Origin of the sequence: Flavobacterium psychrolimnae (assembly GCF_003312425.1) — a bacterium.
GTDB lineage: Bacteria > Bacteroidota > Bacteroidia > Flavobacteriales > Flavobacteriaceae > Flavobacterium > Flavobacterium psychrolimnae.
The window spans coordinates 1-57,671 of sequence record NZ_QNUX01000003.1 but is presented as its reverse complement, the minus strand read 5'-3'; the positions used below and the strand labels follow the sequence as shown (position 1 = coordinate 57,671).

At 34.7% G+C, this 57,671-nt stretch carries 54 protein-coding genes and 1 tRNA gene (1 of these 55 running past the window's edge); 36 read left to right on the top strand and 19 right to left on the bottom strand.

What is annotated here, in order from left to right; all coding sequences use genetic code 11:
- From sov to DR980_RS04130, 13 genes are all read left to right on the top strand, one after another.
- Positions 1 to 5,472, top strand: the 3' portion of a protein-coding gene (sov, locus tag DR980_RS04190; protein WP_113634011.1) for a T9SS outer membrane translocon Sov/SprA. It extends 1,674 nt beyond the left edge of the window; only the last 5,472 of its 7,146 coding nucleotides appear in the window; its start codon lies beyond the left edge, outside the window; it ends in the stop codon at positions 5,470 to 5,472.
- 94 nt (positions 5,473 to 5,566) lie between these two features.
- Complete coding sequence (gene gcvH / locus DR980_RS04185; RefSeq protein WP_113634010.1) at positions 5,567 to 5,947, top strand: glycine cleavage system protein GcvH; 381 nt, start codon at positions 5,567 to 5,569, stop codon at positions 5,945 to 5,947.
- A complete protein-coding gene (locus DR980_RS04180; protein ID WP_113634009.1) occupies positions 5,940 to 6,317 on the top strand; it encodes a VanZ family protein in 378 nt (125 codons plus the stop codon). Before gcvH ends, DR980_RS04180 begins: the two co-directional genes overlap by 8 nt.
- A 239-nt stretch (positions 6,318 to 6,556) precedes the next feature.
- On the top strand, positions 6,557 to 7,300 hold the full coding sequence (deoC, locus tag DR980_RS04175; RefSeq protein ID WP_113634008.1) for a deoxyribose-phosphate aldolase: 744 nt from the start codon (positions 6,557 to 6,559) through the stop codon (positions 7,298 to 7,300).
- Between the two features lie 19 nt (positions 7,301 to 7,319).
- Complete coding sequence (locus DR980_RS04170) at positions 7,320 to 9,443, top strand: gliding motility protein RemB (protein ID WP_113634213.1); 2,124 nt, start codon at positions 7,320 to 7,322, stop codon at positions 9,441 to 9,443.
- Positions 9,444 to 9,548: 105 nt separating this feature from the next.
- Positions 9,549 to 10,451, top strand: coding sequence for a heme o synthase (gene cyoE / locus DR980_RS04165; RefSeq protein ID WP_113634007.1), 903 nt, complete (start codon positions 9,549 to 9,551; stop codon positions 10,449 to 10,451).
- A 2-nt stretch (positions 10,452 to 10,453) separates the two neighbouring features.
- Entirely contained in the window at positions 10,454 to 11,041 is a 588-nt protein-coding gene (locus DR980_RS04160) for a cytochrome c oxidase subunit 3 (RefSeq protein ID WP_113634006.1), read from the top strand.
- A 42-nt stretch (positions 11,042 to 11,083) separates the two neighbouring features.
- Positions 11,084 to 12,061 carry a cytochrome c oxidase subunit 3 gene (locus DR980_RS04155; protein WP_113634005.1) on the top strand — a complete coding sequence of 326 codons (978 nt, stop codon included), beginning with the start codon at positions 11,084 to 11,086 and terminating at the stop codon, positions 12,059 to 12,061.
- 19 nt (positions 12,062 to 12,080) lie between these two features.
- Entirely contained in the window at positions 12,081 to 12,431 is a 351-nt protein-coding gene (locus tag DR980_RS04150; protein WP_113634004.1) for a cytochrome C oxidase subunit IV family protein, read from the top strand.
- A gap of 74 nt (positions 12,432 to 12,505) precedes the next feature.
- Positions 12,506 to 13,147: a hypothetical protein gene (locus DR980_RS04145; RefSeq protein ID WP_113634003.1), complete on the top strand. Its 642-nt coding sequence runs from the start codon at positions 12,506 to 12,508 to the stop codon at positions 13,145 to 13,147.
- Positions 13,148 to 13,153: 6 nt separating this feature from the next.
- Positions 13,154 to 13,840 carry an SCO family protein gene (locus tag DR980_RS04140; RefSeq protein WP_113634002.1) on the top strand — a complete coding sequence of 229 codons (687 nt, stop codon included), beginning with the start codon at positions 13,154 to 13,156 and terminating at the stop codon, positions 13,838 to 13,840.
- Positions 13,841 to 13,843: 3 nt separating this feature from the next.
- Positions 13,844 to 14,386: a DUF420 domain-containing protein gene (locus DR980_RS04135; protein ID WP_113634001.1), complete on the top strand. Its 543-nt coding sequence runs from the start codon at positions 13,844 to 13,846 to the stop codon at positions 14,384 to 14,386.
- A gap of 16 nt (positions 14,387 to 14,402) precedes the next feature.
- On the top strand, positions 14,403 to 14,645 hold the full coding sequence (locus tag DR980_RS04130) for a hypothetical protein (RefSeq protein WP_113634212.1): 243 nt from the start codon (positions 14,403 to 14,405) through the stop codon (positions 14,643 to 14,645).
- Positions 14,646 to 14,738: 93 nt separating this feature from the next.
- On the opposite strand, the gene DR980_RS04125 is transcribed toward DR980_RS04130, so the two are convergent.
- Positions 14,739 to 16,148 carry a DUF4403 family protein gene (locus DR980_RS04125; RefSeq protein ID WP_113634000.1) on the bottom strand — a complete coding sequence of 470 codons (1,410 nt, stop codon included), beginning with the start codon at positions 16,146 to 16,148 and terminating at the stop codon, positions 14,739 to 14,741.
- A 193-nt stretch (positions 16,149 to 16,341) separates the two neighbouring features.
- On the opposite strand from DR980_RS04125, the gene DR980_RS04120 reads away from it, so the two are divergent.
- The 3 genes from DR980_RS04120 to tsaB all read left to right on the top strand — a co-directional run bounded on the left by DR980_RS04120 (position 16,342) and on the right by tsaB (position 19,775).
- The gene (locus DR980_RS04120; RefSeq protein ID WP_113633999.1) at positions 16,342 to 17,712 is read left to right on the top strand and encodes a TolC family protein; all 1,371 of its coding nucleotides are present in this window, start codon (positions 16,342 to 16,344) and stop codon (positions 17,710 to 17,712) included.
- Between the two features lie 6 nt (positions 17,713 to 17,718).
- A complete protein-coding gene (locus DR980_RS04115) occupies positions 17,719 to 19,023 on the top strand; it encodes an efflux RND transporter periplasmic adaptor subunit (RefSeq protein WP_113633998.1) in 1,305 nt (434 codons plus the stop codon).
- A gap of 83 nt (positions 19,024 to 19,106) precedes the next feature.
- Positions 19,107 to 19,775: a tRNA (adenosine(37)-N6)-threonylcarbamoyltransferase complex dimerization subunit type 1 TsaB gene (gene tsaB, locus DR980_RS04110; protein WP_113633997.1), complete on the top strand. Its 669-nt coding sequence runs from the start codon at positions 19,107 to 19,109 to the stop codon at positions 19,773 to 19,775.
- Positions 19,776 to 19,795: 20 nt separating this feature from the next.
- Here tsaB and DR980_RS04105 read toward each other — a convergent pair whose 3' ends face one another.
- The 5 genes from DR980_RS04105 to DR980_RS04085 all read right to left on the bottom strand — a co-directional run bounded on the left by DR980_RS04105 (position 19,796) and on the right by DR980_RS04085 (position 24,856).
- Positions 19,796 to 20,641, bottom strand: coding sequence for a mechanosensitive ion channel family protein (locus DR980_RS04105; protein WP_113633996.1), 846 nt, complete (start codon positions 20,639 to 20,641; stop codon positions 19,796 to 19,798).
- A gap of 80 nt (positions 20,642 to 20,721) precedes the next feature.
- A complete protein-coding gene (locus tag DR980_RS04100; RefSeq protein WP_208630788.1) occupies positions 20,722 to 21,426 on the bottom strand; it encodes a hypothetical protein in 705 nt (234 codons plus the stop codon).
- A 49-nt stretch (positions 21,427 to 21,475) separates the two neighbouring features.
- On the bottom strand, positions 21,476 to 23,494 hold the full coding sequence (locus DR980_RS04095) for a thioredoxin domain-containing protein (protein WP_113633995.1): 2,019 nt from the start codon (positions 23,492 to 23,494) through the stop codon (positions 21,476 to 21,478).
- 145 nt (positions 23,495 to 23,639) lie between these two features.
- On the bottom strand, positions 23,640 to 23,840 hold the full coding sequence (locus DR980_RS04090; RefSeq protein ID WP_091165677.1) for a dodecin family protein: 201 nt from the start codon (positions 23,838 to 23,840) through the stop codon (positions 23,640 to 23,642).
- A gap of 116 nt (positions 23,841 to 23,956) precedes the next feature.
- Positions 23,957 to 24,856, bottom strand: coding sequence for a NifU family protein (locus DR980_RS04085; RefSeq protein WP_113633994.1), 900 nt, complete (start codon positions 24,854 to 24,856; stop codon positions 23,957 to 23,959).
- A 167-nt stretch (positions 24,857 to 25,023) separates the two neighbouring features.
- Here DR980_RS04085 and DR980_RS04080 point away from each other — a divergent pair, with 167 nt between their 5' ends.
- Positions 25,024 to 26,022, top strand: a complete 999-nt coding sequence (locus DR980_RS04080) for a PorP/SprF family type IX secretion system membrane protein (RefSeq protein ID WP_113633993.1) — start codon at positions 25,024 to 25,026, stop codon at positions 26,020 to 26,022.
- 11 nt (positions 26,023 to 26,033) lie between these two features.
- On the top strand, positions 26,034 to 26,552 hold the full coding sequence (locus DR980_RS04075) for a gamma carbonic anhydrase family protein (RefSeq protein ID WP_113633992.1): 519 nt from the start codon (positions 26,034 to 26,036) through the stop codon (positions 26,550 to 26,552).
- Positions 26,553 to 26,562: 10 nt separating this feature from the next.
- Here DR980_RS04075 and murI read toward each other — a convergent pair whose 3' ends face one another.
- From murI to DR980_RS04035, 8 genes are all read right to left on the bottom strand, one after another.
- Positions 26,563 to 27,342, bottom strand: a complete 780-nt coding sequence (gene murI / locus DR980_RS04070; RefSeq protein ID WP_113633991.1) for a glutamate racemase — start codon at positions 27,340 to 27,342, stop codon at positions 26,563 to 26,565.
- 112 nt (positions 27,343 to 27,454) lie between these two features.
- Positions 27,455 to 27,955 (bottom strand): OmpH family outer membrane protein, encoded by a 501-nt coding sequence (locus DR980_RS04065; RefSeq protein ID WP_113633990.1) that lies wholly within the window; start codon positions 27,953 to 27,955, stop codon positions 27,455 to 27,457.
- Positions 27,956 to 27,976: 21 nt separating this feature from the next.
- The gene (locus DR980_RS04060) at positions 27,977 to 28,987 is read right to left on the bottom strand and encodes an OmpH family outer membrane protein (RefSeq protein ID WP_113633989.1); all 1,011 of its coding nucleotides are present in this window, start codon (positions 28,985 to 28,987) and stop codon (positions 27,977 to 27,979) included.
- A gap of 35 nt (positions 28,988 to 29,022) precedes the next feature.
- A complete protein-coding gene (locus tag DR980_RS04055) occupies positions 29,023 to 31,752 on the bottom strand; it encodes a BamA/OMP85 family outer membrane protein (protein WP_113633988.1) in 2,730 nt (909 codons plus the stop codon).
- Positions 31,685 to 32,425, bottom strand: coding sequence for an isoprenyl transferase (locus DR980_RS04050; RefSeq protein ID WP_113634211.1), 741 nt, complete (start codon positions 32,423 to 32,425; stop codon positions 31,685 to 31,687). The genes DR980_RS04055 and DR980_RS04050 overlap by 68 nt, the downstream gene beginning before the upstream one ends.
- Positions 32,426 to 32,429: 4 nt before the next feature.
- On the bottom strand, positions 32,430 to 33,104 hold the full coding sequence (porG, locus tag DR980_RS04045; protein ID WP_113633987.1) for a type IX secretion system protein PorG: 675 nt from the start codon (positions 33,102 to 33,104) through the stop codon (positions 32,430 to 32,432).
- A gap of 168 nt (positions 33,105 to 33,272) precedes the next feature.
- Entirely contained in the window at positions 33,273 to 34,157 is an 885-nt protein-coding gene (locus tag DR980_RS04040) for an NAD kinase (RefSeq protein WP_113634210.1), read from the bottom strand.
- A gap of 84 nt (positions 34,158 to 34,241) precedes the next feature.
- Positions 34,242 to 34,901, bottom strand: coding sequence for a CBS domain-containing protein (locus DR980_RS04035; protein ID WP_113633986.1), 660 nt, complete (start codon positions 34,899 to 34,901; stop codon positions 34,242 to 34,244).
- 113 nt (positions 34,902 to 35,014) lie between these two features.
- Here DR980_RS04035 and DR980_RS04030 point away from each other — a divergent pair, with 113 nt between their 5' ends.
- From DR980_RS04030 to DR980_RS03970, 13 genes are all read left to right on the top strand, one after another.
- A complete protein-coding gene (locus DR980_RS04030; protein ID WP_113633985.1) occupies positions 35,015 to 35,728 on the top strand; it encodes a pyridoxine 5'-phosphate synthase in 714 nt (237 codons plus the stop codon).
- 105 nt (positions 35,729 to 35,833) lie between these two features.
- Positions 35,834 to 36,592 (top strand): alpha/beta fold hydrolase, encoded by a 759-nt coding sequence (locus DR980_RS04025; protein WP_113633984.1) that lies wholly within the window; start codon positions 35,834 to 35,836, stop codon positions 36,590 to 36,592.
- 53 nt (positions 36,593 to 36,645) lie between these two features.
- Positions 36,646 to 36,990, top strand: a complete 345-nt coding sequence (locus DR980_RS04020; RefSeq protein ID WP_113633983.1) for a phage holin family protein — start codon at positions 36,646 to 36,648, stop codon at positions 36,988 to 36,990.
- An 86-nt stretch (positions 36,991 to 37,076) separates the two neighbouring features.
- Complete coding sequence (locus tag DR980_RS04015) at positions 37,077 to 37,448, top strand: hypothetical protein (protein ID WP_113633982.1); 372 nt, start codon at positions 37,077 to 37,079, stop codon at positions 37,446 to 37,448.
- Positions 37,449 to 37,602: 154 nt separating this feature from the next.
- Complete coding sequence (locus DR980_RS04010) at positions 37,603 to 38,478, top strand: DUF3347 domain-containing protein (RefSeq protein WP_113633981.1); 876 nt, start codon at positions 37,603 to 37,605, stop codon at positions 38,476 to 38,478.
- A 20-nt stretch (positions 38,479 to 38,498) separates the two neighbouring features.
- On the top strand, positions 38,499 to 38,969 hold the full coding sequence (locus DR980_RS04005) for a TlpA family protein disulfide reductase (protein ID WP_113633980.1): 471 nt from the start codon (positions 38,499 to 38,501) through the stop codon (positions 38,967 to 38,969).
- Between the two features lie 6 nt (positions 38,970 to 38,975).
- On the top strand, positions 38,976 to 39,503 hold the full coding sequence (locus DR980_RS04000) for a heavy-metal-associated domain-containing protein (RefSeq protein WP_113633979.1): 528 nt from the start codon (positions 38,976 to 38,978) through the stop codon (positions 39,501 to 39,503).
- Position 39,504: 1 nt separating this feature from the next.
- Positions 39,505 to 40,314 carry a hypothetical protein gene (locus DR980_RS03995; RefSeq protein WP_113633978.1) on the top strand — a complete coding sequence of 270 codons (810 nt, stop codon included), beginning with the start codon at positions 39,505 to 39,507 and terminating at the stop codon, positions 40,312 to 40,314.
- A gap of 78 nt (positions 40,315 to 40,392) precedes the next feature.
- Complete coding sequence (locus tag DR980_RS03990) at positions 40,393 to 41,124, top strand: DUF3347 domain-containing protein (protein ID WP_113633977.1); 732 nt, start codon at positions 40,393 to 40,395, stop codon at positions 41,122 to 41,124.
- A gap of 2 nt (positions 41,125 to 41,126) precedes the next feature.
- Positions 41,127 to 41,687 carry a helix-turn-helix domain-containing protein gene (locus tag DR980_RS03985; protein ID WP_113633976.1) on the top strand — a complete coding sequence of 187 codons (561 nt, stop codon included), beginning with the start codon at positions 41,127 to 41,129 and terminating at the stop codon, positions 41,685 to 41,687.
- Between the two features lie 80 nt (positions 41,688 to 41,767).
- A complete protein-coding gene (locus tag DR980_RS03980) occupies positions 41,768 to 44,302 on the top strand; it encodes a heavy metal translocating P-type ATPase (protein ID WP_113633975.1) in 2,535 nt (844 codons plus the stop codon).
- 8 nt (positions 44,303 to 44,310) lie between these two features.
- A complete protein-coding gene (locus DR980_RS03975) occupies positions 44,311 to 47,001 on the top strand; it encodes a multicopper oxidase domain-containing protein (protein WP_113633974.1) in 2,691 nt (896 codons plus the stop codon).
- Positions 47,002 to 47,267: 266 nt separating this feature from the next.
- Positions 47,268 to 48,086 (top strand): MOSC domain-containing protein, encoded by an 819-nt coding sequence (locus DR980_RS03970; protein ID WP_113633973.1) that lies wholly within the window; start codon positions 47,268 to 47,270, stop codon positions 48,084 to 48,086.
- A 192-nt stretch (positions 48,087 to 48,278) separates the two neighbouring features.
- On the opposite strand, the gene DR980_RS03965 is transcribed toward DR980_RS03970, so the two are convergent.
- The 3 genes from DR980_RS03965 to DR980_RS03955 all read right to left on the bottom strand — a co-directional run bounded on the left by DR980_RS03965 (position 48,279) and on the right by DR980_RS03955 (position 50,007).
- Positions 48,279 to 48,458 (bottom strand): hypothetical protein, encoded by a 180-nt coding sequence (locus DR980_RS03965; protein WP_113633972.1) that lies wholly within the window; start codon positions 48,456 to 48,458, stop codon positions 48,279 to 48,281.
- A gap of 76 nt (positions 48,459 to 48,534) precedes the next feature.
- A complete protein-coding gene (locus tag DR980_RS03960; protein WP_146779213.1) occupies positions 48,535 to 48,906 on the bottom strand; it encodes a hypothetical protein in 372 nt (123 codons plus the stop codon).
- A gap of 108 nt (positions 48,907 to 49,014) precedes the next feature.
- Complete coding sequence (locus DR980_RS03955; protein ID WP_113633970.1) at positions 49,015 to 50,007, bottom strand: phosphotransferase; 993 nt, start codon at positions 50,005 to 50,007, stop codon at positions 49,015 to 49,017.
- Between the two features lie 393 nt (positions 50,008 to 50,400).
- Here DR980_RS03955 and DR980_RS03945 point away from each other — a divergent pair.
- Positions 50,401 to 50,472 (top strand) — tRNA-Glu (locus tag DR980_RS03945).
- 178 nt (positions 50,473 to 50,650) lie between these two features.
- On the opposite strand, the gene DR980_RS03940 is transcribed toward DR980_RS03945, so the two are convergent.
- Entirely contained in the window at positions 50,651 to 51,151 is a 501-nt protein-coding gene (locus DR980_RS03940; protein WP_113633968.1) for a hypothetical protein, read from the bottom strand.
- A gap of 163 nt (positions 51,152 to 51,314) precedes the next feature.
- Positions 51,315 to 51,974 carry an AbiV family abortive infection protein gene (locus tag DR980_RS03935; protein ID WP_113633967.1) on the bottom strand — a complete coding sequence of 220 codons (660 nt, stop codon included), beginning with the start codon at positions 51,972 to 51,974 and terminating at the stop codon, positions 51,315 to 51,317.
- A gap of 440 nt (positions 51,975 to 52,414) precedes the next feature.
- Here DR980_RS03935 and DR980_RS03930 point away from each other — a divergent pair, with 440 nt between their 5' ends.
- The 4 genes from DR980_RS03930 (at position 52,415) to serB (ending at position 57,532) form a co-directional block, all read left to right on the top strand.
- Positions 52,415 to 53,740: a trigger factor gene (locus tag DR980_RS03930; protein WP_113633966.1), complete on the top strand. Its 1,326-nt coding sequence runs from the start codon at positions 52,415 to 52,417 to the stop codon at positions 53,738 to 53,740.
- Positions 53,741 to 54,137: 397 nt separating this feature from the next.
- Entirely contained in the window at positions 54,138 to 54,812 is a 675-nt protein-coding gene (clpP, locus tag DR980_RS03925) for an ATP-dependent Clp endopeptidase proteolytic subunit ClpP (protein ID WP_073351820.1), read from the top strand.
- Positions 54,813 to 54,898: 86 nt separating this feature from the next.
- Positions 54,899 to 56,131: an ATP-dependent Clp protease ATP-binding subunit ClpX gene (gene clpX / locus DR980_RS03920; protein WP_113633965.1), complete on the top strand. Its 1,233-nt coding sequence runs from the start codon at positions 54,899 to 54,901 to the stop codon at positions 56,129 to 56,131.
- Between the two features lie 162 nt (positions 56,132 to 56,293).
- The gene (serB, locus tag DR980_RS03915) at positions 56,294 to 57,532 is read left to right on the top strand and encodes a phosphoserine phosphatase SerB (protein ID WP_113633964.1); all 1,239 of its coding nucleotides are present in this window, start codon (positions 56,294 to 56,296) and stop codon (positions 57,530 to 57,532) included.
- The last annotated feature ends 139 nt before the right edge of the window (positions 57,533 to 57,671 follow it).

Here is a 57,671-nt window from a genome sequence, read left to right as displayed (position 1 = left end):
AGTCCTTTTCCGCCAAATCCAACTCCCGAAAATAAAGTTGCTGAAACGCCTTTATTGAAAGTTTTCAACTTAGATAAATTAAACTATAACAATGACCCACAAACTGGCGGTGATGGTTTTTTTGATTTTATGCCAGGATTAACAATCGATGCTCAAAATGGAAGAATAATTTTTACCACCAAAGAGCCTTTTGGAGAATTGTTGTTTTCTAAATTATCTAATACAGGTTCTGCCGAAAATTATAATGTCGTTAGTTCTTATAATGAAAATCAGAAGAAATATGTGTTTCGCAGCATGTATCGAAATACACAATCGGGCGCTTTGCAGGACAGTGAAAAAAATAAATTTTTATTAAGAGGGAAATATAAATCAACAGGTAGTGACGGGATTCCTATTGGCGCATTCAATGTTCCGCAAGGTTCAGTAGTTGTTACTGCAGCGGGAAGAGTTTTAGTAGAAGGGATTGATTATAGCGTGAATTATCAGTTAGGCCGAGTTCAAATTTTGGATCCATCCTTACAAGCCTCTAATACCCCAATAGAAGTTTCGCTCGAAAACAACTCGGTTTTTGGTCAGCAAACCAGAAGATTCATGGGGTTAAATGTAGAACATAAAATTTCTGATAACTTCATAGTTGGTGGTACATTCTTAAAAATGTCCGAAAGACCTTTTACACAAAAATCAAGCTTTGGACAAGAATCCGTTAACAATACTATTTTTGGATTCAATACTAACTTCTCTACCGAAGTTCCTTTCTTGACGCGATTGGTCAATAAATTACCAAATATTGATACTGATGTACCTTCTAATCTTTCTGTACGAGGTGAAATTGCATTTTTGAAACCGGATTCGCCGAAAGCTGATCAGTTTCAGGGAGAATCCACTATTTATGTAGATGATTTTGAGGGTTCTCAATCTACCATTGATATGCGTTCACCATATTCTTGGAGTTTAGCATCCACTCCGGAACGTAACGCAACAAGTACGTATGATTTTAATGCAAGTGCCAATGATTTGAGTTATGGATTCAAAAGAGCCAAATTAGCGTGGTATTCTATTGATCCTGTTTTTTATACACAAAAACCGGCCGGAATTTCAAATGAAGATTTGTCGTTCAATAAAACCAGAAGAATTTTCAGCGAGGAATTGTATCCTTTGACGGATATTGCGCAAGGACAATCACAAGTTGTAAATACATTGGATTTAAGTTATTATCCATCCGATCGCGGACCGTATAATAATAATCCAAATGGAGCATTAAACCCGGCTGAAAACTTTGGTGGAATTATGCGATCGCTGAATTCCACAAATTTCGAGCAAGGAAATGTAGAGTATATTCAGTTTTGGGTGTTGGATCCTTATGTTGGAAATGGTCAGTCTCCGCAATCAAACACAGGAAAAATCTATTTCAATTTAGGGGAAATTTCAGAAGATGTTTTGAAAGACGGGAGAAAGCAATATGAAAATGGACTTGGACCAGACCAGATATTGGTAAATCCTCGTCCGTTGTGGGGAGATGTTCCTGCTTCTCAATCCTTGATTTATGCTTTTGATACTAATGCTGATAATAGAAAGAATCAAGATATTGGTCTGGATGGTTTGTCCAATGACAATGAAGGATCTGTGTATACGAATTTCGCATCGGAACTGGATCCAGCAGCAGATGATTACACTTTTTATCTGAACACAGATGGAGGGATTTTGGAACGGTATAAAAATTATAATGGTACCGATGGTAACTCAGCGGTGGATATTACGGATCCTAATAGAGGTTCGTCTACGTTTCCCGATGTAGAGGATATAAACAGAGACAATACGATGAACACTATCAATGCGTATTATGAATACAGTATTGATGTGCAACCAGGAATGAATGTCGGACAAAATTATATCACCGACATCAGAAATACACAAGTGACGCTGCCAGATGGATCAACTACCGAAGCCAGATGGTTGCAATTTAAAATTCCAGTTTCTCAACCTGAAAACACGATTGGAAACATTTCTGATTTCAGATCCATACGTTTTATGAGAATGTTCATGACGGGTTTTAATGAGGAAGTTACGATGCGTTTTGGAGCCTTGGATTTAGTGCGTGGCGAATGGAGAAGGTATACTAATACGCTTGATTTTAATGATACAAATATTCTAGATGATAATACTAATTTAGATGTTTTGGCTGTCAACGTTCAGGAAAATGATGAAAGATGTCCGGTAAATTATATTACTCCGCCTGGTGTACAAAGAGAGCAATTATTCAATAATAATACGGTAATTAATCAAAATGAGCAATCGTTGGCATTAAGAGTTTCCGGCGACGGATTAGAGCCGGAAGATTCCAGAGCTGTTTTTAAAAATGTGAGTATTGATATGCGTCAATTTAAGAAATTGAAAATGTTTTTGCACGCAGAATCTTTGACTGGCGAAATTGCACTTCAAGACAATCAAATGATTGGATTTATTCGTTTTGGAAATGATTTCACCCAAAATTTCTATCAAGTTGAGATTCCTTTAAAAGTAACTGTTGCTTCGTCTGCTTCAAATGCTGATTGCGGTCCATTGAGTGCAGAAGCGGTTTGGCCAGAAGAGAATGAAATTGATTTGTCTTTGGCATTACTGACTAAATTGAAGATTTTAGCGATGGGTGTTGATCCAACCACGCTGCCATTGGACGGAATTTATTATCCAGATTCAGATCCAAGCAAACCAGACGGTGATGGCAGCAGTTCATTGAAGTTAGGGATTAAAGGAAATCCTAATTTTGGATTAGTGCGTACGCTTATGGTAGGTGTGAAAAACAGTGATCTTCGTAACGATATAAAAGGAGAGGTTTGGTTTAATGAACTTCGTTTGGCAGATATGGACAACCAAGGCGGAATGGCTGCGGTGTTGAATGTGGATTCAAATTTAGCTGATTTCGCCACGATTTCAGCTTCGGGAAGAAAAAGTACTATCGGTTTTGGAGCACTGGAACAAGGCCCAAATGAAAGAAGTCGAGAAGATACCGAGCAATATAGTATTGTGACCAATTTAAATCTTGGAAAATTATTGCCTCAAAAATGGGGTGTCAATTTGCCGTTCAATTACGCTATTGGTGAGGAAACAATAACTCCGGAATACGATCCTTTCAATCAAGATATCAAATTAAAACAGTTGCTTGATAATACTGCTGACCAAAATAAAAAAGACAATATTACCAGCAGAGCGGTTGATTATACAAAACGTAAAAGTATCAATTTTATCGGAGTGAGAAAAGAACGCCAGCCGGAGCAAAAGCAGCGTGTTTATGATCCGGAAAACTTTACGTTTTCTCAGTCTTTTAACGAAGTAGAACGACATGATTTTGAAATCGAGGACTATGTAGATCAGCAGGCAAATTCATCTGTTGATTATGCGTACAGTTTTCAGCCTAAGTCTGTAGAGCCTTTCAAGAAGACCAAATTCTTGAAAAAAAGTAATTATTGGAAACTCCTAAGCGATTTCAATTTTAATTATTTGCCTGCTAATATTTCTTTTAATACCAATATAAACAGACAGTATAATCGTCAGCAATTTAGACAAGTGGAAGTAGAAGGAATTGGGATTGACCCATTGTACCGTAGAAACTTTGCTTTTAATTATCAATACGGATTCAATTATAATCTGACAAAATCATTGAAATTAAATTATACAGCTTCTTCAAGCAATATCGTAAAAAACTATTTGAATGAAGATAATGAGCCTATTGACAGTTTTACTATTTGGGATAGTTATTGGGATATTGGGGATCCTAACCAGCACATGCAACAATTAGTTGTGAATTACGAAATACCGATTAATAAAATACCATTATTCAGTTTCGTTAAAGCAAATTATTCCTATACAGGAGACTATAGCTGGCAGCGAACTTCTAATGCGTTGTCACAAATTCAAATTGACGGTCAAGATTATAATTTAGGAAATACAATCCAGAATGCGAGTTCCAATAATTTGAACGCTACATTCAATATGGAAATGTTGTATAAATATTTGGGAGTGACAAAAAACACGAACAAAACAATACCAAAACCTAAAGCGGCAGCGCCAAAACCGGGTGAAAAAATAGTGAATACTAATGCGAATCAAATTCCAAAAAACAATGCATTTGTTGATGGTTTAATTGGAGTTTTGACCAGTGTAAAGAATATTCAAATGAATTATACCCACAACAGCGGTACAATTTTACCGGGTTATACGCCGGGTGTTGGATTCCTGGGATCTTCAAGACCTTCATTAGGATTCATTTTTGGAAGTCAAGATGATGTTCGTTATGAAGCTGCTAAAAATGGTTGGTTGACTAATTATCCAGACTTTAACCAAAATTTCGCTCAAGTAACTAATAAATTATTTAAGGCTACAGCCAATGTAGATTTGTTCCCAGATTTAAAGATTGATTTGACTTTAGATAGGGCTTTTTCTGAAAATTCGTCGGAACAATACGATGTAACTGATGGTATTTACAATCCGAGATCACCATATAGCACCGGAATTTTCTCCATATCAGCTGTTTTAATAAAAACATCATTTTCTACCAGTAATGAAATTTCATCAGAGGCTTTTGATGATTTCAGAATGAATCGACTAACGGTAGCAAACCGTTTAGCCACAGAAAGAGGAATTGATATCAATAATCCTGTCAATATCGATGCTGAAGGATTTCCGTTAGGATATGGAAAAAATAATCAAGCGGTGTTGTTACCGGCCTTTTTAGCAGCTTATTCCGGAGGTGATGCGTCAAATGTTTCACTCGGAATTTTCAGAAGTTTTCCAATACCAAACTGGGCTATAAAATATAATGGATTGATGCGTTATGAAATGTTCAAGAAGAATTTCAAACGCTTCTCTTTGCAACACAATTATCGCGCTTCGTACACTATAAATGCATTCAGATCGAATTTTGAATATGATAATGAACCAAATGGGGTTGATGCAAGCGGTAATTTTTTCAACCAGACGATTATGTCTAATATCAACTTGGTGGAGCAATTCAGTCCGCTTTTAAGAATGGATTTTGAATTGAAAAGTTCTTTAAAAGTACTGACTGAAATTAAAAAAGACAGAGCTTTATCAATGAGTTTTGATAATAATTTATTGACCGAGGTAAAAGGAATTGAATATGTAGTAGGATTAGGGTACCGATTTAAAGATGTGATTTTCTCTTCAAGATTGGCTGATAATCCAACTGGGATTATAAAAAGCGACATCAATTTGAAAGGGGATTTATCGTATAGAAACAATCAGACCATTGTACGTTATTTAGATTATGATAACAATCAATTGGCAGGCGGGCAAAATATTTGGTCCATAAAATTAACGGCGGATTATGCTTTCAGCAAAAACCTGACGGCCATTTTTTATTACGATCATGCTTTTTCGAAAGCGGTAATTTCGACTTCTTTTCCGTTGACGAATATTCGTTCCGGATTTACGCTTCGTTATAATTTTGGAAATTAATTTTTCAAAATCTAAAGCAGATTTGAATAGAAGATTGTTACATTTGTCACAGAAAATTTCAATTATCAATTAATAATTATCAATAACAATTTAGATGAACATACCAGCAAATTTAAAGTACACAAAAGATCACGAATGGATTAGTATTGAGGGCGATATCGCAACAGTAGGAATCACTGATTTTGCTCAAAAAGAATTAGGAGATATCGTTTATGTTGAGGTAGAAACTTTAGATCAAACATTAGAAAAAGATGAGGTTTTTGGAACAGTTGAAGCGGTTAAAACGGTTTCAGATTTGTTTCTTCCTATAGCAGGAGAAATCATTGCTTTCAATGACGCTTTAGAGAATACTCCGGAAAGTGTAAATGCAGATCCTTATGGAGCTGGATGGATGATCAAGGTGAAAATAGCTAATATGGCTGAAGTTGATGGATTGCTTTCAAGCGAATCATACAAAGAATTAATAGGTGCGTAAACAGCTCTATTTTTGGGCTGCTTTGCTGTGGGCAGGAACAATTGCTTTTTTCTGTTTGGTACAATTGAATAATGTTCCAATGGGAACTGTTTCCAATTTAGATAAGTTGGTACATGCTTTTTTTCATTTTGTGCTTACATTCTTTTGTTTCTTGTTTTTAAAAAGCCGTGCAAATAATCCGAATAGTTTCCTGCCTTTGATTGCTTCGTTTCTTTTTTCTGTTTTTTTTGGAATAGGAATCGAAATAGCTCAGGAATTATTTACAAAAACCCGTCATGCAGAGGTGTTTGATGTTTTAGCAAATCTGTCTGGAGCAACTTTAACAGTGGTAATGGTTCTTTTATTTGGTTTAAATACAAAGCTCAGATAAATTTCAAAAATAAATTGAGTCCCACTTCGGTGGGATTTTTTTGTTTTATAGGTTTCCGTAAAAGTCAGAAATTATCTGTTCAGGAAGTTGTTTAGGGAGCTCTATTTTAAAAATGCCAAGAAATAGTAGTTTTGAGTTTAAAAAAAATACAAATAGAAGAATCTAATATGAAACTTATGTGCAGATAAAATGTATTTTTGTGAGTTCGAATTCGTTATCATCAAGAAATCAGAAATGCTATGAATATCAAGCAATATTTAGATTCCACCTATTTAAAAACTGCAGAGCAAGCGGGAATCAGTGAAGAAAAAAATATCCTTGTGGCTCAGGGATTTATTCAGGAAGCTATCGAGGAGCATTTTAAACTTATAATGATTCGTCCAGAAATGGTTTCTTTGGCTAAAAAGATGATTTCGGAAGCGAATTCGTTAGTACAAATAGGAACTGTAATTGATTTTCCCGAAGGAACATCTTTACTAGAAGATAAACTTCAAGAGGCACTTCATGCGATAAAAGATGGTGCGGATGATTTAGATTTTGTATGCAATTACCAAGCTTTTAAAAATGGAGAAATAGATTTGGTTAAAGAAGAAATCTTAAAATGTACCCAATTAGGTCTGGCTCATAATAAAGTTGTAAAATGGATTATTGAAGTAGCTGCACTCACCGAAAAAGAAATTATCCAATTGTCAAGTTTGATAAAAAATGTAATTGTTTCTAATTTTGAACAAGAGCTGTTTCCAAAGGTTTTTGTAAAATCGTCTACGGGATTTTATAAAACCGAAAATAATTTACCTAATGGCGCCACTATTCCTTCTATAATGATGATGCTTGAAAATGCCTCGCCGCTTCCGGTAAAAGCTGCTGGTGGAGTTAGAACTTATGGGGAAGCTGTAGCGATGATTGAATTAGGGGTGAAAAGAATAGGAACTTCCGGTGCAAAAATGATAGCTAATGGTCAAAATTCAAATAATGAATATTAAATCCAAAAAGAAAATAAGCATGAACAAAAGGTTGTTGGGATTATTTTTATTATTAAATTCCTTTACTATTTCTGCTCAAGAAATCAAAAGCGTTACGGTACAGTCCGGCAACTCAGCGGAGCGTTTTCCAGTTTTTTCGGATTGCGTCAACTTACAATCGAATGCTTTAGAAACCTGTTTTTATAATCAGGTACAGGATTTTGTATTTGCGAATTTTGAAATTCCGGAGAATTTGACATTAAGTAATTTTCAAGGAAATGTAAAAGTGCTTTTTGAAGTTGATAGCAACGGTCTTTTCAAAGTAATTTATGTGGATGCTACGGAGGAAAAATTGATTGAAGAAACAAAAAGAGTTTTTGGTAAATTCCCAAAAATTCAGCCCTCGACATACAATGGAAAACCAACGTATGCTAAGTTTACCATGACGATTTCGATTCCTTTAAAAAGTAGGGAAGAAGTTGCTGCCACAACTTTGGCGCAAGCCGATATTGTCCCAAACAACACCAAAAAATTAACCGAACTGGATAGTATTGTTTACAAAAAATTTAATAGCCCGGAGTTTGAAAGTCATTTGAATATACCGTTTTCACATAGTTATTATGCGCAATTTGATGCTTCGTTAAACCAAATGGGAAGTAACAATCATACCGCTTCAAAACCATATACCTATGCAGAAGTGTTTAAATATTATGACTTGAAAGCAGTGAATGAAAAGCTTAAAAAAACTGCTTCCAGTTGGTGGGCAAGAAAGTTGTGGAATGAAAACATGGTTGAAATTCAGGGCGAGGATTACTGGTTTACACTGAATCCTATTCTTGATTTACAAGTTGGGAAAGCTTCAAAAAGTGATGTGTCGTATACTTATATAAATACGCGTGGAATCAATTTTCGCGGTGGATTGGGTAAAACGTTGAATTTTACTACTACTGTTTTTGAAAGTCAAGGACGTTTTGCAGATTATTTCAATAATTATGCGGAATCTATTAGGCCAGCTGGAGGAAATCCGGCAATTATTCCTGGAATTGGTATTGCAAAAGATTTCAAAACCGATGCGTATGATTTTCCTTCGGCGGAAGCCAATTTGACTTTTACGCCAAGCAAACATATCGATTTACAGTTGGGTTACGGTAGAAATTTTATTGGCGATGGATACCGATCTTTATTAGAAAGTGATGGTGCCAGCCCGTATCCTTATTTTAAATTGAACACTAATTTTTGGAAAATAAAATATACTAATACCTACATGTGGCTCAAAGATGTTCGTCCAGAGGTCACTTTAGAACGTACGTATGCGACTAAGTTTATAGCAAACCATTATTTGAGTTGGAATGTTTCGAATAAATTAAATCTTGGTTTTTTTGAATCCGTGATTTGGACTAATACTAATGATAGAGGATTCGATGTGAGCTTTGTGAATCCTATTATATTTTATCGTTCGGTTGAATTTGCATCTTCGGCCAGAAGCGGAAATGCAATTCTAGGGTTGACCTACAAATACAAATGGAGCAATCAAATTAACTTTTACGGACAGTTTATCTTGGATGAATTTTCTCTTGGTGACATCAAAGAAGGGGATAATAGCTGGAAGAATAAATACGGATACCAACTGGGTGCGAAATATTACAATGCTTTCAAAATTGATAATTTATTGTTGCAATTGGAATACAATCATGTACGTCCTTATGTTTATTCGCATAGCATGCCAATTACTAATTACGGGCATAATAATCAAAGTATAGGACATCAATGGGGTGGGAATTTTAAAGAATTAATTGCTATTGCCCGATATCATAAAGGGAGGTATTTTGCTGATGCAAAAATTACTATGGGAACTCGGGGGTTGGATTTTGATACTACCGAAGATAATTTTAATTACGGTGGAAATATTTATAAAGATTACGATGAAAACAGACCGTTTGATAGTGGTGTAAAAGTGGGTCAGGGAAACAAAACCGCTGTTTTTATTGCTGATTTTCAAGGAGGCTATTTAGTGAATCCGGCAACGAATCTAAAACTCTTTGGAAGTTATATTTACAGGAGTTTTGACCCAACAAAAAATACGGCAACTACTTTCAATCAGAGCACAAATTGGTTAACTTTAGGATTAAGAGCGGATATCTTTAATTGGTATTTTGATTATTAATCTTTATTTTACTGATTAATAATCTTTTTATGAATTGTTTTTTGTCAAATCCCTTTTGATAGCCTATTTTTGCAAAAGTTTTCACAAAGCAAATAATCTTTAGCATTGAACGCAACACAAAGTCCCTTTTCATTAAAATCTGTTTACATTGATTTCCGCGAGATCACCAAAGCACGTTTAGCAATTAGTGTTGTTTTTTCGTCGATTGCTGGGTTTATGCTTGGAATTTATGATTTGCATTCATTAGATTGGATGGTTTTATTAAAGTTAGCTGTAGGTGGATATTGCATGGTTGGAGCATCAAATGCTTTTAATCAGGTGATTGAAAAAGACTTGGATGCTTTGATGGATAGAACTAAAAACCGTCCCGTGCCGGCTGGCAGGATGTCGCAACCTACGGCTTTGATTATTGCAAGTCTTTTGACAATTGTTGGAATTGCTTTGTTGTACACGATCAATCCTAAAACGGCAATGTTTGGTGCTATTTCAATATTTTTGTATACAAGTGTTTACACTCCTTTGAAAACAATGACTTCGTTGTCAGTTTTTGTTGGAGCTTTTCCGGGAGCAATTCCGTTTATGTTGGGTTGGGTTGCGGCTACAGGCGAATTTGGAATTGAAGCAGGAACTTTATTTTTAATTCAGTTTTTTTGGCAATTTCCACATTTTTGGGCTATTGGATGGTTCTTGTATGAAGATTATGAAAAAGCAGGTTTCTTCATGTTGCCTACAGGTAAAAAAGATAAAGGTACAGCCTTGCAGATTATTTTATACACGGTTTGGTTGATTTTAGCCTCGCTTTTACCTGTTTTGGGTTATACTGGTAGTTTATATATGACGCCTATTGCAGCGGTTGTTGTATTTTTGTTGGGACTATGGATGTTATTTTACGCCGTACGATTGTATAAGTTGAGAACAGCAAAAGCTGCCCGTACCTTAATGTTAGTAAGTGTTTCTTATATTACATTATTACAGTTAGTTTATATATTTGATAAATTTTTAAGATAGTTATGGAGATGACAATGACAGCAGCCGAACAAAAATCGAGAACCGCAAGATCATACAAATTGATTTTGTTGTTTGCAATGGTGAGTATGACCATGATGTTCGCAGGACTTACGAGTGCTTTTGTGGTAAGTAAATCCAGAGCCGACTGGTTGAAAGATTTTCAATTACCACCGGCATTTTACTATAGTACTTTAGCGATTATAGCATGCAGTGTAACGTTTCATTTGGCAAAAAAGTCAATTCAAAAAAACGATCAAAGTAAAACAACAATTTTTCTTTTGAGCACCTTAGTTCTCGGAATATTGTTTGTAATTTTACAGTTCGTAGGATTTGGTCAAATAGTGGAAAACGGTTATTATTTCACCGGAAGCGGAAGCTCAATAACCACTACTTTTTTATACGTAGTTACGGTTGTGCACTTGATTCACCTTGCTGGTGGCGTGATTTCACTACTAATTATAATTTATAATCATTTTAAACAAAAATACAATTCATCTCAAACCCTTGGAATTGAACTTGGTGCAATGTACTGGCACTTTCTTGACTTATTGTGGGTTTATTTGTTTTTGTTTTTATATTTCTTTAAATAAGAAAAAAACGTAAATTTGGGAACTTTTTAACGAATAACTTTTATGGAAGCGACAGTTACTACTGCAAATAGTGAAGAAAAAACTTGGGGAGGCGGCAATGAGCCAATGGGAGCAAGTTATGGCAAATTGATGATGTGGTTTTTTATCGTATCAGATGCTTTAACGTTCTCTGGATTTCTAGCGGCGTATGGTTTTTCTCGATTTAAATTTATTGAAACATGGCCTTTGGCTGACGAAGTGTTTACTCACTTTCCGTTTATGCATGGAGTATCCGCTCCGATGTATTATGTGGCATTAATGACTTTTATTTTGATTTTCTCATCAGTAACAATGGTTTTGGCTGTTGATGCAGGTCATCAAATGAAAAAAAACAAAGTGGTTCTCTACATGTTCTTAACCATTATTGGTGGTTTGATTTTCGTAGGGTCTCAAGCTTGGGAATGGAAAAATTTCATCAAAGGAGAATATGGTGCTATTGAAACAAAAGGAGGTAGTTTACTTCAGTTTGTTGATAAAGATGGTAAGCGTGTAGCCTTAGCTGATTTTGCTGCAACTTTGCCTGAGGAGAGAGAGCAACTGACAAGAAACAAAGCAAAATGGTTTATGAGTGAACCAACTCTTCCATCGTACTCTGTAGCAGAAGTTCAAGCGGGTTTCAAAGCTCATCCTGAACTTTTAATCAGAACTGAGGTTGTTACTGCTGAAAAACAGAAAACAATTTTATCAAGAGCAGAATCTGAAGCAAGATTGAGTCAAGCTCATTATGTTGTTGAAGGTGCTAACTTGGTTAGAAACGAATACGGTAGTAAATTATTTGCTGATTTCTTTTTCTTTATTACTGGATTCCACGGATTTCACGTTTTTTCTGGAGTTGTGATAAACATCATTATATTTTTTAATGTATTAATTGGGACTTACGAAAAAAGAAAAAGTTATGAAATGGTAGAGAAAGTTGGTCTTTATTGGCACTTTGTCGATTTAGTTTGGGTTTTTGTATTTACAGTTTTCTATCTAGTTTAATTTTCAAAAAGTAATTATCATGTCACACGAACACGTATCTAATATAGGTAGAATCTGGAAAGTTTTCGGAATATTGTCTGCCGTTACAGTTGTAGAAGTAATTTTAGGGATTTTAAAACCTGAAGCGCTACACATGAACAATCTTATGGGAATGAATTTACTGAACTGGATATTCTACGCTCTTACTATTTATAAAGCGTATTATATTGTTTGGGCTTTCATGCACATGGAAGGAGAAAAAAGTACTTTAAGAAATGCAGTTGTTTTTCCCCTAATTTTTCTGATATTATATATTCTCTTTATTCTTTTGACCGAAGGGGATTATATTTATGAGGTTTTTAAAAATTCTACTATTAAATGGAATTTTTAACAAGATATTAATTCAATAAAAGGGTACGCATTGCGTACCTTTTTTTATTTTTGTACTTTAAAAGTATCATTACAATGAAAAAAAATATTGTCCTTTTCGTTCTTTTTATTTTGCCTATAGTTGCCTACCTTTTTTTTGCTTCTGGCGTAAATGGGTTTACTAAATTACCAACAATAACTCCTAATACTGCTGATTTTGGGAATTGGCAATCTTTAGACGGACAAAAAGTTACTTTGAATGGGAAAGTAACTATTCTGGGGTTTATGGGTACTGAGCTATTAAAAAACAGAGGGAATCTTTTCAATTTGAATCAGAAGATTTATCAAAGATATCACGAGTTTAAAGATGTGCAGTTTGTAATGATTTGTCCAACGGGAACTGAAAAAGACGCAAAAAAAGTTGTAGATGCTTTAGGAGCCTTTACGGATGTAGCGCAATGGCGTTTTGTTTTTGCTTCTCCTGATGAAATTAAGGTCTATTACGATCAATTAAAATTAGTGGAGAAATTAGACGATAAATTAGGAACTCCAAAAGTATATATTGTCGATAAGAAGAGAAATCTTCGCGGTAGAAAATTGGTAAAAGATGCTAAAGAAGGATATAGTACATTTCACCCAGCGGAGTTGAGCAACGAGATGCTTGATGACTTCAAAGTGATTCTATATGAATATCGTGCTGCACTTAAAAAGAACAATAACGCCACCAGAAAAATATAGTAGTTTATGTTTAAAAATAAATCATACATAGGTATCTCTTTTATTATTTTGATTTTTGGAATTTATGCAATTCCAAAAATTGTAGAAAGAATTAAAAATGATAAGGTGGTTCAAGGCGACAGGCTCGATAGTGTTAATCCAACAACTACAGAAGAAGGGGAATTAATTAAAATTGGTCCTGCTCCAAAATTTCAATTAATAAATCAAGATAATAAGAAGGTAACTAATGAAACATATAAGGGGAAAGTGTATGTATTGGAGTTTTTTTTTACTACCTGTCCTACTATTTGTCCGAAGATGAATGAAAGCATGCTTCTTATTGAGAAAAAGTTTTTTGGAAATCGTAATTTTGGAATTGTCTCCATCACTATCGATCCGGAACATGATACTGCAAAAGTATTAAAAGAACATGCCAATCTTCTTGGAGTAAAATCTACTAATTGGAATTTCTTGACTGGTGATAAAGCCTACATATTTAATCTTGCTAATAAAGGATTTAATCTTTACGCAGGTGAAAATAAAAAAGTTGCAGGTGGTTTTGAACATTCAGGATTGTTTGCCTTGATTGATAAAAATGGAAATATTCGTTGCAGAAATGATGAATTTGGAAACCCTATTTTATATTATGACGGATTAGATAAAATGGGAGTAAGAAACTTACAACAAGACATTAATATTTTATTAGAAGAATAAAAAATGGAAAACAATTCTCTTGAAAAAAAATTCAATAAATTTATAATAGCAGTTTCCATCATAATACCAGTTGCGGTTGCGATACTATTTGGTGTGAAACTAAAAGATTTTGGATACAATGTAGAACCTCTATCTTTTTTACCTCCTATTTATGCTACTACTAACGGAATTACGGCTGTTTTATTAATTGCTGCCGTTATTGCAATTAAAAATGGTAAAAGGAAACTTCACGAAAGATTAATGACTGGTGCAATTGCCTTGTCTGTTGCTTTTTTGGTGATGTATGTTGCGTATCACATGACTTCTGATTCTACAAAATTCGGAGGAGAAGGAGCTATCAAATATATTTATTTCTTTATTTTGTTTACCCATATAGTTTTGTCAGTGGCTATCATTCCTATGGTTTTAATCACCTATGTGAGAGCATTAGCAGGAAATTTTGATAGGCATAAAAAGATTGCAAAAATCACTTTCCCGATTTGGTTGTATGTTGCCGTAACTGGAGTAGTTGTTTATTTAATGATTTCACCTTACTATGTTTATTAAAGCTAAGAATACAAAAATGACAGTCAAAAACAATGTGGACAAGGTTGTAATATATGCCTTTCTGATGGTTTTTGGATTATTAAGTGGTAGTGCAAATGCGCAATGTGCCATGTGTCGCGCTGCATTAACCAGTGAAGGCAATGCAACGCAAGCTGCAGCGGTAAATGACGGAATTGTATACCTAATGGTGATTCCTTATATTTTGGTTGCAGGAATTGGTTACGCTATTTATCGAATGAAAAAGAAAAAATCAAGCTAAGGTTTTTTTAGAAGATATTTATTTCAATTTTACTAAAGCGTATTTTAGTTTACGGTACATGATCACTGATGACTAAATATGGAGTACTGCAGACTATTTTAATCCGTTTACCGATACGTTCACTGTCCCTTTTACTTTTATAAAGGCAATTATAGCCTGATTTGTTAATTGGATTTTTTGAAATTGAATGTCTTCCATCTTTCCATTTACAAAAACACCTTGCATTGGAGAATAGTTTTTCAAATACGCCATCATGCTTTTTTGACCTTCTTCGAGGTTTGGTTTTATAGAATAACGACAACTTTGCTGTATTTTTTTAAGCACCAAACCTTGGGCTAGCCAGTTTGCAGTTCGCATCAATTTGTTTTTTGTATCTAAAGCGTAATCCAATTGATCAAAAAATACTTCCTTAGTTTTTTCGTTATATTGGGGAAATCCGGCTAAATATATAGTCCCATTTACAGAACCCAAAACATCTAAAGCAATGATCATTTTTCCTTTTTTGTGCCAAATTGCTACATTTTGAACTTTTACTTTCTGTGAGCCAGAACCAAATTCTTGACCGGCAAAATTCTTAGTCATGATTTTTGATGCTTCCTGATAACTGGAAATGGCAACAATGTTGGCCGTAATGTCTTCAGGAATTTTAGTAACGGGTTTTAAAATAATTTTGGCTGCATTGAATTTAGATTCCGGTTGTTTTCCAATTAAGGTTTCCATGTTGCATTTCATTCCCATATCTAATACAAAAGTGTCATTTTTCAGTTTCGCACTGGTCGAATAAATTTCTATAGGAACAATTCGAAGCCAGCTTTCGTAAGTGTCATTCATTAGAAAAGGAACACAAATTTTCTCTAGAGCCGCCAAAACATTTGGTTTAAAGTCCATAGATTTTGCAATAGCATCATCAATTTTCTTTTCAATTTTTGATTTAAATAGTTTTACGGCAGGATTAATTAAATAAGTAACTGGAACGTTTTTTCCAAAAACGGTCATCGTAGGACTTTCATTCCAATCTAATGATTTTAATTCTGTTTTTGTGTTTAGTTTCCAATTTATCAAAGCAACATCACTTACTAAAGTCACAACTCCATCAAGATGAAATTCTCGGGTATCGTACATTTCGATTCCCAATTTTTTAGTGCCGATTCGATATTTGACAATAGCCTTTAAAGGTAAAATAGTTTTAATTTTTTCTCCTTTTTCCCCAATATCATTTTTGATGGTAATGGGAGCGAGTTTCCAAACCTTCATTTCGATGTCGTCGTCTTCAATACTGTTGTCTTCGTAAATTAATCCGCTCAGCAATGCATTAGTTTGGTTCTCAATATCTTTTAGTTTTACGCTAATTGGCATATTGATAAATGAAGGAGTGTTTTCATAAATCAAAGGGGTTGCATCATCTGGTTCTGGTTTCAATGCATCTATTTTATTAGTAGTAGCGCAGCTTGAAACCAATAAAATCGAACAGATTATAAGTAGTTTGGAAGAGAATTTCAGCATTATTGTTTTATTTAAAAAATCAAAATTAACAAAACTATTCTTTTTTTATGAATTTTTGTAACAAATGCTAATTTCTAAAGTCTAATTGTTTTATAACGGATTTATGAACAAAATATTTTTTATTAATTCATAGATTTTTATTAGAAAAAGTTAAATTTGTTTGCAGCTATGCTGCGCTTTTATTCAAAAATATATGGAAAAAAGAAGTTTTCTTAGTTTAATGGTCATGCTGATTTGTTGCGTTACAGCTCAAGCACAATCAAAAGTATGGACCTTAGAAGAATGCGTAAAATACGCCATTCAAAATAATATTTCCATCAAACAGTCTGAATTGGATTCAAAAACAGCACTTATTGGTAAAAAAGATGCTATCGGGAATTTTCTTCCTTCTCTTAACGCCAGTGCTTCCCATTCTTGGAATATTGGTTTAAACCAGGATATTACCACGGGTTTATTGAGGAATCAAACAACCCAGTTTACTTCAGCTGGCGCTAATGTAGGTGTTGATATTTATAAAGGTTTGCAAAATCAGAATACGCTTCGTAAAGCCAATCTTTCGATAGTAGCGGCCAAATATCAATTGTTGAAAATGCAGGAAGATATTGCCTTGAATGTTGCCAATGCTTTTTTGCAGGTTCTTTTTAACAAAGAAAACTTAAAAGTACAAAAGGAGCAGTTGGGAATCAATGAAAAGCAATATTCGCGTTCAGAAGAATTAGTCAATGCAGGATCTATTCCTCGTGGAGATTTATTAGATATTAAAGCGACAGTAGCGCAAAATAATCAGAATGTTATAGCTGCTGACAATGCTTTATTAATCTCAAAATTAAGTTTGGCGCAGTTACTACAGCTAAAAGATTTTGAAAATTTTGATGTTGTGGATGACACTAACATGAGGGATGAGAATAATATTATGGCACAAACTCCAAGTGCTATTTATGACAAAGCGGTAGAAGGCAGAACAGAATTGAAAATTGCCCGAACTAATTTAGAGATTGCACAAAAAGATGTGGAAATTGCAAAAGGAGCTTTTCAGCCTACTTTGCAGGGTTTCTACAGCTTTAATAGCAGAGTTTCATATGCTGATGTTCCTGTTTTTGATGACAAGGGAAACATAATTGGCACGAGAAATTCAGCTCCATTTTTCAATCAGTTTAGCGATAATAAAGGACAATCTTTTGGAGCACAATTATCGATTCCAATATTTAATGGGTTTTCAGTTAGAAACAATGTAGAGCGTTCCAAAGTGAGTTTAGAACGATCAAAAATTGCTGTTGAGCAACAAGATTTGGATTTGCAAAGAAATGTTTTTACTGCATTTACAGATGCAAAAGGTGCACTTAACGCTTATGAATCATCAGTTGTTGCACTTGAAGCCAGACAAGGAGCGTATAATTATGCAAAAGAAAGGTATGATGTAGGTTTGATGAACTCATTTGATTTCAACCAATCACAAACCTTATTGACCAATGCACAATCAGAAGTTATCAGAACCAAGTACGATTATATTTTCAAAATCAAAATCTTAGAATTCTATTTTGGAATTCCTCTTATCAAAAACTAATTTATTATGTCTAAAAAAACAATTTATATTCTAATAGGTGGAGCTGTTGTAATTATTGCGGCTCTAGTAATACTTTCAAAATCTGGCGTTATCGGTAATAAAGATAAAGGAACTGAAGTTGAAATAGCCCAAGTTATACCATCTACAATCGTTGAAACGGTTTCTGCAACAGGAAAGATTCAACCGGAAATTGAAGTGAAAATTTCATCTGAAGTTTCTGGAGAGATTATTTCTTTAAATGTAAAAGAAGGTCAAGTAGTAAAAAAAGGAGATTTATTGGTTAAAATAAATCCGGATTTATATACTTCAGGTTACAATCGTTCGGTTTCAAACTTATCTGGAACAAGAGCAAATTTGAGCCAAGCAGATGCTTCTTTCAAAGAATCAAAATCCAATTATGACAGAAATAAAACTTTATTTGAAAAAGGAATTATTTCAAAAGCCGACTGGGATAAAGCAATTGCATCTTATGAAGTAGCTAAAGCTGCAAAACAAAACGCTTATTTTAATGTTCAAAGCGCTTCGGCAACAGTAAATGAAGCCAAAGATAACTTAGGACGAACTACAATTTATGCACCTGCAGATGGAACTATTTCTATGTTAAACGTAGAATTAGGAGAACGCGTTTTGGGAACACAACAAATGACTGGAACAGAAATTTTGAGGGTAGCCAACTTGAACAATATGGAAGTTGAAGTGGATGTCAATGAAAATGATATTGTAAAAATTAAAGTAGGAGACGAAGCAAATGTTGAAGTTGATGCGTATTTGAAAAAACAATTTAAAGGAACTGTAACCAGTATTTCAAATTCAGCCAGTTCTGCCTTGACAGCTGATCAAGTAACTAATTTTAAAGTTAAAGTAAGAATTTTGAAGGAATCCTACCAAGATTTATTGGAAGGAAAACCAGATACGTATTCGCCTTTCAGACCAGGAATGACAGCGACTGTAGATATTATTACCGAAACAAAAAGTAATGTATTATCAGTTCCAATTAGTTCTGTTGTTATAAAATCAGACACTGCAGCTGTAAAAGACATTGTTGTAGTTGATCCTAAAGACGAGCAAAAAGGAGCAGCGCCTAAAAGCGATAAAAAATTCGAGTGTGTATTTGTAAAAGTTGGTGATAAAGCTAGAATCAGAGTCATTAAAACAGGAATTCAGGATGATACTAACATTGAGGTTTTGACCGGTCTTAAAAAAGGAGATGTGGTTATTACAGGACCTTATTCAACGGTAACTAAAGATTTGAATTCTGGTGACAAAGTCATGCTAAAAACAGATAAAGATAAAGGAGAAAGTAAAAAGTAACCTATATTAGCAACTATTTTGAAATCACAATCATAAAATCTAATTTTGTGATTGTGATTTTTAATTTAAAATAAATTCTGAAATTGAGTTATATACTAAACATTGAGACGGCGACCAAGAATTGTTCTGTCGCTCTTGCAAAAGATGGAAAAACGATTCTTTGTAAGGAAATTGCAGAAGAAGGATATTCACATGCGGAACGACTTCATGTTTTTATTGAAGCAATAATTGAAGAAGCCGGAATTGCTCTTCAAGATTTATCAGCGATTGCAGTAAGTCAAGGTCCTGGTTCGTACACGGGGTTGCGAATTGGCGTTTCGGCAGCAAAAGGATTGTGTTATGCACTAGATATTCCACTAATTGCGGTAGACACTTTACAGGCTTTGGCGGCACAAGTTACTATTTCGAGTGGATTGATAATTCCTATGATTGATGCGCGAAGAATGGAAGTGTACAGTGCAATTTTTAGTCCGAGTTTAGAAAAAAAACGAGAAGTTCTTGCCCAGATTATCGATGAGAATTCATTTGAAGATAGACAGGAAACACTTTATTTTATAGGTGATTGTGCCGAGAAATGTAAGTCGATTTTGACAAAGGAAAACCATGTTTTTTTGGAAGAGATTGTATATCCATCTGCCAAAGAAATGAGTGCGCTAAGTTTTGAAAAATTCAAAATAAGCGACACAGTTGATGTCGCTTATTTTGAACCATATTATCTGAAAGATTTTATGATCACCGCTCCAAAGAAATAGAGCATTGCTGAATGTATCGATTATGCCAGCGGCTCAGTTGGGTTATTTTTTTTAGAAGATTCTTTAACAAATGGCTGAATAACAATTCCTGCCTCATCAAAAGCTTGTTTGCAATTTTGTAGTGTATCAGCATAAACACCCCAGAAATCCTCATTTTTTGCCCATGGTCTTACAGCAATTTGTATGGCACTATCAGTAAGGTTTTTTACAGATACTTCTGCAGCTGGTGTTTCTAATATTTTTGGATTATTCTTTAAAACGGTAGTAATAATGTCTTTAGCCTCTTTAATATTTGTGTCATAAGAGATAGCAACGGTCAAATCAGCTCTTCTAATTTTTTCAAGTGAATAATTGATGATGTTTCCGTTAGAAAGGGAGCCATTTGGTATAAAAATAGTTTGATTGTTAGCCGTAACTAATTTGGTTACAAAAATTTGTATTTCACTCACAGTTCCTATAACGCCTTGTGCTTCGATAGTATCACTCACCCGAAAAGGTTTAAAAAGGATAATTAACATTCCGCCTGCAAAATTAGATAATGAACCTTGCAGTGATAAACCTACTGCGAGTCCCATTGCACCAAGAATGGCCACAAATGACGATGTTTCAATCCCCAGTTTGGAAATAAAGGAAACAAATAAAATTATTCTCAAAACCCAAAGTAAAATATCAGCCAGAAAACGGGTCAGTGTAGGATCTAGATTCCGTTTTACCATTATTCTTCGGATGAACCTGTTGATAAGCCTGATGATATAAAGACCTGCAAAAAGAATTATGAATGCAGAAATTAATCTTGGGGAATAGTCAATTAAAACTTTGATAAAAGTATTCGCGTAATCAGTAATTTGCTCTGGATTTAAATTCATTTTTTTTAAATAAAAAACCTTCTCAAAGGAGAAGGTTAAGTTTGAAGCACAAAAATACGAATAAATTATTTTTCTATAAATTAATCCGCGTCTTCTTCTATTTTATTTATGGTTTCTTTGGCAATTTGCTTTGCTTCTTCATCGCTATCGTCAACAAGTGAATTTGTTCTTTCAGCAACATTTTTAACAATATCTGTAGCTTTTGTTTTAGCTTCGCTGGCTAAATCTTCCGCTTTGTCAGCTGTTATTTCTACATTTTCTTTTACGGTTTCTACAGTATCTGAAACGGCAGTTTTGGCTTCACTAGCTAAATCTTCTACTTTTTCAGCTGTTGTTTCTGATTTTTCTTTTACGGTTTCTACTGTGTCTGAAACGGCAGTTTTGGCTTCGCTGGCTAAATCTTCTACTTTTTCAACTGTTGTGTCTGATTTTTCTTTGACACTTTCAATTGTGTTTTCTAAAACGTTTGTTGCTTTTTCGGAATATTCACCGGTAGTTTCTTTAGCATGACCAGTAAAATTTTCTACTTTTTCGATTATTGGGGCAGCCGTTTCTTTTATTTTATCAAAAGTATCTTCGGCAAAAACTTCTGCTTTTTCAAGATAAGGAGCTGCGGTTTCTTTTGCTTTTTCAAATGTTTCTTCTGCGAAATTCTCTGCTTTTTCAAGATATGGCGCTGCAGTTTCTTTTGCTTCTTCAAAAGTTGTTTCTGCTTTGTCCGCTAATTCGCTGGCTGTTTCTTTGGCTGAGCCAAATAATTTTTTAAAAAATGAAGATAGTCCCATGGTTTTTTTATTTGATTAGTCTTACAATAGTAATCATTTTTTTCTAAGATTACTTTATTAAATCATTAATAATTTGTTGATAATCAGTATTTGGCATGAGACAGGTCTTATTTTTACAGAGATAAAACAGTGTTTCTTGGTTTGAATAACGAGAATCTAAAAACGGAAGTGTTGATTTTTTCTGTGATCCAGCCAATACAATATTAGGAATATAAAGATTGTTTATTTTTGTACAATACTCCAAAGCCAGTTCACCACAAACGGCTAATTCTTTGTTTTGTTCCGAGTGATTTAATGCCAAATCCATCCAATTTGAGAAAGCTGATGGATAATCAATTCCAGGTAGTATAGCCAGCAGCATTTGATGACTGACTTGCTCATAATACGAATTATTGAAATAGATACTCAGTTGCAATATGTTTTTTGCCATCACTGAATTTGAAGCCGGAATCACATTGTCTTCGGTTTCGTAATGCGTTGTGATTAACGCTTCATCTAGATTTGACGTAAAAGCAAATAAGGATTTTTTATCGTCATAAAAATGGTCCAGACTATAGTCCATAAGTCGTTTCGCATCGTGAAGCCATTTTTCGTTCAAAGTTGCTTCATAAAGGGAAATGAAAGCTGCAATCACGAAACAATAATCCTCCAGATATCCATTGATGCTGCTTTTTCCGTTTTTATAATTGTGGAATAAATTTCCATCGCTTGTCCAGAGATTTTTGATTATAAAATGGGCATTTTGTAGTGCGATATCTAAATATTTTTGGTTTCCCAAAGCCTTGTATGCATCAACATATCCTTTTAGCATTATCGCATTCCAAGAAGTTAGACATTTGTCGTCGAGTCTTGGTTTTGGTCGTTTTTCTCTTTCGTTATAAAGCAAATTTTCCCAAAATACTTTTTTAGTTTGAAGTTCTGAAACGGGAATCTTATTTTCCTCTGCAATACTTTCTAAAGTTTGGTTTTGAATTAAAACATAGTTTTCTTCTTCCCACAATCCAAAACTATTACAATTGAATAGTTGACTGAATAAATCAAAATCTTCTTTTAAAATTGCCTTTAATTCTGGAATTTTCCAGACATAAAAGGCGCCTTCCTGAAGCTGATTGTCAGAGTTTAAACTATCTGCATCAAGCGCTGAATAAAAGCCGCCTTCCGGATTCATTAATTCTTTCTCGATAAAATGAAGCGTTTTTTCTATCACTTCTTTGTACAATGGATTTTTGGTTAATTTATAGGCGTCACTGTATAAAGAAACCAATTGTCCGTTATCGTACAACATTTTTTCGAAATGAGGAATATGCCATTTCATATCTACGGAATAACGCGAAAAACCACCATCAACAGTGTCAAAAAGGCCACCATACGCCATTTTTGTTAATGTAAGATTTACGAAATCCAGCAAATCAGTGTCTTTTGTTTGATAGCCATAACGCAACAGAAATTGGTAATTATTAGGCATCATAAATTTTGGTGCTCTGGCGATGCCGCCAAATTCCATGTCGAAACTTTTTTTCCATTTTTCGACTAAGAATTTCAGTACATTTTGGTTTACTTCCGTTTCTGGGTTGTCGTTTTTAATAAATCCAATTTCTTGGATTCCCTGATGTAATTTTTCGGCATAATCAATCATCTTTTCAGGGGTAGATTGATAGAGTTCCTGTAATTGGTTCAGAGATTCTATCCATTCTTCTTTTTTTAAATAGGTGCCGCCCCAAACGGGTCTTCCATCAGGAAGCGTCACTATGTTCAGAGGCCATCCGCCGCGACCGGTCATGATTTGAATAGCTTTCATGTAAACAGCATCAACATCTGGACGTTCTTCCCGATCGACTTTTATGGGTGTAAAATGTGTATTCATTACCTGAGCGACTTCTTGATTTTCAAAGCTTTCGTGTTCCATTACATGACACCAATGACATGCGGAATAACCAATACTTATGATGATAAGTTTATTGTTTTCCTTAGCTGTTGCCAATGATTTTGGATTCCACGCTTTCCATTCTACAGGATTTCCGGCGTGTTGCAATAGGTATGGGCTGGTTTCTAAATTTAGTTCGTTCATAGGGTCGTTTTTAGCCCCGGTAGTAGTGGAAATCCTTTCTGGTCCTGAGCTTTTTCAGGGCAGGAAAGATTGCAACGGATGGCGGGAAATAGCTTCTAAAAAAAAGCGTCTCGAATGAAACGCTTTGATTTTTTTGTTAAGTTCTTTATTCGAGTTCGAAAGTCAATTTGAGATTCACTCGAAATTCTGTAATGGCGCCATCGCTTACTGTTGCACTTTGTTCATGAATATAGACAGAACGGATGTGTTTTACGGATTTTGACGCCTTAGCAACTCCTTTTCGAGCTGCATCTTCCCAGCTAATTTCTGAGCTTGAAAGTATTTCAATTACTTTTAATATTGACATGATTTCTATTTGTTAAGTGAAACATAAATTTACCAATTTTTTTTAAATAGAACATTTAAAAAAGATAAATATTTCATGTAACATAAAGATTTTCAAGTAAATAGTGTTCTGTGTGTTTATGCGTTTATTGCTTCAACCTTGATGCTTTCGTCATTCAGCATGCTTTTCAACATGTTTTCGATACCGCTTTTTAATGTAAAAGTAGAAGAAGGACAACCGCTGCAGGCACCTTGCAAAATCACTTTTACGGTTTTGTCATTTTCGTTATATGAATCAAAGGCGATATTTCCACCATCAGCTTGTACGGCAGGTTTTACATATTCTTCTAAAATATTGATGATTTGTTGTGAGGTTACATCCAGATTATCAAATTCTTTTGCCTTAACAGTTTCTTCTGCGGTAACTGCAGCAACATAATTTTCATCTAAAACAGTTCCTCCGTTTTCAATATATTGTTTGATGAAACTTCTAAGTTCTAAAGTGATTTCTTGCCAATCATTGATTTCATATTTAGTTACAGAAATGTAGTTTTCGTCAATGAAAATTTCTTTTACGTAAGGAAATTTGAAAAGTTCTTTGGCTAAAGGTGAAGCAGCAGTTTGATCAATATTTTTGAATTCAATCGCATTTTTAGTCAGCATTTTACTCACGACAAATTTTAATGCTGAAGGGTTTGGAGTAGTTTCCCCATAAACTGTGACAGGCTGTTTTTTTGTTTTATTTTCATCAACAGTGATAATTGTTCCGCCATCGTTTACAAATTTTTCCATTTGTTCTGCAACGGCATCTTTTACATCGTCCCATTCTACAATACTGTATTTTTCGATTGCGATAAAATTACCGGAGATATAAACTGTTTTTACAAACGGTAAATAAAACAATTGTTGCGCTAATGGAGAAGTTTTTGCTTCGTCAATATTTTTAAATTCAAAACTTTCATTTTGAGTGATAAAATCTTGAAATTCAAACTTTAATATCGTTGGGTTTTGTGTTTCTTTTATAGTAACTTTGTTCATGGCTTTTGAAATTTTCACAAATTTACTAAAGTTATTTTCTACGAATAACTATATTTGATTTTTTAATGAATAAATTAACTTTAGTTTAATTTTTAAATTGGGGAAATCATTATTTTATCTAGCTTAATATTGATTTGGAATTATTCATTTTGCTAAAAAATATTTCAATGTATCATAAAATTAAAATTCTAGCTGCACTATTATTTATAACAAATTATTCTTTTGCACAAGAAGGAATTCCTGTGTATTCGGATTATTTATCTGATAATTATTACCTGATACATCCGTCAATGGCTGGTGCTGCAAATTGTGCTAAAATAAGATTAACCGGTCGTAAGCAATGGTTCGATCAGAAGGACGCACCTGAATTGCAAACATTAAGTTTTAATGGAAGAGTAGGTGAAAAAGCTGGAGCTGGGATTATACTATTTAATGATAAAAACGGGTACCATTCCCAAAAAGGAGTCAAATTTACGTATGCCTATCATCTAATGTTTTCCAGAGATGAAATTGACTTAAACCAATTATCTTTTGGTATGAGTGCTGGTTTGATTCAAAGTCAATTGGACGAAACGGAATTTAGACAATCCGGTGATTTTGATCCAATTATTGATGGAACTGTGGTGCAAAAGGATTCTTATTTTAATGTTGATATTGGTGCTTCGTATAATTTCCTTGATTTTTATGCGCATGCAACTGTGAAAAATGTCATAGAGACAAGAAGAGATATTTATACGGAATATGAAAGTGATAATTTGAGGAAATATTTATTGAGTGCAGGTTACATTTTTGGAAATCGAGACAAAATATTATGGGAGCCTTCTGTTTTATTTCAAATGGTTGAAAAAACAAATGAAAAAGCCATTGATATCAATTTGAAAGCATACAAAAATCTAGATTTTGGAAGAGTTTGGGGCGGATTGTCCTACCGAAGAAGTTTTGATGGTGCTGAATATATTAATGGAAATACAATTTCCAAGCAAAAACTACAATACATCACACCTATTGTCGGTGTAAATTTTGATAAGTTTATGTTTGCTTATACCTATTCTCAGTTGTCCGGAGCCGTAAAGTTTGATAATGGTGGCTATCACCAAATCACTTTAGGAATCGATTTGTTTTGCAAACCTGTAAAATACGATTGTAATTGTCCGGCAATTAATTAATTCATATCCTCATGCTAATAAAATCTGTTAACGGCAAATCGCCTTCTATTCCTGAAGACTGTTATGTTGCCGAAAATGCCACTATTATAGGCGATGTCTCTTTTGGTGAAAATTGCAGTGTTTGGTTTAACGCAGTAATTCGTGGCGATGTCAATTTCATCAAAATTGGAAATAAAGTAAACATTCAAGATGGAGCTGTTATTCATTGCACCTACAAAAAACACCCAACTATTATAGGAAATAATGTTTCTATTGGTCATAATGCCATTGTACATGGATGTGTTGTTCACGATAATGTGCTAATAGGAATGGGAGCCATCGTTATGGATAATTGTGTCATCGAAAGCAATTCGATTGTTGCTGCCGGAGCTGTTATTACTCAAAACACAGTGGTAGCATCAGGCTCAATCTGGGCGGGAGTTCCTGCCAAAAAGGTGAAAGACATCGACCAATCTGACTTTGCCGGAGAAATTGAACGTATTTCGAATAATTATGTAATGTATTCGAGTTGGTTTAAAGAGGAAGAGTAGCTGTGTTTTTCTAGAATTCTTTCTGTAAAACCATATATTTATTTTCCAATATTTCACTTAAAACTTTAGGATTTGTATTGGTGTAAAAAATAGGTTGCTTCTCCTCAACGGACGCAAATCCTACTTTTTCCCGAAGTATATTTTGTGTTTGCTTAGCAACAGCTTCCCCTGAATCTATAATTTGAATGTGTTCCGGAAGGATTTTTTTTATCTGCGGAATCAAATAGGGATAGTGGCTGCAACCTAAAACTAAATAATCAATATTAGCTTCAATCATTGGCTGTAAATAGGAGTGAAGCAGTTTAGTTATTTCGGGTGAATTGATTTCTCCATTTTCAATTAGCTGAACTAATCCGTGACCTACCTGTTCAATTATTTTAGTGTCTTGGTACTTCTCAGTGGTTTTATTGAAAAGCTCACTGTTCAGCGTTCCTTGTGTTGCCAAGATTCCTATAATCTGTGTTTTCGAATGTGTGACTGCTGGTTTTATAGCCGGTTCTATTCCTATGAAAGGAACATTATATTTTGCTCTTAATTCCTGAATCGCATTCGTGGTTGCGGTATTGCAGGCCACTACTATTAATTTACAGTTCATCTCAAGTAAGAAGTCGGTATTCTTCATGCTCAGTTCAATAATTTCCTTTTTAGATTTTTGTCCGTAAGGCGCATTTTTACTGTCTGCGAGATATATTGTTTTTTCATTTGGCAGCAATTGATGAATCGCAGACCAAATGGAAGTTCCTCCAATACCTGAGTCAAAGATTCCTATAGGTTGATTATTGCTATTCATAAAAACAAAGTTACATGCTACGATTTAAATTTCCTATGATTTGTTTTAAACAAAAAAAAACTGCTCAATCCTATCTTAGGTTGAGCAGTTTTTAGTACGATTAATGATTTTTTTAAAAACCTAAATCTTTTTTTACATCCATAGTCAAGTTTGGACCATCAGCAAGTAAAAGAGAAGAACCATCAAGAACATATTGGAATCCTTTTGCTTTACCTACTTTTTGGATAGAAGCTCTCACTTTTTCCATTAATGGTTTTACGATATCAGATTCTTTTTGTTGTAATTCTTTTTGAGCATTGTCTCTAAAATCAACAATTCTTTTTTGCATATCCTGCACTTCTTTAGAACGATCTCCGTTTACAGCTTCAGTAACAGTTGCAGCTTCAGCTTCGTATTTTTTTAATTTTGCTTGGTATTCTTCAACCATTTTTTTGTAATCAGCATCATAAGTAGTACTCAATTTATCTAATTGTTTTTGAGCATCTAACATTGCTGGCATTTTTGTCATAATTTCACTTACATCAACATGAGCTGTTTTTGCTTGTGCATTCATTGTTTGATTTGCTCCTAACATTAAAATTGCAGCAATTAGTAGAGTTTTGATTTGTTTCATCGTTTTTAAAATATTAAGTAATTAATTATTGTTTGTATTTTCTTTTAATTTTTCTTCTTTCGCTTTCTTCAGCGCTTCTCTGTCTTCCAGTATTTTTTTTCTTCTTTCTTCTAAAACTTTTTTGCGGTCCTCCAAGACTTTTTTACGGTCTTCTAATGTTTTGGCTCTCGCGTCAGCTTGCTTTTGTTTCACATCATCTGCAATTGTTGCAGCCTCATTATTTTCAGTTGAACTGGTTGGTGCGTCTTCTTTTTTAACATTTGCAGAAACCGTGCCATTTTTTTTAGCTTCCCTGTCTGCTTGAATTTGTTTTCTTTTGTCGTCAAATTCTTTTTTCTTTTGCTCTTGAAGTAGTTTTCGGTCTTCTAGAACTTTGTCTCTTGCAGCTTTTTTATCGTCTAACAATTTTTGGCGTTCAGCCAAAGCCGGATTGTCATCTAATGCATCTTCTTTACTTTCTCTTGCTTCCGCTTCTTTTTGCTGTTTTTTGGTCAGTTGCTCCCTTTTTTCAGTACGGTTCAAAACGCGTAAAACCTGATCACTGATGTCAAATCTTTTGTTTGCAAAAAGCATCGTCAAGTCGGAAGTTTTATCAAATATGAAATCATACTTCAATCGTTCTGCAATATCTTGAACTGCTGTAAAAACTTGGTCTTGGATTGGTTTTACCAAAACAGATTTTTGAATGATTAAATCTCCATTGGCACCAAAACGTTTCTGTTGGTATTCTAAATTTTCATTTTCAAGGAAACTGATTTCGGTTTCTCTTTCTTCTATCAATTCTTTAGTAAGCAAAGCTTTTTCTGCTTTTAAAGCTTCTTTTAATTTGTTGATTTCAATTTTCTTAGCGTCAATTTCCGATTTCCATTTTTGAGCTTTTTGCTCTAATTGAATTTTTGCTTCAGTATAATCAGGAACATTTTGTAAAATGTATTCCATATCAATGTAGCCCAGTTTATTTCCTCTAGTCTGCGCGTTAATTGTTTGCATGGCAATTAAAGCTAAAAATACATATAAAAATTGTTTCCTCATAACTATGCTATATTAGAAAATCGTAAAGCAGTTTTTTAGAATTGTTGCCCAATGATAAAGTGGGTTTCCCATCCGTTAGCTTTTGCTTGTCCCGGTAATGCGTCAAATCCATGTCCAAAATCAATTCCCAATAAACCAAATGCAGGCATAAATACACGTAATCCAACCCCGGCAGAACGACTTAAAGCGAATGGATTGTAGCTTTTAAAATCACTAAATGATGATCCTGCTTCCATAAAGGCCAAGGCGTATATTGAAGCTGATGATTTCAATGTAATTGGGTAACGCAATTCCATCGAGAACTTATTAAATACTGTGGCTCCAATTTGTTCTCCAGCACTATTAACAGGTGTTAACGAGTTATTAGGATATCCTCTTAACTGGATTGTCTCTCTACCATCCATTGAAAAGTTAGCCAATCCATCACCACCAAGATAGAATCGTTCAAAAGGAACAGCTCCTCTTTCTTGATTGTATGATCCTAAGAAACCAAATTCAGCTAATGCTCTAAGTACTAATTTACCATAAATTTTAGTGTAGGTGTCAGCTTTGAATTTAACTTTATAATATTCTAACCAATTGAATCGCTTTTGATCGACTTTACTTACGTCAGGTGCCGCTTGTGAAAAATTAGTAACCTTGTTACCATTCGTGTCGATATAATCTCCAATATTTACAATATTTCCATTGGCATCCGGCACATTTTGTCTGTCTACCGTATTCTTCAATTTGTACTCTTCTTGATCTCCTAACGTACCATAGTCTACACCATTAAGTAAAGAGTAAGGTGGAGTTAATTTTGCAGAAAGGCTGAACTCTGAACCATAAGTAGGGAATATTGGATTCAATCCTTTACTGTTTCTTGTAAGTCCTACGGTGTACGCTAAGTTTCTGGAAGTTCCGTTTCCAAATGTAAATAACCCTGTATTATAGTTATTTAAGGCGTAATGCTGATAACTGATGGATTGTGATAATACAAAGAAATCATCTGGAACAGTAAGTCTTTTTGCTAAACCTACAGATAATGTAAGGATATCAAAACTTTTTGTTTTGTCCGCTCTCTGCGTTATGAAGTTATTTAAAAACTGCTTGCTATATGAAATAGAAGAGCTGAATTGTACTGGTTTTTTTCCGCCAAACCATGGTTCAGAAAAGGATACGCTATAGGTTTGAAAAAACGTACTAGCCTGCAAACGTAACGATACTTTTTGACCATCACCCATTGGTAAAGGTTTGTAAGCATCTTTGTTGAACATGTTTCTTGCCGAAAAGTTATTAAAAGACAGTCCAAGTGTACCAATGAAACCACCTCCGCCATAACCTCCTTGAAGTTCAATTTGACTCGATCCTTTCTCTACCAATTGATATTCAATATCAACAGTTCCCGCTCCTGAATCAACGTTTTTGAACGCTGGATTGATAGCCTCAGGATCAAAAAATCCTAATTGACCAATTTCACGAATAGTTCTAACTAATTCTTCTTTACTGTATTTCTCTCCCGGTTTTGTTCTTAATTCACGGTAAATTACACGGTCATTTGTTTTGTCATTTCCTGTAACTGTAATTTTGTTGAAATAAGCGATTGGACCTTCCGTAATTCGTATTTCAAAATCTATGGTATCGTTTGCAGTTTTAACCTCAACAGCATTTACATTAGAAAATAAATAACCGCTGTTTTGGTATAAATTGGTAATGTCTTCTGCGTCCGGTTTAGACTTATCGGCAATTCTTTTTTCAAGAAGAACACCGTTATAGGTATCCCCTTTTTTAACGCCTAAAAGTCTGCTTAAAAATTGATCAGGATAAACAGTATTACCTAAAAACTTAACGTCTCCAAAATAGTATTTATTCCCTTCTTCAACATTAATTTTGATGTTTAACGCATTTTTATTCTTATCATAAGTTACAGAATCCGAAATTATTCTCGCGTCTCTGTATCCTTTTTCCTTGTAAGATGCAATTACTTTTTCTAAATCAGTTTTGTATTTATCTTTTATAAATTTAGAAGCTTTCAAAATACGAGTAAATTTCTTTTGTTTCGTATCTTTCATTGCTTTACGCAAAGTATTATCCGATATTTTTGTGTTTCCGGCAAAATCAATACTCTGAATTTTTACTTTATCGCCTTTGTCAATAGTAACAAGCATATTGACTTGGTTTACCGAAGCAGTGTCTTTGACGGTGTTAATATTTACTTTAGTGTTGTAGTAACCGTCTTTTTTGTATTTATTTTCAATGTAGTTTTTGGTAGTCGTAATCAAGTTTTCATTAACTACTTTTCCTTTATTCAACGAGTTGTCTTTAATTAAACCTTCCGTTTTTGTTTTCTTAACTCCTACAAATTTAACCTCGTTTAATTTAGGTAATTCGATAATGTTTAAGTCAAGATAAATACTATCATTCTGTATTTTATTTACATAAAAAGAGATTTCATCAAAGAGACCTAATTTACCTAATTTTTTTATAGCAGCACTAATTTCCTCGCCTGGAACAGTTATTTCTTGTCCTTTTTGCAAACCAGAAAAAGTGACAACGGTTTGCGAATTAAAACTGATATCTCCCACTACGGCTACATCGGCAAGAATGTATTTTTTACCTTGATCAAAAGGAACTCTTTCTTGAGCTTTAACTTGTGTAAAACTTCCAAAAATCAAAACGGTAAGGACTATTTTTATGCTTTTATTTAACACTAAAAAATTATTTAATTTGTTCACTTGTTTTTCCAAATCTACGTTCTCTTTTTTGATAACTAATGATAGCCTCATATAAATCTTGTTCTTTAAAGTCTGGCCACAATATGTCAGTAAAATACAATTCTGAATAGGCGATCTGCCACAACAAAAAGTTACTTATCCTATGTTCTCCACTTGTTCGTATTAGTAAATCTACGTCAGGTAAATTTTGCGTGTAAAGATGCTCATTAATAATGGAATCGTCAATACTGTCTATTGAAATTATATTATTTTTAACTTTACTGCAAATGTTTTTAACCGCACTGACAAGTTCCTCTCTGGATCCGTAGCTTAACGCCAATGTCAGAGTCATTTGCATGTTATCTTTAGTTTTATCTATTACATCAAGAAGCTCTTTTTGTGCGGATTTTGGTAATTTTTCCAAATTGCCAATAGCATTAAGCTTGATGTTGTTTTTTTGTAAGGTGGTAAGTTCCTTTTTCAAGGAGTTGATAAGCACTTTCATTAAGGTCTCGACCTCTAGTTTTGGCCTGTTCCAATTTTCAGTGGAGAAAGCGTAAAGCGTAAGGAATTCAATACCTAATTTAGCACTGGCTTCTATGATTACTTTCACTGATTTTGTCCCGCTTTCATGTCCCAAAGCTCGTAAAAGTCCTTGCTGCTTTGCCCAACGTCCATTGCCATCCATGATGATAGCTAAGTGTTTGGGTAATCTTGTCGCGTCGATATGCTCTAGTAAATTCATTTTTTTATTCTGCGCAATAACAGGGTTTTTCTCCAAAAGTATAGGTTAAGGTAACTCCTGAAAAAACATACCAATCATTATTATTTATATTTCCAAATTGTTGATTAAAACTTCCGTCTATATTATCGGTCAATGTATATCTGGCTCCGGTTTCTACTGCCAAAACGAAACGTGGTGTTATGTTTGACTTGATTCCCACTACCATTGGTATTGCGATTGATTTTCTTCTTTCTGTTCTGCCCTCCACGGATATATCTGTTTTGGTATTGGTTAAGGTATATTTACCTGAAAAATAATTTACACCAGAAAAAACATAAGGAGTGATTTTAGTGCTCAATTCATGAAGATTAAAATCGAAAAAGTTGAATTCAAGACCTAAAGATACTTCTTTTAAGTTGTTTTCAAAAAGATACCCTCTTTGGTTTCTACTCGCTTCTTCTGAATCTAAATCATTTGATGTAATGTCAGATTGAGTGTAGGAAAATCGATAAGAGTGTCTCGGGCTTTTATTCCATTTATACAACAATCCAAAAGCAGGCTCGTTTGGCGCAATATAAGTTGTTGGACCTATATCACCAATGTAGTTGCTTCCGCCTAGAAAAACTCCGACCTCATGGATTTGGGCTTGAGCCATCATCAAAGGAAAAAAACAAAAAAGTAAATAATAGATCTTGTTCATTAAATCAAAAATTGCGTGCAAATATAATAATTATCAATTCGATACAATACCCATTCCGTTAAATGTGTGTTTTTTTAATAATTAGAGTGGAAACTAACACTAAATAAGTATTTGTTTCATTAAAACGGGGAAAATCGATAAAATCGTATAGCGCGTGGATAAAATGATTTAATTCCGCTTGTCTTGTCCCCAAAGTAATTTGCTTCGGAGTGTTTTCAAAAAGGTTTCTTCGGGAATTTCAACCATGTTAATTTGAAATGGCGTTTTCTTTAAAGTCAGAATTGATTCGTTTTTCACAGAAGTGACTCTTGAGTCTAGTGAAACCAAGTAATTTTCCTCTCGTCCCGAAACTTTCAATCTGATTTCAGTTTCATCCGGAACAACAAGCGGTCTGGCGGTAAGATTATGCGGTGCAATAGGAGTAATGACTAAACTTTTTACATCCGGTGTCAAAATTGGACCACCGCAACTCAAGGAATAACCTGTAGATCCAGTTGGCGTTGAAATAATTAAACCGTCAGCCCAATAGGAATTCAAAAATTCATCATTTAAATAGGTATCAATTGTAATCATCGATGTGGTGTCTTTTCGGCTAACCGTAATTTCATTCATCGCAAAATTGATTTCGTCAATCGATTCATTGGCTGGAAAACAGGTCAAGCTTAGTAATGCTCTTTTGGAAATCGAATATTTTTTGTCAATCACAAATTGCATAAATTCAGCTATATTCTCTTTTTGAACGGTTGCCAGAAAACCAAGTCTTCCTGCATTTATACCTAATATGGGAATACCTGAATCTCTTACTAATGTTGCGGCTCTAAGTATTGTTCCGTCTCCGCCAATGCTGATTAGCATGTCAAAACTGGAGTCTAGTTCCGTATGGGAAGTGAAAGTTTTGTATTTGTTTTCAACAATCTTCCTTTCATTAAGCATCAACAAAAAATGAGACTCGATAATCATCTCTACATTGTTTTTGTTGAAAAAAACAAAGATGTCGTTTATAATAGGTTCTGTACTGTTTTGATAATATTGACCGTAGATCGCTACTTTCATCTTTTTTTTAATCGTTAATTTGATTATTGGGTTGTTTGAGATGGTGGTTGTAATAACCAAATCATCAAATCTCCGAATAAGCGGTTATATGTTCAGGTATTTGTCTAAATAATCAGACCTTTCCTTTAAGTTATTAATATAATTGTCTTCTTGATGTTCTGAAATGATTTCATAACTGTACCTTCTAAAAGTCTGGATTATTTCGTTCATTGCTCCCAATGTTATTTTCATGGTTACTTCCACACTGTCCACATCGGCCTCCGAAATGAATAACCCCAATAGCTTGCCGTTATTGCTTTCGACAATTTGAGTAATCTGACTCATCGAATAATCTAAAATTGGTTTTCTGACAACAATGATTCCGCCTGGTTCTTTTAAAAAGGGTGTTTCATGAAAAAACTTCATGATGTCTTCTATTTCATAATAGCCTACATAAGTATTGTTTTCGTCTAAAACAGGAACTAAATTAGTATGGTTTTTTGCGAAAACTTCTAAAACATCCAGCCAAATCGTATTTGTTCTGGCAAAAAATCCCTCGAGCGTAAAGCGGTAATCGGCTATTTCCTTGTCGCTGTCAAAGGTTTCAATATCTTCCGATGCAATACTGCCAATATAAACGCCCTCTTCTACAATTGGAAAATGGGAAAAGTGTAAGTCGCTAAAAAAGTCTTGAACGGCCGCAATAGAATCATGGCTGTCAATCGCTTTAAAATCATTGGTAATATATTCTGTAATTTCTGTCATAAATCAATCGGCAATATTTCATGCAAAATAATCAAAAATAAGCAAAATCTCCTAAGTTTTACTTTGTATTTTTGTCCTGACAAATACAAGTATCAAAATCAAAAAGTGTTCTAATGACAAAATTAAGTGTAAACATCAATAAAATAGCTACTTTGCGAAATGCTCGTGGCGGTAATGTTCCCGATTTATTAAAAGTGGCTGCCGACATTCAAAAGTTTGGAGCCGAAGGAATAACCATACATCCACGTCCGGACGAGCGCCACATTCGCTATCAAGATGCCCGCGATTTAAAGGCTGTCGTTTACACCGAATATAATATTGAAGGAAATCCAGAGCAAACGTTTATAGATCTTGTCCTGGAAATAAAACCAACACAAGTGACTTTGGTTCCTGATGCAATAGATGCTATAACCTCAAATGCGGGTTGGGATACTATAAAACATGCTTCTTATTTAACCGAAATCGTTCAGGAATTTCAACGAAACGGAATCAGAACTTCCATTTTTGTTGATCCTGTTCTGGAAATGATTGAAGGTGCCAAGAGAATTGGAACCGAAAGAATCGAATTGTACACCGAAGCATTTGCTCATCAATACAGCTTAGGGAATCAAAACGGAATTTTGCCGTACACAGAATCTGCTATTTTAGCGAATGAACTTGGATTAGGAATCAATGCAGGTCACGATTTAAGTTTGGATAATATTCAGTTTTTTAAACAAAACATTCCGGGATTGCTGGAAGTTTCTATTGGTCATGCGTTAATTTCTGAAGCCATTTATCTAGGATTAGATAATGTGGTGAATATGTATTTGCAAAAATTAAAATAGTTTTTTTAACCATTAAGAAATTAAGATAGATTAAGTGTAAAGCTTAATAACCTTAATTTGTTAATGGTTTGTAATTTAAATTATAACGTTAAAATCTAAAATTATATGCTTTTTTCAAAAATAGAAGGCTCAGGGAAACCACTTTTAATTCTTCACGGATTTCTGGGAATGTCAGATAATTGGAAAACACTCGGAACGCAATTTGCAACTGATTTTCAAGTTCATGTTCTCGATTTACGCAACCACGGACGAAGCTTACATTCAGAAGAGTTTAGTTATGAAATCATGGTGCAGGATGTTTACGAGTATTGCAAAGCTCATAACTTAGAAAACATCAATATAATAGGACACTCGATGGGCGGGAAAGTGGCCATGCTTTTGGCAACGACACATGCGGAATTAGTGAGTAAATTGATTGTGGCTGATATTGGACCCAAATTTTATCCACAACACCATCAGGATATTTTGGCAGGATTGAACGCAGTTGATTTTTCAATAAAGCCAAGCCGAAGTGATGTTGAACAAATTATGGAAAAGTATATTCCTGATTTTGGAAACAGACAATTCTTAATGAAAAATTTATATTGGCAAGAGCCGGGGCAATTAGCATTCCGATTCAATTTGGCAGTTTTTAATACAAAAATGGATGAAATAGGAATTCCGTTACCCGAGAATTCTATTTTCGAAAAACCAACGTTGTTTATTCGTGGTGGAAATTCAAGGTATATTTTAGACAGCGATTTCGAAAACATAAAGCAACATTTCCCAAATTCAAGCATTGAAACAATCCCGAATGCAGGACATTGGCTTCATGCCGAAAACCCATCCGATTTCTATCAAAAAGTCACTTCCTTTTTAAAATAAATTAATCAGATTTAAATTTTTACTACATTTATTAAATCTTAAAATATAAAATTATGAATTTACTGATCAAAATTCTTATTACTTCGGGCTTAGTATTGCTTATTGCGAACTTTATGCCGGGAGTTCATGTGGCGGGATTTACTACGGCATTAATTGTAGCCATTGTTCTAGGGTTACTTAATATATTTATCAAACCAATATTGGTAATACTAACTTTGCCGGTTACCATCATTACTTTAGGATTGTTTTTATTAGTCATCAATGCATTAATGATTTTGTTGTGTACAAAAATTGTGGAAGGATTTAGCGTTGACACGTTTTGGACCGCCTTGTTTTTTAGTATTATTTTGTCAGTTTTGCAGTCTATAATGAATGGAATATTAGGCGAAGGAAAATAAAAGGTTGTTTTTAACACGTATTTATGATTGAATTCCGGTTTTACTTGTGTTCAATTTATACCTTTGTACTTTATTTAAACAATACTATGTCTAAAAAGTTTTACATATTGTTATTAGTTATGCTTGGTTTCTTTATGACACCAAGCGTAGCTTTTGCATGTGGAACAAAAGCAGACAAGTCTTGTTGCAAAAAAGAATCTTCTTCAAAAAAGGAGCAGAAAGACTGTTGCAAGAAAGAAAAAAAATCGAATGAAAGTTCGCATGACGGCTGTAATGGCGCTTGTAAGAATGTTTCTTGCGGTAGTTCAGCCTTTCATTTGGGTTTAACTTCGGCGTTTTATACCGAATTAAACAAGCAAGTTTTTTGTTTTTCTACTGAAAAACAAAATTATTATTACTCGGAAATGTTTATTTCTTCCCATTTTCGTTCTATTTGGCTTCCACCTAAAATAAGCTAAATTCTTTATGTGACAGCCTGAAAACTGTCTTTTTCAAAGCAAATTATGCTTTAACAATCATTAAATTTTAGTCGGATACAATTTGAAATGTAGCTAAATATGCTATTTGTTTCAATGTTTTTTGCGACTGATTCACTTCAAAATTATTCATACAATGAACTCAATAAAAAAAATATTGATGGCAATAATCCTATTGCTTTCAGTTACAATTGCAAGCGCGCAAATTAAAAATAGCAAGACAGAAACCGTTAAAATATACGGAAACTGTGACATGTGTAAAAGCAAGATAGAAATTGCCGGAAACCTGAAAAAAGTGGCGAAAGTCGAGTGGAATAAAGACACTAAAATGGCTACACTTAACTATGATTCCACTAAAACGAGCCAAGACGAAATTTTGAAACGTATTGCTTTAGCCGGTTACGACAGCAATAAATTTCTTGCTCCGGATGCTACTTATGATGAATTACATGGATGTTGTCAATATGATAGAGAAGCTAAAGTTGCGGTTTCAACAGAAATGAAAATGGAAACTACTACTACTGAAAATCATGCAAATCACGCCAATCATTCTGATGCTGCAGTTGCAAAACAACAAGTGGATACTAAACTAAAAGTTGTGTTTGATACTTATTTCTTATTGAAAGATGCTTTGGTAAAAACTGACGGAAAAGCTGCTGCTACTATAGCTAAAGAAGTTCTTACAGCATTAAATGCAGTAAAAATGGATGAGCTTGCGATGGATGTTCACATGATTTGGATGAAAGAAATGAAAGGTTTAATGGCTGGTGCCAAGAATATTTCGGAGACTCTAGACATCAAACGTCAAAGAGAAATTTTCATTCCACTTTCAAAATCGATGTATGAATTGATAAAAGTGGCTAAATATGAAACTCCGGTTTATCTTCAGTTTTGCCCAATGGCAAATGACGGTAAAGGTGCAAACTGGTTAAGCAAAGAAAATGCAGTTAGAAATCCCTATTACGGTTCCCAAATGATGACTTGCGGAAAAACAATTGAGACGATTCAATAAGTATTTAAAAGGAATATAAAATGAAAAAAATAGTGCTGCTATTCAGTTTAATAATCAGTATTTCGACTGCTACTGCGCAAATGAAAATTGGACACAGTTTGCCTGATTTTCAACTTAAAAACAATAAAGAGTTAACTATAAACTTGGCTTCGCTAAAAGGGAAAACGGTCTTAATTGATTTTTGGGCTTCTTGGTGCGCGCCATGTAGAATAGCCAATAAAAAGTTGGTTCCTTTTTACAATCAGCATAAAAATGACAAATTCGAAATTGTTGGAATATCGCTTGATACAGATAAAACAAAATGGATGAATGCCATTCAAAAAGACAAATTAGAATATGAGCAATTGAGTGATCCAAAAGGTTTTGATGCTAAAGCAGCACTGCTTTTTGGCGTAGAACAGTTGCCAAGTGCTTATCTTTTTGATGCATCAGGAAAACTGGTTGCTATCAATCCTACAGAAGAGCAAATTTTAATGCAAATAAAAAATTAAAGCAAAATGAAAAATCTAAATCTAAAATTCATAGGTATCGCTTGTTTGTTTTTGATGACAAGTATACAATCCTATTCTCAAATAACAAAAGCAGAAATAATGGCAACAGGTTTAACCTGTTCGATGTGTTCCAATGCGATTAATAAGCAGCTAAAAGCGATGACCGAAGTTGACAGCGTTAGTACGGATTTGAATACCAATACGTTTACCGTTTATTTAAAGAAAAACAACACATTAAGTCCTGAAACTTTAAAACTAAGTGTCGAAAAAGCGGGATTTTTTGTGGGTTCCATGGTGGTAACGATGGCGTTAGAGAATTTTAAAATTGAAGATAATCTAACATTGAAAAAAGGGAATGACACCTTTGTTTTTGTAGATGTTAAGTCAAAGATATTGAATGGCGAAACAAAATTTAAAGTAGTAGACAAGGGTTTTGTTACTCAAAAAGAGTACAAGAAAACACTAAAAATATTTTCAAAATATCCGACTTACCTATTGGAAAATCAGAATAATTTCCACTTGAAAACAAACTAATATGAATCATTTACGTTTTGTAATCTTATTTTTAATGGTTGCTCAAATGCAGGCGCAGGAATTATTCGTGGTTACGGATCCTGCCAGTAATGTGCCTGCAAATTCGCTTAGTGTGAGAGTTTCACAATCCGTTTTTGAACAGCAATTTGAGAATGGATTCAACTACCATTTGATGCCGGAAGTGACCTATGGTTTAAATAAGAATTTGATGATTAGGGCTTCCGCATTTCTGAGTAATAGAAACAATCAATTCGCTGCTGAGGGAGCTGGTTTATATGCCAAATATCGGTTTTTCTCGACAGATGATTTAAACAGTCATTTTCGTTTGGCAGCTTTTGGAAGGTATAGTTTTAACAATTCGGATATTCATCAGGACCAAATTGAAATCATGGGTCAGAATACGGGTTTTGAAACAGGATTAGTCGCTACAAAATTGATAAAGAAAGTAGCAATTAGTTCTTCTTTAAGTTTTGAAAAGGCATTTGATAATCAACCTAATTATCCTTTTCCAAGTGAGTTGGGCAATAATGCCACTAATTATTCCTTGTCTTTTGGCAAACTGATGTATCCCAAAAAATACACGAATTTTAAACAAACGAATATCAACTTTATGATAGAATTTGTTGGGCAGACCATCAATGAAAATGGAAAATCCTACCTTGATGTTGTTCCCGCAATTCAATTTATTTTCAACAGTCAAGCACGTTTGGATTTGGCTTACAGAAGGGAATTAATGAGTTCTATGATGCGTACAGCACCCAACGGAATTTATTTGAATTTAGAATATAATTTTTTTAATATCATAAAGTAAATGGAGAAGGGTTATATTTATAAAAGATAATAATTTGGTTTTAAAGAAAAAGCAATTTGTAATTATAAAAAAAATACGATGAAAAAAATACTATTTATGTCCGTAATAACGGCTTTTATGACGGTTTCTTGTAACCAAAAAAGTAAAGAAGAAACCGCTGTCAGTTCTGAAAAAACAGAAAAATCGGCTGAACTATATGCTTGTCCGATGCATCCCGAAGTTACTGGTACAGCGGGAAGTGAATGCCCAGAATGTGGTATGGAATTAACTGAGAAAGTGGCGCAAACAACCGCTGCTGATAATGAAGCAACTCCTGTTGCTGTTGCTAACGAAGAATCCAGTGCCATTACTGCAACTGGAAATGTGAGCAAAACTGCTTTCCCAACCGATGCAATTGTTTCGAATTACCTCAACATCAAAAATGCGTTAACGAAAGATGATTCAAATGGAGCTGCCGTTGCAGCAAAAAATTTGTTAACGACTTTGAATAGTTCGAGCACAACTTCTGTAGATACCAAATCTAAAAATAAGTACAATGCTTTTGTGGATGATGCCAAAGCACATGTCAAACATATTGGTGATAATTCCGGTAAAATGGAGCACCAAAGAGAATATTTTTCGTTATTGAGCCAAGATATTTTTGGTTTAATTAAAACCTTTGGAACAAAACAAACGGTTTATCAGGATTATTGTCCAATGTACGGAGAAGGAAAAACCGGATACTGGATCAGCGAAACTAAAGATGTGATTAATCCGTATTTTGGTTCGGAGATGCTGAATTGTGGCAGAAGAATTGGAGCTGTTAAATAATCATGAAACTCTACATTAAAAACATGGTGTGTGACCGATGTTTAATGGCAGTGAAGTCTGAGCTAGAAAAACTCGGACTTCATGCCATTTCAATTACGCTTGGAGAAGTCGAATTAGAAACGGAATGTACCGAAACTCAAAAGAGGGATTTGCTCAAAAGCATACGTTCTTTGGGTTTTGATTTAATCGATGATAAAAAAAACATTACCATAGAAAGAATAAAAACAGTGCTAATTGATTTGGTTTACAATAAAAATAATGTGTTAAACAGCAATTTATCGGATTATTTAGCAAATGATTTAGCACAGGATTATAGTGCTTTGAGCAATTTATTTTCGGAGATAGAAGGAATTACAATTGAGCATTATTTTATTGCTCAAAAGATAGAAAGAGTTAAGGAGTTATTGACATATGATGAGTTGACTTTGAGCGAAATCGCCATTCAGCTTCAGTATAGCAATGTGGCACATTTGAGCAATCAGTTCAAAAAAACTACTGGATTTACGCCTACTTATTTTAAGCGATTGAAAGTAAAAACGAGAAAGCAAATCGATGATTTGTAATCACGCAAACCTTTTCCAAAATTGTGTAATAAGGGAATGACGGTATAGTCGGAAATTCGTGGTATCAAAATTTGAGTATTATGAAACATACCTATACAATCACAGGAATGTCTTGCGACGGTTGTCGTTCCAAAGTGGAAAAAACATTAAATGCTATTGATGGAATTCAAGCAACAGTTACTTTGGATCCGCCAAGAGCTACAATAACAATGGATACACATATCCAAACTACTCAATTACAAGAGGCTTTAACTACAGCCGGAAACTACACAATTGCAATGAATAATGGAGGAGATTCTCTTGGAACTACTGAAAAACCAATCGAGAAGTCATGTTGCAGTTCGAATAAAAATCAAGAGAAACCAATCGTAATTTTACCCGCTACTGCGCAAGGTAAATACTATTGTCCTATGCACTGTGAAGGTGAAAAGGTGTATGATAAACCTGGAGACTGTCCCGTTTGCGGAATGGATTTGGTTAAAGAAGTAGCGATAGCAAATAGTAAGACAATGTACACTTGTCCCATGCATCCTGAAGTTATCCAAGAAGGTCCTGGTTCTTGTCCCATTTGCGGAATGGATTTAGTGCCAATGGAACCAACCGACAGCGAAGAAAATAAGGTTTATGATGACTTGGTGCATAAAATGAAAATCGCTGTAATTTTTACGGTTCCTATTTTCATCATTGCCATGTCAGATATGATTCCGAATAATCCATTAATGAAAATTATGGATGCTTCAAAATGGAATTGGGTGCAACTGATTTTGTCACTTCCTGTCGTTTTTTATGCGTGTTGGATGTTTTTTGAGCGTGCTTGGAAATCCATTATTACTTGGAATCTCAATATGTTTACCCTTATCGGAATTGGTTCTGGAGTAGCTTTTCTGTTTAGTTTGGTTGGGTTATTTTTTCCTACTATTTTCCCGGACGAATTTAAAACACATAATGGAGTCGTTCATCTTTATTTTGAAGCGACAACGGTGATATTGACTTTGGTTTTATTAGGTCAATTGTTAGAAGCTAGAGCACACAGTAGAACTAGTGGAGCGATTAAAGAATTATTAAAATTAGCACCAACCGAAGCCACTTTGATTATCGAAGGAGCTGATAAAGTGATTTCAATTCACGACATCAAAAAGGGAGATTTGTTGCGTGTAAAACCGGGAGATAAAATTCCTGTGGATGGAAAAATTACCAATGGAGAAAGTACGATTGATGAATCGATGATTTCAGGAGAACCTATTCCTGTTGATAAAAAAACAGATGATTCCGTTATAGCAGGAACCATAAACGGAAATAAATCCTTTGTGATGATTGCGGAGAAAGTAGGTTCGGAAACTTTGCTTTCACAAATTGTGCAAATGGTAAATGACGCCAGTCGTTCCAGAGCACCAATCCAAAAATTAGCGGATAGAATTGCTAAATATTTTGTACCGATAGTGGTAATTGTTTCTGTAGTTACCTTTTTTGTTTGGGCAAAATTCGGACCGGAACCCGCACTGGTTTACGGATTTATTAATGCGATTGCCGTATTGATTATTGCTTGTCCGTGCGCTTTGGGATTAGCCACACCCATGTCAGTGATGGTTGGCGTTGGGAAAGGAGCACAATCTGGAGTTTTGATAAAAAATGCGGAAGCACTGGAAAATATGAACAAAGTAAATGTTCTGATTACAGATAAAACAGGAACAATCACCGAAGGAAAACCTTCTGTTGAAAAAGTATTCTCCTTAAATAATGACGAAGATTCTTTGTTGCAAAACATCGCTTCCTTGAATCAATACAGCGAACATCCTTTGGCGCAAGCCGTAGTCAATTTTGCGAAAGCGAAAAAAGTTGAATTAATCGAAGTCAAGGATTTTGAAGCGGTTTCTGGAAAAGGAGTTATTGGTACGGTGTCGAATAAAAAAGTGGCGCTAGGAAATAAAAAATTGATGGAGCAAGTTAATGCAACAGTTTCGGCGGAATTAGAAAATCAAATTACAGTCGAACAGAAATTAGGGAAAACAGTTTCTTATATTTCAGTTAACGGAATTGCTATTGGATTTGTATCAATCACTGACGCCATAAAAGCAACAAGTGTCGATGCGATAAAAGAACTGATGCGTCAGGGAGTTGAGGTAATCATGCTAACGGGCGATAACGAAAATACGGCAAAAGCAGTGGCGACACAATTGAATTTAAGTTCGTTTAAAGCGAGTTGTTTGCCTGAAGACAAGCTCAAGGAAATTAAACGGCTACAATCTGAAGGAAAAATTGTAGCGATGGCAGGCGACGGAATCAACGATGCTCCGGCTTTGGCGCAAGCCGATATTGGCATTGCGATGGGAACCGGAACGGATGTGGCTATTGAAAGTGCTAAAATAACGTTAGTGAAAGGCGATTTACAAGGCATTGTCAAAGCGAAAAACTTAAGTCATGCGGTGATGAAAAATATCAAGCAAAATTTATTCTTTGCCTTTTTCTATAATGTGTTGGGAATTCCAATTGCAGCGGGCGTTTTGTATCCGTTTTTTGGCGTTTTGCTTTCGCCAATGATTGCGGCTTTGGCAATGAGTTTCAGCTCCGTTTCTGTAATTGCAAATGCGTTGCGATTGAGGAATTTAAAATTTTAAATAAAAACATGAAAAGTACCATATTATTAATCGTATTCCTGACTCTTATTTCACCTTTTGTGCGAGCGGAAAATAAGAATGATAGAAGTATTTCTAAAAAATTAGAGATTCTTCAGACCCAGCCTACAACTTATACCTGTCCAATGCATCCTGAGATTCATGCCAATAAACCAGGAAAATGCCTCAAATGTGGTATGGATTTGATTAAGGAAAAAGCAAAATCGGTAAAAAAATCTGTTCCAAAAAAGCAAGCGCCAAAAGCAGTTGTAAAAAAAGCAGTGCCTGCAAAAGCAACCGATATTAACACTAAAGCAACAAGTGATGATTTGGATCAAAATCATACAAATGTTCCCGCAGATAACAGTAAACTCAAAGCAGAGCCTGCTAAAAGAATAGTTAAAAATACCCCGCCCAGAACTGTTCGGTATGATTTGTATGTTCGGGATACGATTGTCACTTTTGGTGATACGCCCAAAAGAGCGATTGCCGTAAACGGACAAATTCCGATGCCAACACTTACGTTTACCGAAGGCGATATTGCCGAAATTTATGTGCATAACGAATTAAATGAAGATACTTCGTTGCACTGGCACGGATTGTTTTTGCCAAATAAAGAAGACGGCGTGCCTAATTTGACTCAAATGCCCATCAAGCCGAAAACTACGCATAAATATACGTTTCCAATTATTCAACACGGAACGCACTGGTACCACAGTCATACGGGTTTACAGGAGCAAATTGGGATGTACGGTTCTTTTGTGATGAATAAAAGAAACGAAGACCCAACGTTTAGAGCAGGAATTGATGATTTACCAACCGTTCCAATAATTCTAAGCGAATGGACCGATTTGAAACCGGAAAATGTACATCGGATGTTACACAATGCGACAGACTGGTTTGCGATTCAAAAAGGAACCACGCAAAGCTATTCTGAGGCTATAAAAGCGGGACATTTCAAGACAAAAGTTGCGAACGAATGGAAGCGAATGAACGCTATGGACGTCAGTGATGTATATTATAATAAATTCCTGATCAACGGGAAAAATGAAAGTAAAATAGATGGAGTTTCTTCTCCCCTTTCCTTTGGAGAGGAGTCGGGGGTGAGGAAGTTTAAGGCTGGAGATAAAGTACGTTTGAGAATTTCCAATGGTGGTGCTTCTACTTATTTTTGGTTGAATTATGCCGGAGGAAAAATTACCGTTGTTGCCAGTGACGGAAATGATGTGGAACCTGTTGAAGTCGACCGATTAATTGTTGCTGTTTCTGAAACGTATGATGTTGTTGTGAAGATTCCTGCGGACAAAACAGCGTTTGAATTTTTAGTCACTTCGGAAGATAGAACTAAATCCGCATCATTGTATTTGGGAGATGGAATCAAGCAATTGATTGCGCCTTTGCCTAAATTAAAGTATTTTGAAGGTATGAAAATGATGAACGGGATGATGAAAATGAATGGTGATTTAGATGATATGGGTATGAAAATGTCACTGAATCAAATGGACATGAACGTGGTGATGTATCCAGAGATTACTGGTCCTGCAACAATCAAAGGTGAAGCTCAAAAAGAAGGTGAAATGGATCATTCTTCGCATGACATGGGAAAAATGAAAATGGATGACTCTTCTCCAAAAAAAGAAGGTATGAAAATGACCGAAGCTGATTATAACAGTAATGAACTTTCAGAAATCACGACCTTGAATTATGCGATGCTAAAATCACCAACTAAAACAACGCTTCCAAAAGACGCACCAGTAAAAGAATTGCGTTTTGAATTGTCAGGAAACATGAATCGCTATGTTTGGAGTCTGGACAATAAAGTAGTTTCGGAAACGGATAAAATTCTAATTAAAAAAGGCGAAAATGTCCGAATTGTACTCTTCAACGGTTCCATGATGCGTCACCCGATGCATTTGCACGGACACGATTTTAGAGTATTGAACGGAAAAGAAGAATACGCGCCACTAAAAAATATCATCGATATTATGCCGATGGAAACCGATACGATTGAGTTTAATGCAAATGTTAAAGGGGATTGGTTTTTTCATTGTCACATTCTCTATCACATGATGGCGGGAATGGGCAGGGTTTTTAGTTATGAAAATCAAGAGCCAAATCCTTTGATTCCAAATCCAAAATTAGCGCAACGCAAATTATTCGCTGATGACAGAGCTTTTCATGTGATGGCCGAAAATGATTTTGCCACCAATGGAAACGATGGAATGTTGATGATTCAAAACACACGTTGGAGCATTGGTACCGAATGGCGTTTGGGCTACACCAAACATCACGGTTATGAAACCGAAACGCACATTGGACGATACATCGGGAAAATGCAATGGCTGATGCCGTTCATTGGTTTTGACTGGAGGTATCGAAAAATGGAAATGGGAGAAATGGAAGAGAATCTTTTTGGCCAAACCAATACCAAAGACAATCGTGCCGTTTTCAGTGCCGGAGTCGAATATACGTTGCCAATGCTCATTAAAGCACAAGCCGAAGTGTACACCGACGGGAATTTCAGGTTGCAATTTGAACGCATGGATATTCCGGTTTCCAAAAGATTGCGTATGAATTTAATGTGGAATACGGATAACGAATACATGGCGGGATTGCGGTATATCGTCAAAAGAAATTTTGGAATTACTACGCATTACGACAGTGATATGGGAATGGGTTTTGGATTGAGTTTGAATTATTAAAAAACGGAATACTAACCGTTGGGTGTAGTTAATAAAAGTTTCAAATAATCTTAAATAAAAAAATTGAACCACATAGAAATATAGAAAAAAAAGAGTCGTATAGTCCAATTATTGGGTTCACATAGCTATAGTTTTCTCTAAAAAAGTGAAACGCTTTTCAAAATTGTAAAATCTATGTTTCTATGTGGTTAAAAAATTAAACAAACTGAATTAGACACTACAGGTAGAATACTTTGTTTTTGTAATTTTGAGAAAAATATAGTGCTATGTTACAACTTTCAGAAATCTGGATTTATCCTGTAAAATCATTAGGTGGAATTAAATTGCAAGAAGCTCATGTGACCGATCGAGGCTTGGAGCACGACCGCCGTTGGCTTTTGATTGATGAAAACGGAACGTTTCTATCGCAAAGGGAACATCCGGAATTAGCTCTTTTTCAACCTGCAATTACAGGGGATTTTCTGAAGATTACACATCGGGTGCAATTAGAAACGATACAATTTCCGTTGGAACAATCTTTTTCGGAAGCCGAAACTAAAATTGATGTGACGGTTTGGGAGGATTCCATTCAAGCGTATGAAGTAGATTCGGTTGTTTCAGATTGGTTTTCCCGATTATTGGGTTTTTCGGCTCGTTTAGTTTACATGCCCGAAGAAAGTCACCGAAAAGTGGAGGCTGAATATGCAGTTACCGAGTCTGATATTAATTCTTTTTCGGATGGCTATCCTTTTTTGTTGATTGGTCAATCGTCATTGGATGATTTGAATTCCCGTTTGAAGGAAGCACTGCCGATGAATCGGTTCCGACCTAATTTTGTTTTTACTGGCGGCGAAGCTTATGAAGAAGAATCTTGGAAAGAATTTACAATAGGTGAATTGACTTTTTTTGGAGTGAAACCTTGCGGAAGATGTGTCATGACAACAATAGACCAAGAAAAAGGCAAGACCTCAGGAAAAGATCCTTTGCTGACTTTGGCAAAATATAGGACAGTAGGGAATAGCGTGTTGTTTGGACAAAACTTGATAGGTTCTGGAACTGGTCTTGTTGCTGTTGGTGATACTATTGATGTTTTGAGTTCTATTTAAATTTCGTTTTTGCTTCGAGAATGTGGTGTAATCCCCTGCTAAATTTTCCGATTTATTACTCAAATTTGTTGCTTATTGAAATAGCTAAAAAGTCGGGAAACTACGCAGAGTAACCCATCTTTTAATACTATTCTACTTTAAAAAAAAACTTCAAATCATTAGCGTTGCGCAATGTGTTTCGGAACAATCAAATCAATCTTTTTTATGTTGTTCCGTGTGGTTTTGATTTCCGTGAATCGTATGATCTCCCACATTCATTCCGTTTGACATTCCTATCATAAAGGCGGTAATAATCAACATAATTTTTCTTTTTGCCCAATGAATAGGGCGTTTAGATTGCTCTAAACGTGCTTTGTTGTTGTGTTTATACATTTTGTAAATGATAAATGATTAGACATTTGGTATCATCCTTATGCAGGGAATTGCATAAATGCGTAGAAAGAAATTTCTAGGCTGTGTATAAATTTTTATAGGAATTCCGGGAAGTAATCATCTCATTTATGAAGATGTGTTGCATTGCAAATAAGCTTACTTTTTGATAAAGCAGCGTTTGTAATTTTAGAAGAACCGGAATTTGAAGACTGTAACTATCTTGAAATTGTAGAAAGGCTAACTGAAATAGGTATGTAGTTTTTTCAGCCGAATTTATCGTATTGAAAGCATATAATTTCGAATCCTTGTAGTTCGATTCTCTTCTGAGAATTACGCTAGAGAATTGATAATAATCTGCTGAATGTGACTGAGCATCTAAAGTACCATCATTCACCATCAAGCCAAAAGCCAGAAAGAGAGAAAGGAGATATTTAAAATACTTTGTCATCTATTTCGTTTAATTATTGCTGTGTTGTATAACGTCCCTAGTTTTCGTTAGATTTTTGTGGCTAAAATAATATTTATTTTTGGATTAGGAATATTGTATAGATTCGAGTTATTGGTTGATTTCTTTCGAATCATTATAGTCAATCCAAGATTTCATTTTTCCGATATACATTTTTAGGTAGTTTTCAGTCAGAAATATATTGGACCAATCAAATCGTTGCGATTGTACGCCAAGATAAAAAATCCAAATGGCGGCTCCGGCAGCAGGAATCATTTTTATTTCTTCTTCAGAGAGTGTTCTTATGTTTTGATATCCACTTAAAAAACTTTGAACTTTTAGTTCGTATTCGTCTTTATTGACTTCAATATGGAATAGTTGTTTGCAGAAATAAGCAACATCAAAAATCAACAGGCCGTTACCACAAAAATCAAAATCAAAAATGGTTGCTTCGTTTTGGTCTGTAACGTTCATATTGTCATACCAAATATCCAAATGAACAATTCCTTTTGTGACCTTTTTGAAGTCTATTTCTTCAAAGTTTTTGCTTATTTTTTCACTTTGCTTTTTCACGAATTGCATTTCCGCTATTGACTCAGAAAAATGGCTTTTTGCATATTCATATGGCAATTGAACCAAAGTTTTCGCATCATAATTGATACGCTCAATACTTTTGTTGGCAGTTATTGTATGGATTTTTGCCAAGAGCGAACCAATAGAGAAACAAGTCGCAGCATTCATGAATCGTATTTTTTCTCCTTCGGCAAAGGAGAAAAGTACGGCGTGACGCATTCCTTCCGGTGCGTTTATATCTTGTATGAATTCGCCTTTTTTGTCTGCAATAGGAAAAGAGATACTGATATTGTTTTCTTTTAGGAGAAGCAACAGCTTGATTTCTTCCTCGATTTGGGATTTAGAACGCCAGTTGTAAAAGTAAACCCGCAATACATATTTTGTTTCGTTGTCCGTAATAAAATAGGTGTGATTTATCCCTGTTCGAAACAATTGACACGTACAGTTTTTGTTCAGATTGTATTGTTTTGAAATAAATTGCCCTAATGCTGTGGCTGAAATTGTTGAGGTTGTAACGGGGAATTGTGTCATTTTTATTTAATTGAATACGCAGATTACAAATCTACATTATCCTTTAGATTTGCAAAGTACAATCAATAATAAATGTTCTAAAGTTTGGATTGGTAATGGAATTTGTTGTTTATAAGATGATTTTTTAAAAAGCGCAAATTTATTAGTATTTACGAGGAATTTATTCTTTAAAAGGACACTTTACGTTCACAAACGGCAACTTATCATTAGGTTTTAGATTTGTTCTTTGAAAAATCAGCTTGTTGAAAAAACAATCGTATTATTCGTAGGTACTAGCTATGAATTGATTACAATTTACGAATGCAATAGTGACTATTTTTATTGGAAGGATTTTGGGTTTGGCTTTGTACATCTCAAAAATAGTGCTATTTTTGCACCCGAAACAATGAAAATGGCCCGTTCGTCTATCGGTTAGGACGCATGGTTTTCATCCATGTAAGAGCGGTTCGATTCCGCTACGGGCTACAACTCATAAACAATTATCTTAAAAAGCCTCGAAAATTACTTTTCGAGGCTTTTTTTATTGGTTTTGGCTGTTGTTTTATTATTTGCTCATTATTGTGGGCACAAAGTCAGAGACGTTTGCGCGGCATCAATGACAAATTTATTTTTTGAATGAACAGTTTGCGGAGCTGGGGTGTAGTTAATTATTTAATTTAAATAGATTTTCTAAAAAAATTATCTTTTCATCTTCGCTCCAAGTATTAGTATAAACAAGAAGATTTAAAAAATTACTTTTAGACGAGCCGAATAGAAATACATTATCGAGTTTCTTGTCGTTATACTTCCAAATTATATATTCTAATTCAGGATTTTCTTTAATCTTTTCTGTTTTGAATTTATTCTCTTTATAATAGTCAGAATCCCAAGTATAAAACAATTTTACGTTTTCAAAATCTGAAGCATTACTTTTAAAAAAAGAATATTTATTTTTAGGATTTTGAGCGATTGCTATAATTACTCCTTCTTTATTTTTTAGATAAGTTTGACCAGAATCATCCATTTTATTTAATTGCACCCAATTCCCAGGAATTTTTACTTCTCCAGAATTTGTTTTTACTTTAGAGTTATCTATAATATCTTGGCAAAAAATATAATTCGGCAAGAAAATAAGCATAATAAACATCAAGTTTAATCTTTTCATATTTTAGGTTTTATAATTACACACAACGCCCTCGCAGCTTTGCTGGGTTTTGGGATTAAATTCAGTTTTATCTTTCGGATTATCACTTTTTATTCAAGTACAAGACCAACTTAAAATTAAGCCTAAAACCCAAATCCGGCAAAACCGTTGTTATCTGCAGACTTTATTTTTGTTTAGTTGCCCTTTTAAGATGAGTTTTAAAGAGAGGATCTTTCCGTAATCCACTATTATGTCCCCAACTATTTATTCTAAGAACAACATTTTCAGTTAGAACATCATCTTTTTCTTGAATTTGATAAGCATAGCCATAATATGATTTCATTTCACATCTGTCCAATAAATGGTCATTAATTACGGAAATCATTTTTCTAGCATCTTTGGCTTTTATTTTCTCAGGAGTTGATATGCGACCTTTAGTGTCAATTCCACGATTTAATCTCTCTAACCCAACATATGTAGCGGTTTGTTTCAGTTTGTCTATATCTCCATTTCTTAAAGAATCAACAAATGATTCTTTATATTGCATAGACCATCCCCAACCGACAAATGCTTGATGCTTTTTTGTATGTACATACAATAATTTTAGCCACGATTGCTCAAATTCTACATCTGGGAATCCAGTATTTGTAACAGAACTATCGTAATAATGTTCTATCCAATAAGATTTACTTATTTCTTCTAATGCAAGAATCGATAACTGAAGCGCAGAAGGATATGATTTACTCCTGTAAAGCAAAATTGAATCAAAATGCAACCTCAAGCCATTTTTTAAAGACTCAGTGGCCAACTTTTTGAATTTGTATTTGGTAATTGGCTTTGTCATTTTTTTGAGGATAATGTTGCAGATAACTTGTTTACATGTGTTATAATTATCGCACAATATTCAATTTCAAATATATAATAATTATCTTATAAATTATCAAAACAACATTATATTATTGAATACTCCAAGCCGCGTGAAGGATGGCAGTGAAAATCCTTTTATGAAGCGAAGCGCAATAGAAGATTACTTCACAATATTTTTAATTTTTAGCGGAGTTCAGTGAACTTCGTTTGTAACGAACAGCTGGCCCAAAGTTGCCAGGAGGAACGACGAAGCAATCTGCAGGGACACGCCCAAATTATTTTCCTTTTTCGGCCTATGATTTTGTCAAATAACTGCCTAAAATTCAATCCCGAAGGTTCAGTATTAAAAAGCTTGTTTGGGTTGCAAAAATTTTATAATTTTGCAACCCAATTTTATTATGTAAATTAAAGAAGAAGATGGATATCAAAAGAGTAGCAATAGACGCTGTGAATGAAACAATTGTAATGACTGTTGTTCACATGGATTACAAAGGACAAGTTGCAAAAAGAATAAACGAAAAAATGCCTTTGGCAACTGTTAAGGGATTTAGAAAAGGAGCGGTGCCTAAAGATCTTGTTGAAAAACAATACGGTAAAGGGATTAAACAAGAAGAAGTTCAGAAAGTTGTTGATTTAGCTCTAGAGCGTTTCGTACAATCTGAAAGATTAAACCTTCTTGGAACGCCACTTCCTAAAGTAAACGAAGATTTTTCTTGGGATGCTGAAGAATTGGTTTTTGAATATGAAATTGGATTGGTTCCAAACTTCACTTTAGACTTAGATGCTAAAAACGACATCGTGAAATATGTGGTTACTGCTGACGATAAATTAATCGATGGTCAAGTGGAAAGAATCCAAAAACAATTTGGAACTGCAATTCCTCAAGAGGTTGTTGCTGCAGATTCAGATGTGACAGGAACATTCACTAACGAAGAAAAAGGAATTAATAGCGCTACCACTATTGCTGCTGATCTTTTCAAAGACAAAGCGACTTTTGACTTGTTTATAGGTAAAAAAGTAGGGGATGTAGTGACTGTAAATACTAAAGGTTTATTTGAAGACGACCACCAATTGATGGACGTGATGAAAGTAAGTCATGATGACGTTCACGGTTTAGATGTTGATGTTGCTTTCACAATCGAAGCTATCAACACTGCTGAATTAGCAGAATTAAACCAAGAATTGTTTGATAAATTGTTTGGAGCTGGAACTGTTTCTTCACTTGAAGAATTGAAAGCAAAAATCAAAGAAGATGCTGAAACTCAATTTGCACAGCAAGCAGACCAAAAATTATTAGGTGATGTTACTGAGTTCTTAATCGAAAGCACAAAATTTGATTTACCAGCTGAATTCCTTAAAAAATGGTTGCAAACTGTAGGTGAGAAAAAATTATCTCCTGAGGAAGCTGAAGTTGAATATGCACGTTCTGAAAAAGGATTGCGTTTTCAATTGATCGAAGGTAGAGCAATGGCTCAATCTGATATCAAAATCACTTTTGAAGACTTGAAAACATTCACTACAAAAAATATCCGTCAACAAATGGCGCAATTCGGGCAAACAAATCCTACTGACGAAGAAGTTCAAGGAATTGTAGCTAGAGTTTTGTCTAACCAAGACGAAGTGAAAAGACTTTCTGACCAAGTTGTTGCTGAGAAATTATTGGAATTGTTTAAAGAAAAAGCAAATCCTACTACTAAAGAAGTGACTTACGAAGAATTTATTGCTGCTTCTTACGGAGAATAAATAGGAGTTTGTACGGTCGTAAAGTTCAAAGTCAATAGCCCTAAGAGCGAGAGATTATTAAAATTTTATGATTTGATTACAGATACGAAACAATAAAAAATAGTTATATTTGAGCGTCAGAAAAAATATTTTTTGGCGCTCTTTTGTTTGAATTAATTTCAGGAGCTAATCCAGCTGTACGTTTCAAGTTTTTTCTTCCGTTTCTGTTTTTTAAATTCCTGCAAGAGCTTCTTCTAGTCGCTTTGCAAGAATAAAAAAACTAAAAAACGGAATTCAAAAAGCTTTTTACTCCCATCTGGGCTAAAAAATAAGACATATTGACATCATTTATAAAGAGGTATGACCTTTGCATTAAATGGAATCACAAGATATAACGTAAAACTTAGAACAAAAAAATATGAACTACGGTAAAGAATTTAAAAAATTTGCTACAAAGGACCACGGCGTAAACTCCATGTATTACGATAAAATCGTAGGCGCAATGACTCCTAAAAACATGACTCCATATATCATTGAAGAACGTCAGTTGAATATTTCACAATTAGACGTTTTCTCCAGATTGATGATGGACAGAATTATATTCCTTGGAACAGGAATTGATGACCAAATCGCAAACATCGTTCAAGCACAGTTATTGTTCCTTGAAAGCGCCGATGCTTCTAAGGATATTCAAATTTATTTGAACTCTCCAGGAGGAAGCGTTTACGCAGGATTAGGGATTTATGACACGATGCAATACATCAAACCAGATGTAGCAACAATTTGTACCGGAATGGCAGCTTCTATGGGAGCGGTACTGTTATGTGCAGGAGCTGCAGGAAAACGTTCAGCATTGCCACACTCAAGAGTAATGATTCACCAACCATCAGGCGGAGCGCAAGGAGTTGCTACTGATATGGAAATAAACTTACGTGAAATGTTGAAACTGAAAGATGAATTATACAAAATTATCTCTCACCACTCCGGACAAACTTTTGATAAAGTTCATACTGATAGTGAACGTGATTATTGGATGATTGCTGAAGAAGCAAAAGCATACGGAATGATTGATGAGGTTTTAATAAGAGGATAAAAATAGTTACAAGTTTAAGGTTTAAGGTTTAAGGTTGCTGCGGGAACTTTAAACTTTAAACTTTTTAAACTTTAAACAAAAAAAGAATGGCAAAAGTAGTATTAGAATGTTCGTTTTGTGGAAGAAAGAAGCCAGAAACCCAATTGTTGATTGCTGGAATCAATGCACATATTTGTGATAAATGTATCGAACAGGCACACGGAATTGTTTTAGAAGAATTAAAATCCAGCGGAAGTTCAAAACTGGTTGGAGATTTGATTTTGAAGAAACCAAAAGAAATCAGAGCGTTCTTGGATCAATATGTAATTGGACAGGACCAAACTAAAAAAGTAATGTCGGTTGCGGTTTACAATCACTACAAACGTTTGATGCAACAGCAATTAGACGATGAGGTTGAGATTGAAAAAAGTAACATCATCATGGTGGGACAAACAGGAACAGGAAAAACATTAGTAGCTAAAACCATTGCAAAAATGTTGGATGTGCCTTTAGCTATTGTTGATGCGACTGTTCTTACTGAAGCAGGTTATGTTGGGGAAGATGTCGAAAGTATTTTGACGCGTCTTTTGCAAGCTGCTGATTATGATGTTGCCAAAGCAGAACGCGGAATTGTATTCATTGACGAAATAGATAAAATTGCTCGTAAAAGCGACAATCCGTCTATTACGCGTGACGTTTCTGGTGAAGGAGTGCAACAAGCATTATTGAAATTACTGGAAGGAACGGTTGTGAATGTGCCACCAAAAGGAGGACGCAAGCACCCGGACCAAAAATTTGTTGAGGTAAATACTCAGAATATTTTGTTTATTGCCGGTGGTGCTTTTGATGGAATCGAAAGAATTATTTCGAAACGATTGAACCGTCAGGCTGTTGGTTATTCTACTTCAAAAAATGTGGACAACATTGACAAAGACAATTTGTTGCAATACATTATCCCAAAAGATATCAAAGATTTTGGATTGATTCCGGAGATAATTGGTCGTTTGCCAGTTTTGACACACATGGATCCTTTAGACAGAGAAACCTTGCGTGCAATTTTGACACAACCTAAAAATGCGTTAATCAAACAATACGAGAAATTGTTTTTGATGGATGAAGTAACTTTTACCATCACAGATGGAGCCTTAGATTTTATTGTGGATAAAGCATTAGAATACAAATTAGGTGCTCGTGGATTGCGTTCTTTATGTGAAGCTATCTTAACCGATGCGATGTATGAATTACCAAGTTCTGAAGACAAAATCTTAGAAATTGACGTGGAATACGCCAAAGAAACGTTGAATAAAAATTTATTGAAACGTTTGGAGATAGCATCGTAAAAAATGCATTTTTCTTAAAAATATAAACCTGTTCATTCATTTGGGCAGGTTTTTTTATGGGGAAATTACACTATTTGTTATTGTTTGAAAAAAGGAGCAATATTTTTTTTTATCAACGTCAGATTGTCGATTTTTGTCTATTCTAAATCATATAAACATAGCATGCAAACAGACGAAATAGAAGTAATTTTACTAAAAGTTTCAGGTCAGGACAAACCCGGAGTTACTGCTGGTTTAACATCCATTTTGGCGACTTACGATGCCATTATTCTGGATATTGGTCAAGCAGATATCCATGATACGCTTTCTCTAGGTATTTTATTTGAAATAAAAGCGGGTTCCTCTTCAGGGCCTGTTCTAAAAGATTTATTGTTTAAAGCCTATGAATTGGGCGTGAAAGTGAAGTTTATACCAATTTCTATTCCCGATTACGAAATATGGGTCAAAGGGCAACGCAAACAACGCTATACCATCAATGTTCTAGGCGAAACCCTGACAGCAGTTCAATTGGCGGCGGTCACTAAAATATTGTCTAACCAAAATTTAAATATTGACGCAATCAAAAGATTAACCGGCAGGGTTTCTATTTTGGAGAAAGAGGAGTTTCCGCGTTCTTGCATACAATTATCAGTTACGGGCACGATTGTAGATAAAACGTTTATGACGGCCAGTTTTATGGAAATTTCCAGAACATTGGATGTGGATATTTCGTTTCAGGAAGACAATATGTATCGAAGAAACAGACGTTTGGTGTGTTTTGATATGGATTCGACCTTGATACAGACGGAAGTGATTGATGAACTGGCTGAGTTGGCGGGTGTGGGTGAGCAAGTAAAAGCAATTACAGAAGCAGCGATGAACGGCGAAATTGATTTTAGCGAAAGCTTCAAGCAACGTATGGCTTTGCTAGAAGGTTTGAGCGAGGACGTACTGCAAAATGTTGCTGAAAATCTTCCAATAACCAAAGGAGCGCATCGCTTAATGAAGGCCTTGAAATATTACGGCTATAAAACAGCTATTTTGTCCGGAGGATTTACCTTTTTTGGAAAATACCTGCAAAAAGAATTAGGGATTGACTACGTTCACGCTAACGAATTGGAAATCAAAGACGGAAAATTGACGGGTAACTATCTTGGTGAAATTGTTGATGGTAAAAAGAAAGCGGAATATCTTCAAGCCATTGCCGATAAAGAAGGCATTCACATCAATCAAACTATTGCAGTGGGTGATGGCGCCAATGATTTGCCGATGTTGAATTTAGCAGGTTTAGGAATTGCTTTTCATGCCAAACCTACAGTAAAAGAAAAAGCAGAAAGTTCTATTTCCAGCTTAGGACTCGACGGTGTTTTATACCTGTTAGGATACCACGACAGGCATATTGATATGATGGAGGAGGAATAAATTATATAATTAAAAAAAATAAAAAGGGCTGTGCCAAAATTAGACTGCCCCCAAAAGTTTAGACAAATTTATAATTAATTTTGATAATAATGAGCTCGATATTGTATCGGGCTCATTCCTTTTAAATTCAGTTTTATTC

Excerpts from the sequence above, each read along its gene's own strand:
- gcvH (WP_113634010.1), top strand. The coding sequence starts at position 5,567 with ATGAACATACCAGCAAATTTAAAGTACACAAAAGATCACGAATGGATT.
- deoC (WP_113634008.1), top strand. The coding sequence starts at position 6,557 with ATGAATATCAAGCAATATTTAGATTCCACCTATTTAAAAACTGCAGAG.
- DR980_RS04170 (WP_113634213.1), top strand. The coding sequence starts at position 7,320 with ATGAACAAAAGGTTGTTGGGATTATTTTTATTATTAAATTCCTTTACT.
- DR980_RS04160 (WP_113634006.1), top strand. The coding sequence starts at position 10,454 with ATGGAGATGACAATGACAGCAGCCGAACAAAAATCGAGAACCGCAAGA.
- DR980_RS04155 (WP_113634005.1), top strand. The coding sequence starts at position 11,084 with ATGGAAGCGACAGTTACTACTGCAAATAGTGAAGAAAAAACTTGGGGA.
- DR980_RS04150 (WP_113634004.1), top strand. The coding sequence starts at position 12,081 with ATGTCACACGAACACGTATCTAATATAGGTAGAATCTGGAAAGTTTTC.
- DR980_RS04145 (WP_113634003.1), top strand. The coding sequence starts at position 12,506 with ATGAAAAAAAATATTGTCCTTTTCGTTCTTTTTATTTTGCCTATAGTT.
- DR980_RS04140 (WP_113634002.1), top strand. The coding sequence starts at position 13,154 with ATGTTTAAAAATAAATCATACATAGGTATCTCTTTTATTATTTTGATT.
- DR980_RS04135 (WP_113634001.1), top strand. The coding sequence starts at position 13,844 with ATGGAAAACAATTCTCTTGAAAAAAAATTCAATAAATTTATAATAGCA.
- DR980_RS04130 (WP_113634212.1), top strand. The coding sequence starts at position 14,403 with ATGACAGTCAAAAACAATGTGGACAAGGTTGTAATATATGCCTTTCTG.
- DR980_RS04125 (WP_113634000.1), bottom strand. The coding sequence starts at position 16,148 with ATGCTGAAATTCTCTTCCAAACTACTTATAATCTGTTCGATTTTATTG.
- DR980_RS04120 (WP_113633999.1), top strand. The coding sequence starts at position 16,342 with ATGGAAAAAAGAAGTTTTCTTAGTTTAATGGTCATGCTGATTTGTTGC.
- DR980_RS04115 (WP_113633998.1), top strand. The coding sequence starts at position 17,719 with ATGTCTAAAAAAACAATTTATATTCTAATAGGTGGAGCTGTTGTAATT.
- DR980_RS04105 (WP_113633996.1), bottom strand. The coding sequence starts at position 20,641 with ATGAATTTAAATCCAGAGCAAATTACTGATTACGCGAATACTTTTATC.
- DR980_RS04100 (WP_208630788.1), bottom strand. The coding sequence starts at position 21,426 with ATGGGACTATCTTCATTTTTTAAAAAATTATTTGGCTCAGCCAAAGAA.
- DR980_RS04095 (WP_113633995.1), bottom strand. The coding sequence starts at position 23,494 with ATGAACGAACTAAATTTAGAAACCAGCCCATACCTATTGCAACACGCC.
- DR980_RS04090 (WP_091165677.1), bottom strand. The coding sequence starts at position 23,840 with ATGTCAATATTAAAAGTAATTGAAATACTTTCAAGCTCAGAAATTAGC.
- DR980_RS04085 (WP_113633994.1), bottom strand. The coding sequence starts at position 24,856 with ATGAACAAAGTTACTATAAAAGAAACACAAAACCCAACGATATTAAAG.
- DR980_RS04080 (WP_113633993.1), top strand. The coding sequence starts at position 25,024 with ATGTATCATAAAATTAAAATTCTAGCTGCACTATTATTTATAACAAAT.
- DR980_RS04075 (WP_113633992.1), top strand. The coding sequence starts at position 26,034 with ATGCTAATAAAATCTGTTAACGGCAAATCGCCTTCTATTCCTGAAGAC.
- murI (WP_113633991.1), bottom strand. The coding sequence starts at position 27,342 with ATGAATAGCAATAATCAACCTATAGGAATCTTTGACTCAGGTATTGGA.
- DR980_RS04065 (WP_113633990.1), bottom strand. The coding sequence starts at position 27,955 with ATGAAACAAATCAAAACTCTACTAATTGCTGCAATTTTAATGTTAGGA.
- DR980_RS04060 (WP_113633989.1), bottom strand. The coding sequence starts at position 28,987 with ATGAGGAAACAATTTTTATATGTATTTTTAGCTTTAATTGCCATGCAA.
- DR980_RS04055 (WP_113633988.1), bottom strand. The coding sequence starts at position 31,752 with ATGAGGCTATCATTAGTTATCAAAAAAGAGAACGTAGATTTGGAAAAA.
- DR980_RS04050 (WP_113634211.1), bottom strand. The coding sequence starts at position 32,425 with ATGAATTTACTAGAGCATATCGACGCGACAAGATTACCCAAACACTTA.
- porG (WP_113633987.1), bottom strand. The coding sequence starts at position 33,104 with ATGAACAAGATCTATTATTTACTTTTTTGTTTTTTTCCTTTGATGATG.
- DR980_RS04040 (WP_113634210.1), bottom strand. The coding sequence starts at position 34,157 with ATGAAAGTAGCGATCTACGGTCAATATTATCAAAACAGTACAGAACCT.
- DR980_RS04035 (WP_113633986.1), bottom strand. The coding sequence starts at position 34,901 with ATGACAGAAATTACAGAATATATTACCAATGATTTTAAAGCGATTGAC.
- DR980_RS04030 (WP_113633985.1), top strand. The coding sequence starts at position 35,015 with ATGACAAAATTAAGTGTAAACATCAATAAAATAGCTACTTTGCGAAAT.
- DR980_RS04025 (WP_113633984.1), top strand. The coding sequence starts at position 35,834 with ATGCTTTTTTCAAAAATAGAAGGCTCAGGGAAACCACTTTTAATTCTT.
- DR980_RS04020 (WP_113633983.1), top strand. The coding sequence starts at position 36,646 with ATGAATTTACTGATCAAAATTCTTATTACTTCGGGCTTAGTATTGCTT.
- DR980_RS04015 (WP_113633982.1), top strand. The coding sequence starts at position 37,077 with ATGTCTAAAAAGTTTTACATATTGTTATTAGTTATGCTTGGTTTCTTT.
- DR980_RS04010 (WP_113633981.1), top strand. The coding sequence starts at position 37,603 with ATGAACTCAATAAAAAAAATATTGATGGCAATAATCCTATTGCTTTCA.
- DR980_RS04005 (WP_113633980.1), top strand. The coding sequence starts at position 38,499 with ATGAAAAAAATAGTGCTGCTATTCAGTTTAATAATCAGTATTTCGACT.
- DR980_RS04000 (WP_113633979.1), top strand. The coding sequence starts at position 38,976 with ATGAAAAATCTAAATCTAAAATTCATAGGTATCGCTTGTTTGTTTTTG.
- DR980_RS03995 (WP_113633978.1), top strand. The coding sequence starts at position 39,505 with ATGAATCATTTACGTTTTGTAATCTTATTTTTAATGGTTGCTCAAATG.
- DR980_RS03990 (WP_113633977.1), top strand. The coding sequence starts at position 40,393 with ATGAAAAAAATACTATTTATGTCCGTAATAACGGCTTTTATGACGGTT.
- DR980_RS03985 (WP_113633976.1), top strand. The coding sequence starts at position 41,127 with ATGAAACTCTACATTAAAAACATGGTGTGTGACCGATGTTTAATGGCA.
- DR980_RS03980 (WP_113633975.1), top strand. The coding sequence starts at position 41,768 with ATGAAACATACCTATACAATCACAGGAATGTCTTGCGACGGTTGTCGT.
- DR980_RS03975 (WP_113633974.1), top strand. The coding sequence starts at position 44,311 with ATGAAAAGTACCATATTATTAATCGTATTCCTGACTCTTATTTCACCT.
- DR980_RS03970 (WP_113633973.1), top strand. The coding sequence starts at position 47,268 with ATGTTACAACTTTCAGAAATCTGGATTTATCCTGTAAAATCATTAGGT.
- DR980_RS03965 (WP_113633972.1), bottom strand. The coding sequence starts at position 48,458 with ATGTATAAACACAACAACAAAGCACGTTTAGAGCAATCTAAACGCCCT.
- DR980_RS03960 (WP_146779213.1), bottom strand. The coding sequence starts at position 48,906 with ATGACAAAGTATTTTAAATATCTCCTTTCTCTCTTTCTGGCTTTTGGC.
- DR980_RS03955 (WP_113633970.1), bottom strand. The coding sequence starts at position 50,007 with ATGACACAATTCCCCGTTACAACCTCAACAATTTCAGCCACAGCATTA.
- DR980_RS03940 (WP_113633968.1), bottom strand. The coding sequence starts at position 51,151 with ATGAAAAGATTAAACTTGATGTTTATTATGCTTATTTTCTTGCCGAAT.
- DR980_RS03935 (WP_113633967.1), bottom strand. The coding sequence starts at position 51,974 with ATGACAAAGCCAATTACCAAATACAAATTCAAAAAGTTGGCCACTGAG.
- DR980_RS03930 (WP_113633966.1), top strand. The coding sequence starts at position 52,415 with ATGGATATCAAAAGAGTAGCAATAGACGCTGTGAATGAAACAATTGTA.
- clpP (WP_073351820.1), top strand. The coding sequence starts at position 54,138 with ATGAACTACGGTAAAGAATTTAAAAAATTTGCTACAAAGGACCACGGC.
- clpX (WP_113633965.1), top strand. The coding sequence starts at position 54,899 with ATGGCAAAAGTAGTATTAGAATGTTCGTTTTGTGGAAGAAAGAAGCCA.
- serB (WP_113633964.1), top strand. The coding sequence starts at position 56,294 with ATGCAAACAGACGAAATAGAAGTAATTTTACTAAAAGTTTCAGGTCAG.